Source organism: Streptomyces sp. enrichment culture, assembly GCF_964273145.1.
Taxonomy (GTDB): domain Bacteria; phylum Actinomycetota; class Actinomycetes; order Streptomycetales; family Streptomycetaceae; genus Streptomyces.
The window spans coordinates 54,919-111,645 of record NZ_OZ186873.1; the positions used below are offsets into that span (position 1 = coordinate 54,919).

48 protein-coding genes are annotated in these 56,727 nt (G+C 72.9%); 14 read left to right on the forward strand and 34 right to left on the reverse strand.

The window, feature by feature from the left end; genetic code table 11:
* Positions 1-271 precede the first annotated feature (271 nt).
* The 7 genes from ACSU6Z_RS00350 to ACSU6Z_RS00380 all read right to left on the reverse strand — a co-directional run bounded on the left by ACSU6Z_RS00350 (position 272) and on the right by ACSU6Z_RS00380 (position 11,112).
* On the reverse strand, positions 272-2,542 hold the full coding sequence (locus ACSU6Z_RS00350; protein ID WP_437041690.1) for a hypothetical protein: 2,271 nt from the start codon (positions 2,540-2,542) through the stop codon (positions 272-274).
* On the reverse strand, positions 2,539-3,180 hold the full coding sequence (locus ACSU6Z_RS00355; RefSeq protein ID WP_437041692.1) for an SMI1/KNR4 family protein: 642 nt from the start codon (positions 3,178-3,180) through the stop codon (positions 2,539-2,541). Before ACSU6Z_RS00355 ends, ACSU6Z_RS00350 begins: the two co-directional genes overlap by 4 nt.
* Before the next feature lie 305 nt (positions 3,181-3,485).
* Positions 3,486-5,534: an RICIN domain-containing protein gene (locus tag ACSU6Z_RS00360; RefSeq protein WP_437041694.1), complete on the reverse strand. Its 2,049-nt coding sequence runs from the start codon at positions 5,532-5,534 to the stop codon at positions 3,486-3,488.
* A 159-nt stretch (positions 5,535-5,693) separates the two neighbouring features.
* Complete coding sequence (locus ACSU6Z_RS00365) at positions 5,694-7,736, reverse strand: beta-galactosidase (RefSeq protein WP_437041696.1); 2,043 nt, start codon at positions 7,734-7,736, stop codon at positions 5,694-5,696.
* Positions 7,737-7,795: 59 nt separating this feature from the next.
* Positions 7,796-9,142, reverse strand: coding sequence for an ABC transporter substrate-binding protein (locus tag ACSU6Z_RS00370; protein ID WP_437041698.1), 1,347 nt, complete (start codon positions 9,140-9,142; stop codon positions 7,796-7,798).
* 88 nt (positions 9,143-9,230) lie between these two features.
* Complete coding sequence (locus ACSU6Z_RS00375) at positions 9,231-10,178, reverse strand: carbohydrate ABC transporter permease (protein WP_437041699.1); 948 nt, start codon at positions 10,176-10,178, stop codon at positions 9,231-9,233.
* Positions 10,179-10,185: 7 nt separating this feature from the next.
* Positions 10,186-11,112, reverse strand: a complete 927-nt coding sequence (locus ACSU6Z_RS00380; protein WP_437041701.1) for a carbohydrate ABC transporter permease — start codon at positions 11,110-11,112, stop codon at positions 10,186-10,188.
* A 561-nt stretch (positions 11,113-11,673) separates the two neighbouring features.
* Between ACSU6Z_RS00380 and ACSU6Z_RS00385 the strand changes: the two genes are divergently transcribed.
* Entirely contained in the window at positions 11,674-12,672 is a 999-nt protein-coding gene (locus ACSU6Z_RS00385) for a LacI family DNA-binding transcriptional regulator (protein WP_437050119.1), read from the forward strand.
* A 398-nt stretch (positions 12,673-13,070) separates the two neighbouring features.
* Here the strand turns inward: ACSU6Z_RS00385 and ACSU6Z_RS00390 are convergent, their stop codons facing one another.
* From ACSU6Z_RS00390 to ACSU6Z_RS00410, 5 genes are all read right to left on the reverse strand, one after another.
* The gene (locus ACSU6Z_RS00390) at positions 13,071-13,460 is read right to left on the reverse strand and encodes an STAS domain-containing protein (protein WP_437041703.1); all 390 of its coding nucleotides are present in this window, start codon (positions 13,458-13,460) and stop codon (positions 13,071-13,073) included.
* A gap of 28 nt (positions 13,461-13,488) precedes the next feature.
* Complete coding sequence (locus ACSU6Z_RS00395; RefSeq protein WP_437050120.1) at positions 13,489-14,670, reverse strand: PP2C family protein-serine/threonine phosphatase; 1,182 nt, start codon at positions 14,668-14,670, stop codon at positions 13,489-13,491.
* 838 nt (positions 14,671-15,508) lie between these two features.
* Positions 15,509-15,631, reverse strand: coding sequence for a hypothetical protein (locus tag ACSU6Z_RS00400; RefSeq protein WP_437041704.1), 123 nt, complete (start codon positions 15,629-15,631; stop codon positions 15,509-15,511).
* Entirely contained in the window at positions 15,607-16,407 is an 801-nt protein-coding gene (locus ACSU6Z_RS00405; protein WP_437041707.1) for a serine hydrolase domain-containing protein, read from the reverse strand. The genes ACSU6Z_RS00400 and ACSU6Z_RS00405 overlap by 25 nt, the downstream gene beginning before the upstream one ends.
* A gap of 495 nt (positions 16,408-16,902) precedes the next feature.
* Positions 16,903-17,733 carry a class I SAM-dependent methyltransferase gene (locus tag ACSU6Z_RS00410; RefSeq protein WP_437041709.1) on the reverse strand — a complete coding sequence of 277 codons (831 nt, stop codon included), beginning with the start codon at positions 17,731-17,733 and terminating at the stop codon, positions 16,903-16,905.
* A 73-nt stretch (positions 17,734-17,806) separates the two neighbouring features.
* Between ACSU6Z_RS00410 and ACSU6Z_RS00415 the strand changes: the two genes are divergently transcribed.
* The 3 genes from ACSU6Z_RS00415 (at position 17,807) to ACSU6Z_RS00425 (ending at position 21,165) form a co-directional block, all read left to right on the forward strand.
* Positions 17,807-18,394, forward strand: coding sequence for a TetR/AcrR family transcriptional regulator (locus ACSU6Z_RS00415; RefSeq protein WP_437041711.1), 588 nt, complete (start codon positions 17,807-17,809; stop codon positions 18,392-18,394).
* Between the two features lie 524 nt (positions 18,395-18,918).
* On the forward strand, positions 18,919-19,971 hold the full coding sequence (locus tag ACSU6Z_RS00420) for a bacteriorhodopsin (protein ID WP_437041712.1): 1,053 nt from the start codon (positions 18,919-18,921) through the stop codon (positions 19,969-19,971).
* Positions 19,972-19,977: 6 nt separating this feature from the next.
* Complete coding sequence (locus ACSU6Z_RS00425) at positions 19,978-21,165, forward strand: Brp/Blh family beta-carotene 15,15'-dioxygenase (protein WP_437041714.1); 1,188 nt, start codon at positions 19,978-19,980, stop codon at positions 21,163-21,165.
* Positions 21,166-21,330: 165 nt separating this feature from the next.
* On the opposite strand, the gene ACSU6Z_RS00430 is transcribed toward ACSU6Z_RS00425, so the two are convergent.
* Positions 21,331-21,864, reverse strand: coding sequence for a 2'-5' RNA ligase family protein (locus ACSU6Z_RS00430; RefSeq protein WP_437050121.1), 534 nt, complete (start codon positions 21,862-21,864; stop codon positions 21,331-21,333).
* Positions 21,865-22,357: 493 nt separating this feature from the next.
* On the opposite strand from ACSU6Z_RS00430, the gene ACSU6Z_RS00435 reads away from it, so the two are divergent.
* Positions 22,358-23,320: a YihY/virulence factor BrkB family protein gene (locus tag ACSU6Z_RS00435; RefSeq protein ID WP_437041715.1), complete on the forward strand. Its 963-nt coding sequence runs from the start codon at positions 22,358-22,360 to the stop codon at positions 23,318-23,320.
* A gap of 786 nt (positions 23,321-24,106) precedes the next feature.
* On the opposite strand, the gene ACSU6Z_RS00440 is transcribed toward ACSU6Z_RS00435, so the two are convergent.
* The 8 genes from ACSU6Z_RS00440 to ACSU6Z_RS00475 all read right to left on the reverse strand — a co-directional run bounded on the left by ACSU6Z_RS00440 (position 24,107) and on the right by ACSU6Z_RS00475 (position 32,406).
* Positions 24,107-24,763 carry a response regulator transcription factor gene (locus tag ACSU6Z_RS00440; protein ID WP_437041717.1) on the reverse strand — a complete coding sequence of 219 codons (657 nt, stop codon included), beginning with the start codon at positions 24,761-24,763 and terminating at the stop codon, positions 24,107-24,109.
* On the reverse strand, positions 24,760-25,869 hold the full coding sequence (locus ACSU6Z_RS00445) for a sensor histidine kinase (protein ID WP_437041719.1): 1,110 nt from the start codon (positions 25,867-25,869) through the stop codon (positions 24,760-24,762). Before ACSU6Z_RS00445 ends, ACSU6Z_RS00440 begins: the two co-directional genes overlap by 4 nt.
* 9 nt (positions 25,870-25,878) lie before the next feature.
* The gene (locus tag ACSU6Z_RS00450; protein ID WP_437041720.1) at positions 25,879-26,715 is read right to left on the reverse strand and encodes an ABC transporter permease; all 837 of its coding nucleotides are present in this window, start codon (positions 26,713-26,715) and stop codon (positions 25,879-25,881) included.
* On the reverse strand, positions 26,715-27,611 hold the full coding sequence (locus ACSU6Z_RS00455) for an ATP-binding cassette domain-containing protein (RefSeq protein ID WP_437041722.1): 897 nt from the start codon (positions 27,609-27,611) through the stop codon (positions 26,715-26,717). The genes ACSU6Z_RS00450 and ACSU6Z_RS00455 overlap by 1 nt, the downstream gene beginning before the upstream one ends.
* Before the next feature lie 351 nt (positions 27,612-27,962).
* The gene (locus ACSU6Z_RS00460) at positions 27,963-29,555 is read right to left on the reverse strand and encodes an MFS transporter (protein ID WP_437041724.1); all 1,593 of its coding nucleotides are present in this window, start codon (positions 29,553-29,555) and stop codon (positions 27,963-27,965) included.
* A 240-nt stretch (positions 29,556-29,795) separates the two neighbouring features.
* Positions 29,796-30,266, reverse strand: coding sequence for a MarR family winged helix-turn-helix transcriptional regulator (locus ACSU6Z_RS00465; RefSeq protein WP_437041725.1), 471 nt, complete (start codon positions 30,264-30,266; stop codon positions 29,796-29,798).
* 163 nt (positions 30,267-30,429) lie between these two features.
* The gene (locus tag ACSU6Z_RS00470; RefSeq protein ID WP_437041728.1) at positions 30,430-30,921 is read right to left on the reverse strand and encodes a hypothetical protein; all 492 of its coding nucleotides are present in this window, start codon (positions 30,919-30,921) and stop codon (positions 30,430-30,432) included.
* 1,062 nt (positions 30,922-31,983) lie between these two features.
* Entirely contained in the window at positions 31,984-32,406 is a 423-nt protein-coding gene (locus ACSU6Z_RS00475) for a hypothetical protein (RefSeq protein WP_437041730.1), read from the reverse strand.
* A 270-nt stretch (positions 32,407-32,676) separates the two neighbouring features.
* Between ACSU6Z_RS00475 and ACSU6Z_RS00480 the strand changes: the two genes are divergently transcribed.
* On the forward strand, positions 32,677-33,645 hold the full coding sequence (locus tag ACSU6Z_RS00480) for a helix-turn-helix domain-containing protein (protein WP_437041732.1): 969 nt from the start codon (positions 32,677-32,679) through the stop codon (positions 33,643-33,645).
* Positions 33,646-34,425: 780 nt separating this feature from the next.
* The gene (locus tag ACSU6Z_RS00485; RefSeq protein ID WP_437041734.1) at positions 34,426-36,027 is read left to right on the forward strand and encodes an alpha/beta hydrolase; all 1,602 of its coding nucleotides are present in this window, start codon (positions 34,426-34,428) and stop codon (positions 36,025-36,027) included.
* An 801-nt stretch (positions 36,028-36,828) separates the two neighbouring features.
* Here the strand turns inward: ACSU6Z_RS00485 and ACSU6Z_RS00490 are convergent.
* The gene (locus ACSU6Z_RS00490; RefSeq protein ID WP_437050123.1) at positions 36,829-37,746 is read right to left on the reverse strand and encodes a LysR family transcriptional regulator; all 918 of its coding nucleotides are present in this window, start codon (positions 37,744-37,746) and stop codon (positions 36,829-36,831) included.
* Positions 37,747-37,962: 216 nt separating this feature from the next.
* Between ACSU6Z_RS00490 and ACSU6Z_RS00495 the strand changes: the two genes are divergently transcribed.
* Both ACSU6Z_RS00495 and ACSU6Z_RS00500 read left to right on the forward strand, forming a co-directional pair.
* Positions 37,963-38,658, forward strand: a complete 696-nt coding sequence (locus ACSU6Z_RS00495) for a type 1 glutamine amidotransferase domain-containing protein (RefSeq protein ID WP_437041736.1) — start codon at positions 37,963-37,965, stop codon at positions 38,656-38,658.
* Between the two features lie 968 nt (positions 38,659-39,626).
* Positions 39,627-40,121 carry a lamin tail domain-containing protein gene (locus ACSU6Z_RS00500; RefSeq protein ID WP_437041738.1) on the forward strand — a complete coding sequence of 165 codons (495 nt, stop codon included), beginning with the start codon at positions 39,627-39,629 and terminating at the stop codon, positions 40,119-40,121.
* 319 nt (positions 40,122-40,440) lie between these two features.
* Here the strand turns inward: ACSU6Z_RS00500 and ACSU6Z_RS00505 are convergent, their stop codons facing one another.
* The 5 genes from ACSU6Z_RS00505 to ACSU6Z_RS00525 are packed head-to-tail and all read right to left on the reverse strand — an operon-like array spanning position 40,441 to position 44,444.
* Entirely contained in the window at positions 40,441-40,773 is a 333-nt protein-coding gene (locus ACSU6Z_RS00505; protein WP_437041739.1) for a putative quinol monooxygenase, read from the reverse strand.
* A gap of 42 nt (positions 40,774-40,815) precedes the next feature.
* Entirely contained in the window at positions 40,816-41,841 is a 1,026-nt protein-coding gene (locus ACSU6Z_RS00510) for an NAD(P)-dependent alcohol dehydrogenase (RefSeq protein ID WP_437041741.1), read from the reverse strand.
* Entirely contained in the window at positions 41,838-42,602 is a 765-nt protein-coding gene (locus ACSU6Z_RS00515) for a metal-sulfur cluster assembly factor (protein WP_437041742.1), read from the reverse strand. Before ACSU6Z_RS00515 ends, ACSU6Z_RS00510 begins: the two co-directional genes overlap by 4 nt.
* A 1-nt stretch (position 42,603) precedes the next feature.
* Positions 42,604-43,602: an amidohydrolase family protein gene (locus ACSU6Z_RS00520; protein ID WP_437041743.1), complete on the reverse strand. Its 999-nt coding sequence runs from the start codon at positions 43,600-43,602 to the stop codon at positions 42,604-42,606.
* Between the two features lie 47 nt (positions 43,603-43,649).
* A complete protein-coding gene (locus ACSU6Z_RS00525; protein WP_437041745.1) occupies positions 43,650-44,444 on the reverse strand; it encodes an acetoin reductase in 795 nt (264 codons plus the stop codon).
* A gap of 212 nt (positions 44,445-44,656) precedes the next feature.
* Between ACSU6Z_RS00525 and ACSU6Z_RS00530 the strand changes: the two genes are divergently transcribed.
* Both ACSU6Z_RS00530 and ACSU6Z_RS00535 read left to right on the forward strand, forming a co-directional pair.
* A complete protein-coding gene (locus ACSU6Z_RS00530) occupies positions 44,657-46,441 on the forward strand; it encodes a sigma-54-dependent Fis family transcriptional regulator (protein ID WP_437041746.1) in 1,785 nt (594 codons plus the stop codon).
* A gap of 53 nt (positions 46,442-46,494) precedes the next feature.
* Positions 46,495-47,232 (forward strand): GNAT family N-acetyltransferase, encoded by a 738-nt coding sequence (locus ACSU6Z_RS00535; protein ID WP_437041747.1) that lies wholly within the window; start codon positions 46,495-46,497, stop codon positions 47,230-47,232.
* Here ACSU6Z_RS00535 and ACSU6Z_RS00540 read toward each other — a convergent pair.
* The 4 genes from ACSU6Z_RS00540 to ACSU6Z_RS00555 all read right to left on the reverse strand — a co-directional run bounded on the left by ACSU6Z_RS00540 (position 47,204) and on the right by ACSU6Z_RS00555 (position 50,459).
* Entirely contained in the window at positions 47,204-47,455 is a 252-nt protein-coding gene (locus ACSU6Z_RS00540; RefSeq protein WP_437041749.1) for a hypothetical protein, read from the reverse strand. The two genes, ACSU6Z_RS00535 and ACSU6Z_RS00540, sit on opposite strands and share 29 nt — an antisense overlap.
* A 349-nt stretch (positions 47,456-47,804) precedes the next feature.
* Positions 47,805-48,779, reverse strand: coding sequence for a hypothetical protein (locus ACSU6Z_RS00545; RefSeq protein ID WP_437041751.1), 975 nt, complete (start codon positions 48,777-48,779; stop codon positions 47,805-47,807).
* A gap of 370 nt (positions 48,780-49,149) precedes the next feature.
* Positions 49,150-49,869: a cysteine hydrolase family protein gene (locus tag ACSU6Z_RS00550; RefSeq protein WP_437041752.1), complete on the reverse strand. Its 720-nt coding sequence runs from the start codon at positions 49,867-49,869 to the stop codon at positions 49,150-49,152.
* Positions 49,869-50,459, reverse strand: a complete 591-nt coding sequence (locus ACSU6Z_RS00555; protein ID WP_437041754.1) for a cysteine hydrolase family protein — start codon at positions 50,457-50,459, stop codon at positions 49,869-49,871. The genes ACSU6Z_RS00550 and ACSU6Z_RS00555 overlap by 1 nt, the downstream gene beginning before the upstream one ends.
* A 146-nt stretch (positions 50,460-50,605) precedes the next feature.
* On the opposite strand from ACSU6Z_RS00555, the gene ACSU6Z_RS00560 reads away from it, so the two are divergent.
* Positions 50,606-51,598 carry a GlxA family transcriptional regulator gene (locus tag ACSU6Z_RS00560; RefSeq protein ID WP_437041755.1) on the forward strand — a complete coding sequence of 331 codons (993 nt, stop codon included), beginning with the start codon at positions 50,606-50,608 and terminating at the stop codon, positions 51,596-51,598.
* Positions 51,599-51,744: 146 nt separating this feature from the next.
* Here ACSU6Z_RS00560 and ACSU6Z_RS00565 read toward each other — a convergent pair whose 3' ends face one another.
* Together ACSU6Z_RS00565 and ACSU6Z_RS00570 are read right to left on the reverse strand one after the other, a co-directional pair.
* On the reverse strand, positions 51,745-52,641 hold the full coding sequence (locus ACSU6Z_RS00565; protein ID WP_437041757.1) for a helix-turn-helix domain-containing protein: 897 nt from the start codon (positions 52,639-52,641) through the stop codon (positions 51,745-51,747).
* Complete coding sequence (locus ACSU6Z_RS00570; protein WP_437041759.1) at positions 52,638-53,366, reverse strand: helix-turn-helix domain-containing protein; 729 nt, start codon at positions 53,364-53,366, stop codon at positions 52,638-52,640. Before ACSU6Z_RS00570 ends, ACSU6Z_RS00565 begins: the two co-directional genes overlap by 4 nt.
* 355 nt (positions 53,367-53,721) lie before the next feature.
* On the opposite strand from ACSU6Z_RS00570, the gene ACSU6Z_RS00575 reads away from it, so the two are divergent.
* Positions 53,722-54,216: a hypothetical protein gene (locus ACSU6Z_RS00575; RefSeq protein ID WP_437041760.1), complete on the forward strand. Its 495-nt coding sequence runs from the start codon at positions 53,722-53,724 to the stop codon at positions 54,214-54,216.
* Between the two features lie 80 nt (positions 54,217-54,296).
* The gene (locus tag ACSU6Z_RS00580) at positions 54,297-54,884 is read left to right on the forward strand and encodes a L,D-transpeptidase family protein (protein ID WP_437041762.1); all 588 of its coding nucleotides are present in this window, start codon (positions 54,297-54,299) and stop codon (positions 54,882-54,884) included.
* 89 nt (positions 54,885-54,973) lie between these two features.
* Here ACSU6Z_RS00580 and ACSU6Z_RS00585 read toward each other — a convergent pair whose 3' ends face one another.
* Positions 54,974-56,329 (reverse strand): GDSL-type esterase/lipase family protein, encoded by a 1,356-nt coding sequence (locus ACSU6Z_RS00585; RefSeq protein ID WP_437041763.1) that lies wholly within the window; start codon positions 56,327-56,329, stop codon positions 54,974-54,976.
* Between the last annotated feature and the right edge of the window lie 398 nt (positions 56,330-56,727).

Genomic DNA, 56,727 nt, shown 5'->3' on the forward strand with positions numbered 1-56,727 from the left:
GTCGCCACTCCGCCGAAACGGGCCCGGTCGCCGGGGCGCGGATCCTGCCCTGCCCGGCCGCCGCGCCGAACCGCCCCGGCTCGCTCCGGGGGACGGCGCGGTGCCGGCCTCCTCCCGCGTCCAGCCGCTGATACCGAGCAGCGGACCGCCCGGCGGACCGCCGACCGGCTCGACGCACCGCCGGTTCAGGCACCGGAACCGGATGATCGTGGCTGATGCCGCGGAGCCGGCCCGCGGCCCGGGTGATCAGGACGAAACCGCCCAGCCGCGCTCATCCGGTGCGGGGGCGCGGCCGGGCGAGGGCGCGCTCGATCCGGTCCAGGGAGGCTCCGGCGAACTGCTCGATCAGCGCGGCCCGCTCCCCCCGGGTCGGCCGGAACGGACGGGGCCGGGCATGCGGGGCGGTGAGCCATGCGACGGCGAGGGCGCGGACGGCCTGGTCCAGGGCCGGGGCACGGAGGATCTCGCCCTCGTGGTCGTGCACGGCGTAACCGCCGTCGTGCTCGTCGAGGGCGAGCCCGAGCCCGTCCCCGTCCGCCAGGGCCACGAGCCGGCCGGGAGGCCAGGGCCGGGCGTGCACGTCGTACCAGCCCTGGGCGTCGTACCAGTCCGCCTTCACGTCGGCGAGCCAGCGGGCGACCCGCGGCAGGTGCTCGCGGTCGAGGGGGACGGTGAGGCTGTCGGTTGTCCGCTTGCCGAGCAGCGGCAGGCCGGAGGGGTCCGCCAGCGAGGCGCGGATCTCCCGGAACGTGCCGCGGCACAGCTTGGCGAACGGCAGGACGCGTCCGTACAGGGCCGGTCCCCGGACGTGGTGTTCCTGCCCGTCGGCGTGCCAGACCACGGCCGGTTCCCGGCGCGTGCCCCCCAGGACGACCGCGGGATCGGTGTCGAACCGGGTGAGTCGCGGACGCCCGGCCCGTCGGGGCGTCCGTGACAGCGTGAGGAGCAGCAGGCGGGCCAGATCGGGGTAGTGCGAGGCTTCGGTCGTCTCCAGGCTTCCCCGCTCGCGATGCGTGAGGGTGAATCCCTGCGGGGAGCGGCGCACCGTCCAGTCGAGTTCCCCGTCGCCGACCCGGAGCAGCGCGTCGTCGCGCGCGGGAAGGACGTGCGTCCCGGACTCCTCGGCCAGCAGGGCGGCCAGTGCCGGGGCGTGCGCCTCGTCCAGCGGGTCCGGCGGGTCCGGCGCGGCCGGGGGCGGTTGCGGGAGAGCCCGGGCCCTCTCGTCGGCCGCGGCGTACGCCTTCTCGCCGGTCCGCGACGAGGTGACGACGACGGCGTCCTCCCCGGGCAGCGCGGTGACGGGGAAGAGGGGGCGGGAGTCACCGAACGCGGGCGGTCCCTCCAGGAACCGCCGGCCTCGTTCGGCGAGTTGCCGCTGCCGCGGCGTCAGCGCGGCCCAGGAGAGCCGCACCCGCAGCCACGTCGGCTGCTTGCCGGGGGCGCGGGGGAACCGCGCCAGATCCCTCTCGTACGCCTCCGGGGTGGCGGGAGGCAGGAAGAGCGGCTCGTCGTCATGGTCGAAGGCGGCCTCGGTGAGGTCGCCGGGGGTGAAGGTGAGCCGCACGGTGAACCACGTCCCGGAGCCGGGGACGTACATGGCGGCGCGCAGTTCCGCGAGGGTTTCCTCGAACGCCGCCGTCGTCGCCACGGCCGCCGGCACGGGCGTTCCGCCGTGCTCGGCCACGCAGTGGGTCTGCGTGCGGCCGTCCACCACGGACGCGGTGAACCGGATGCGGTCCCACTCCCCCGGCTGGGCCGCGGCCAGCTCCGTCGCCAGTGTCTCGGTCAGCCGGTCCGGCACGGTGTACGGGGGCCGGGGCGCGGGCCCGGGTACCGTCGCCGTCCCGGCCGGACGGAAGTGTTCCACGGGCGTGCGGCGCCCGGAGCGGAAGACCTCGATCGCCTCGTGCGGCGGTGCGGCCGAGCCGGCGAACAGCACGGTCTCGTCCGCGGCGACGTATACGCTCTCGCCGCCGCGCACGCGGTGGGCGACCACCACCGCGTCGTCCTCGGGCAGCGCGGTGACGGCGAGCGGCACGTCCCTGCCCGCGGCCCGCCGCAGGAGCGCACGGCCGAGGCCGGCGAGCCGCCGCTGCCGCGGGGTGAGCGCCGCGTCGGCGAGCCGTTCCCGCAGCCACGGGGGCTGCTTGTCGGCGTCGCGCGGGAACCGGGCCAGGTCGCGCGCGTACGCCTCCGGTCCCGGCGGGACCCGGAAGTTTGGTTCGTCGTCGTAGGAGAAGTCCGCGGTGGCGCGGCCGGCCGCGGTGACCGTGAGCCTCATCGTGAACCAGGTGCCGGCTCCGGGGGTGTGCATGGCGGCGCGCAGTCGTGCGAGCGAGCCGGCCGGCGGGCGGGGCGCGGGCGTGATCCGCGCGTCCGTCCCTCCGTCGCGCACCACCCGGCACCGGGCGGCCGTGTACCGGTCCACCACGCACGCCTCGAAGTCGACGCGCTCCCACTCGCCCGGCACCGCCGCCGCCAGCTCCGTCGCCATCGCCTCGATCAGCCGCGCCTGGGCGGGGAGCGGTGGTTCGCCCGTCATCGGGGGTTCTCCGTGCGGCCGGTCCGGGCGCGTGGTGCGGGCGTCAGCCCGTCCTCGGGGCGGACGTGTCGCGGCAGTTCCCAGCGCAGCTCGCCGTCCGGGGTCAGGTGGGGAGCGGCGAGGCCCACCGTGCCGCCGTGCTCCAGCACGTCGGCGACCTCGGCCAGGTAGGCGCCGAGCGAGGGCCAGGTGTCCTGGAGTCCGCCTTCGTCGTGGTGGACGGTGCCGATCCGGCCGTACGCCTCACCGGGGCGCAGGTCGACGACTTGGACGTCGCCGTCGCTCTCCGCCCACGGCACCCACAGCGGGTGCCAGGCCGGTTCGTCCCCGTCCACCGGGTGGCCCCGCCGCTCGGACCACTCCAGCAACGCCGTTCCCCGGCGGTGGAGCTCCACGATCCCGGCCACGGACAGCGGCTGTTTCTCCGGCAGCGACGTCCAGCCCTCCGCACCGTCGTGGCAGGCCAGGGAGTCCAGCAGGTCCTGCGGGAAGCGCAGCCCCATCTCCCGCTGCGCCCGCTCGACGTCGGCGGGGTCCGCGGGCGGGGACAGTTCGGCGAGGGTCCGGGGCGCGTGGGCCGCGAGCCAGGTGTCGATACGGCTCCAGGCCGCACGCACGACCGACGGGTGATCTGTCATGGCGGGGATTGTCTCCCGGCCCACTGACAACCGGCCGACGCAGGCGCCAGGCGCCGTTCTCGGCGGACCACTCCCGCTTCAGGATCTTGCCGCCGGCATCGTGGGGCGGGCAGGCCGGCGGCGGACCGCCGGCCTTCGACCGCGAGGCATACAAGCGGCGCAACACCGTCGAGCGGTGCGTCAGCCGCCTCGGGCGGTGGCGCGGCATCACCACCCCTTACGGGAGGACCGCCGCCCTCCGCCTGGCCGGACCCCGCACCGCCGGCAGCGTCCTCCGGTCCGTCCGCTGATCCGGACGGAACCGTCTAGCTTCCGGAGGCGGACGCTGTCACGTCCCTGATCGACCACCGCTGGTTGGCGCCGGAGTTGGGCGGCCAGGTGGTGACCGCGGCGCCCTCGCCGGTCGCCTGTCCCCCGACTTCCAGCAGCCGTCCGCTCGCGGCGTTGACCAGCGTCCAGGTGCCGTCGCCGGTGGTGGAGGCGATCCATTCGCCGGCCGCGTCGCGTCGGCCGGTGCCGGGTTCGGCGACCGGTACGTCGTCGCGGACCGCGAGGCGCTTGCCGTCCGCCGCGCTGGTGAGGACGTACCGGGCGTCGCTCGCGCTGCCGGGGCGTACTCGGCTCAGCCGCCACTGCTGGGCGGTCGAGCCGCTGGGCGTGCCGATGACGAGGCCGGTGCCGTTGCCGGCCACGGTGACCGCCTTGCCGCTCTGCACGCCGGTGAGGGTGTAGGTGTGGCCGGTGCGCAGCAGCGGCGCGTCCTTCGCGACGCCGGACACGCCCTTGACGACGAAGGAGGTCACGGACTGGGCGGGCACGGTGAAGGTGGCCCGGCCGTCTGCGACCTTCACCGCGTCCCGCACGGCGAGCTTGCCGTCGGCGCTGGTGACGACAGGCGTCACGGTGGCGTCCCGGCTGATGCTGCGGAACCTCGTCAGGTCGAGGGTGACGCCGCGCGCGCCGGTGGTGCTGTTGACGTGCACCAGGGAAGCGCCCCTGCCGTCCTTCCACACGGCGGCCGCGCTGGAGGTGTCGTCGACCTTGATCAGGCGGTCACCGGGCTTGATGAAGTGGGTGAAGTTGCGTGCCGTGTCGAACTTGGTGTTGGTGCGGATCGGGCAGGTGGTGAGGGTGTCGGCGGAGGTGCAGCTGAAGGGGATCTGGATCTCGCCCCAGTTGCCGCCCTTGGCGGACTCGCCGCCGGGCTTCATGTTGTCGTAGTCCTCGACGGGCTGCCAGAACACCCAAGCGCGCGGCTCCAGTTCGCGCAGGTCGTCGACGATGTGCCGGGCGAGGCCGAGACCGGGACGCATGTCCGTGAAGCTCTGCCCGTCGCCCCAGTCGCCCTCGACCTCGCTCATCCACACCTTCTTGTCCGCCGCCTTCGCGAGGTCGCGGACGGTGGTGCGCTGCCCGGTGCCGTAGGTGTGGACGTTCATCTGGCCGACGAGGTCGCGGTCCTGGGCGGTGTAGGCGCTCCAGTTCTGCGCGAAGACCGAGGGGTTGGTCTCGTCCATCGCGGAGATCCGCGCCTTGGTCTTCGCCGTGCGCAGGGCCGGTGCGAGCGCCCTCAGCACCTTGCGCTGCGTCGCGGGGCTCATGTGGGCGCCCTCCTGCCGGCCGCCGACGGGGCGGCCGTCCGTGCCGAGGCGGGTGCTCCAGTAAGGGGTGTTGGGCTCGTTGAAGGGGTCGACGGTCTTCACCTTGATGCCGTGCGCCTTCTCCAGCCGCCGGGTGGCTCCGGCCAGGTAGGCGGCGTAGTCGTCGACCGACTCGGCCTTGAGCTGGTCGGCGGTGGCGTCGAAGCCGCCGGAGACGTAACCGGAGACCGTCATGAACCAGGGAGGGGAGTTGCCGAAGGTCTCCCAGTGGGTGACGTCGTTCTTGATGCGGTCGACCCACCAGCGCTGGGTGGCGTCGGCCTTGTCGTTCCAGTCGGCCGGGTCGTCGGCGCTCCACCAGTCGGTGTCCGCGCGGGTCGTGCCGTCGGGGGCCTTCCACCAGCCCTGTACGGCGCCGCCGGCCCGCAGGTAGTCCTTGACGTCGGGGGCGTTGCCGCCGCCGATGTTGTAGCGGGCGATGTTCAGGTTGAGGCCGCTGTCGCCGAAGAGGAGTGCGGCGAGCCGGTCCCGGATCTCCGGCGGGTAGCCACCGGTGACGTTGGCGAACCAGGCCAGGCTGGTGCCCCAGCCCTCGAAGGGCCGCTGCTGGTAGGAGGGGTCGAGCCGGACGGTGACGGAGGGGATGTCCGCGGCCTGTGCGGGGCCCGGGGCGAGGACCGGGCCGGCCCCGGTGGCCAGGGCGGTGAGGCCGGCGGCGGTGAGCAGCCGTCTGCTGCGGGTGCGGCGTGCCATCGGTGTGCTCCCAACTGGAGGGGGATCGCGCTGAGGTGGCCCCTCCCGCCCGCGTCGGGGCGGGAGGGCAGGGCCCTCGGGGAGGGCGTGTGCGTCCTCGGGGCGGGCGTGTGCGTCCTCGGGGCGGGCGTGTGCGTCCTCGGGGCGGGCGAGGGGGGTTCAGGCGAGCGGCTGGCGCAGTACGGCGACGGCCCGGGGTGCGAGCGTGAGGGTGCCGTCGGCGGTCAGGGTGCCGAGCAGGGCGTCACCGGCGAGGCCGGGCACGGTGACCGTGTCGTCGGTGCGGTTGACGAGGAAGCGGAAGCGGGCGTCGGGGCCGCGGCGCACGGTCGTCTCGACGAGTCCGCGTGCCGCCGGGGGCAGGTCGCTGTGCACACCGGCCGGCTCCAGCAGGCGCGGGAGGAGCGAGGTGAGGCCCCGCGTCCCCAGGCGGGTGGAGACGTACGCGGCCGATCCGCTGCCCGCCGGGCGCCGGGTGACGGCGGCGCGTCCCCGGTACGCGCCGGAGCGGTAGTGGGCGAGGACCTCGGTGTCGGGGGCGGTGACGGTGATCCGGTCGGTCCACAACGTTCCCGTCACCGGACCGTCGAGGGCGACCTCGTCCCCGGCGAGGAGGGGTCCGAACTCCTCGATGCGGATGCCGAGCAGGTCGCGCAGGGCGCCCGGGTAGCCGCCGAGCCACACGTGGTCGTTCTCGTCGACGATGCCCGAGAAGTAGGTGGTGACGAGGTGGCCGCCCTGTTCGGTGTAGCGGGTGAGGGCCTTGGCGAGATCGGCCGGGACCACGTGCAGCACCGGGGCGATCAGCACCTGGTGCCGGTGCAGGTCGCCGTGCGGGGTGACGAGGTCGGCGCGGATGCCGAGGGCGAGGAGGGCGGAGTACCAGTCGAGTGCCTCCTGCCGGTAGTCGAGCAGGGAGGTGGGGTGGGAGTCCTGCTCGCTCACCCACCACGACTGCCAGTCGTAGAGGATGCCGACGGGGGCGGGCTCGCGCTCGCTGCCGGCGATCGGCGCGAGCGCCTTCAGCGTGGCGCCGAGGTCGCCGACCGCGCGGAACAGGTCGCTGTCCTCGCCGGCGTGCGGCACCATCGCGGAGTGGTACTTCTCGGCGCCGGCCGCGGACTGGCGCCACTGGAAGAAGCAGACCGCGTCGGCTCCGTGCGCGACGTGCAGCAGCGAGTCGCGAGCCAGGTCGCCGGGCCGCTTGGCCAGGTTGACCGGCTGCCAGTTGACGGCGCTGGTGGAGTGCTCCATCAGGAACCAGGGCCGGCCGCCGCTGATGGCGCTGGTGAGGTTGGCGGAGAAGGACAGCTCGTCGCGGTCCTGGGGGCCCGGGTGGACGTAGTGGTCGTTGGAGACGAAGTCGATCTCCGCGGCCCAGTCGGGGTAGTCCATGCCCTTCGTGCCGCCCGTCACCATGAAGTTGGTGGTGACGGGGACGTCCGGGGTGATCTCCCGCAGGATCTCCCGCTCGGCGCGCAGATGGTCCTTGAGCGCGTCGGAGGAGAAGCGCTTGAAGTCCAGCTGCTGGGTGGGGTTGGGGTGCGAGGCTGCCAGCCGCGGCGGGAGGATCTGCTCCCAGTCGGTGTAGCGCTGCGACCAGAACGCGGTGCCCCAGGCGTGGTTGAGCGCGTCAAGGGTGCGGTAGCGGGCGCGCAGCCAGTCGCGGAAGGCGCGGGCGGCGTCGTCGGAGTAGTCGTAGACGTTGTGGCAGCCCAGTTCGTTGCTGACGTGCCAGGCGACCAGTGCCGGATGGCCGGCGTACCGGGTGGCCAGCTCCCGCACCAGGCGCAGCGCGTGACGGCGGAAGACGGGTGAGGTGGGGCGCCAGTGCTGGCGCGCTCCCGGCCACAGGGTCTCACCGGTGGCCGTGACCGGGAGGATCTCGGGGTGTGCCGTGGTGAGCCAGGGCGGCGGGGAGGCGGTGGCCGTGGCCAGGTCGACTCCGACACCGCCCTGGTGCAGGAGGTCCATGACCTCGTCGAGCCAGTCGAAGTCCCAAGTGTCAGGGGCTGGTTGGAGGCTGGCCCAGGAGAAGATCCCCACGGACACGAGGTTGACGCCGGCCTCGCGCATCAGGCGTACGTCGTCCCGCCAGACGGAGCGGGGCCACTGCTCGGGGTTGTAGTCGGCGCCGTAGAGGAGGTGTGGGGCGCGGTCACCGCCCGTTCCGCGCGTCCGGGACAGGAGGGTGGAGATCATGGTGGTCCTTCCGGGAGGGGTCCGCGGGCGGCCCGGGGCCGGGCGCGCCGCGCCGGCGGTCACTTCTCGACGGTGAAGCCCTGCTCGCTGCCGTACTTGACGGAGGCGTCCTGCCAGGCCTTCAGGCCGTCGGCCAGCTTGGTGTGCGACACGTAGGCCTTGCCGACGGTGTCGTTGAAGATCGAGTTGGCGTACACCTGGTAGGGCAGGTACGACCAGTCGTCGGCGACGTTCGCGGCGGACTCGGCGAAGATCTTGTTGGCCCGCTGTCCTCCGAAGTACGGGAAGGCGGTGTCCTGGAAGGCCGGGGAGTTCAGCTGCGCGACGGTCGCCGGGAAGGCCCCCTCCTTCACGCGGGTGTCGACGCCCTTGCCGGCGCCGGCGTACTCGACGAACGCGTAGGCCAGTGCCTCGTTGCTGCCGAGCTCGGGCAGGGTGAGGGCGCTGCCGCCGTTCTCCGCGCTCACTCGGGCGCCCGCCGTCCACTGGGGCAGCGGGGCGACGCGCCAGTCGCCGGCGGCGTTCTTGACGCCGGAGGCGAAGTTGGCGGGCATCCAGGCGCCGGCGACCAGGGTCGCGATGGTGCCGTCGCCGAGGCCCTTGTACCACTCGTCGGACCAGCTGGTGACCGGGGCCAGCAGCTTGTCGTCGAGGAGCTTCTGCCAGGTGTCGGTGTACTTCCTGGCGCCCGCGTCCGTGAAGTCGATCTTCACTTTGGTGCCGTCGACCTTGTAGGGACGTGAACCGGCCTGCCACAGCATGCTGGTGGTGAAGCCCGCCTCGCCGATGTCGCTCGTGATGTACGCCTTCGGGTCCGCGGAGTGCAGGGCGCGGGCCGCGGCCACGTACTCGTCCCAGGTGGCGGGCACCTTGATCTTGTACTTGTCGAAGACCTCCTTGTTGTAGAACAGCGCCATCGGCCCGGAGTCCAGGGGCAGTCCGTAGATTCCCTCGCCCCCGGCCCTCACCCCGTTCCAGGGTCCCGGGGAGAAGGAGGCGGAGAGCTTGTCGGCGCCGAAGCCCTTGAGGTCGGTGAGCTGCTCGGTCAGCGCGTACTGGCCCATGGCGTAGTACTCGATCTGGGCGACGTCGGGCACGCCCTTCCTGGCGGACATGGCGTTCTGCAGCGCCTTGTACTGGTCGTTGCCGGTGCCCGCGTTGACCAGGTCGACCTTGACGCCGGGGTGCTCCTTCTCGAAGTCGGCGGCCACCTGCTCGAGCGTGGGCTCCCATGCCCAGACGGTGAGGGTGCCGCCCTTCTTCAGCGCGGCCCGGACGTCGGCCTCGGTGAGGGGCTTCTTCGCGTCCGAACCGCCGTCGCCGGACCCGCCGCAGGCGGTGGCGCCGAGCGCCAGGGCGGTCAGGAGGCCGACGCCGCGCAGCAGGCGGCGGGAGTACTTGCGCATGGGCGTACTTCCACTTCTTGCCGGAACACCGGCGGGTGAGGGTCGAAGGACGGGGGCTGGGATGGGGAGCGGAGGGGGCGGGCGCGGCTCATTCCTTGACGCTTCCCGCGGCGAGCCCCGACCGCCAGTACTTCTGCAGCATCAGGAACGCGGCGATCAGCGGGACGATGGTGACGAGTGAGCCGGTGATGACCAGGTTGAACACGGGCTGGCCGCCGGCGGTCGCGGCCTGCGCGTTCCAGCTGTTGAGGCCGAGGGTCAGCGGATACCAGTCCGGATCCTTGATCATGATCAGCGGCAGGAAGTAGTTGTTCCAGGTGGCGACCATGGTGAACAGCGACACGGTGACGGTGCCCGGTGCCAGCAGCGGCAGGGCCACCTGGAAAAAGGTGCGGATCTCGCTCGCGCCGTCCATGCGGGCCGCCTCCAGCAGCTCCGTCGGGACGGCCTCCCCGGCGAACACCCACATCAGATACAGGCCGAAGGGGGAGATCAGCGAGGGGATGATCACGGCCCACGGGGTGTTGGTGAGTCCCAGGTTGCTGAACATCAGGAAGGTCGGCACCGCCAGCGCGGTCCCCGGCACGGCGACGGCCCCGATGACCACGGCGAGGACGGCACGGCGCCCGGGGAAGGCGAACTTGGCCAGCGCGTACCCGCCCAGCACCGCGAGGAAGGTGGCGCCTCCCGCGCCCACCACGACGTAGAGCACGGTGTTGAGCAGCCAGCGGGTGAAGACGCCGTCGTGGTAGGTGAACGTCTCGGTGATGTTGTCCCACAGGGCGAAGTCGCCGTCGAACCACAGGCCGGGGGAACGGGACAGTCCCTCCTGGGTCTTGGTCGCGCTGATGACCAGCCAGAGCAGCGGCACCAGGCTGTACAGCAGCACCAGAGCGGTGAGCGCGGTGAGCAGGACGCTGCGCCGGGGCCGGCCCGCCGCAGGGCGGCGTCGGGCGGACCGGAGGCGGGGCACGGCTCCGGCGGGGCGGGGCCGCCGGGCCTTGGTGCCGGACGAGGCGGTGGTGGTGGCCGTCATCGCTGTCTCACGCTCCCCTGCGCATGCCGCGCAGCTGGACGACATAGGCGATGACCACGGTGATCAGGCCCATGACGAGGGCGACCGTCGCGGAGTAGTTCTGCTGCTGGCCGGAGAACGACAGCGAGTACGTGTAGAAGTTCGGGGTGTAGTCCGTGGTGATGGCGTTGGGGGCCAGTTTCTGCAGCACACTCGGCTCGTTGAACAGCTGGAAGCTGCCGATGACGGAGAAGATCGTGGCGATGACGAGGGCGCCGCGGATGGCCGGCAGCTTGATGGCGGTGATGACCCGGATCTGCCCGGCGCCGTCGATCTCGGCCGCCTCGTAGAGGGACTGGGGGACCACCCGCAGCGCCGAGTAGAGGATCAGCATGTTGTAGCCGACGAACTCCCAGGTCACGATGTTGCCGATGGAGGCGAGGACCAGGTCCGGGGAGAGCGGGTCGGGCAGCGACAGGCCGAAGGCGTCGTTGAGGTCGCCGACCAGGCCGAAGCGGGTGCCGTACATGAAGCCCCACATGAGCGTGGCGACCACGGCCGGCACCGCGTACGGCAGGAAGATCGAGATACGGAAGAAGCTCTTGCCGTAGAGGCGTCCGCTGTCCAGCGCGAGCGCCACGAGCAGGGCGACGCCGAGCATGACCGGCACCTGGACGCACAGGAAGAGGGAGACCCGGCCGAGCGCGGCCCAGAAGTTCTCGTCCCGCAGGGCCGCGGTGTAGTTGTCGAGGCCCACGAACGTGGTACCGCCGATGAGCTGGTCGCGGAAGAGGCTCAGGTAGAGCGAGTAGGCGATCGGCGCGAGGAAGACCAGGGCGAAGACGACCACGAACGGGGCGATGAAGCCCCAGCCCGCCCAGGAGCGACGGTCCCGTCCGGTCGGGGGTGGTGCCAGCTGCGGCGCGGCAGCCGCCGGCGGTTGCAGCGTTGTCATGTTGTTCCTCGCACTCTCGGGATTGCGGAACAAGCGGCGGTGGACCGGCCCGGGTCCAGTGCACGAGGCCCGTGGGTTCGTGCAGACATCGCGTTGCGGCGTGACCCCGCGCTGTTATGTTTACGTAAACATCCGACGGCGGCATGTCTACCCCTGCCGAGTGACGCCGGTCAAGGGTCCGGTCGGGAGCGAGGGTGCGGGCCGGACCGCCGGGCACCGGAAATCCCGGGGCCGCCGACGCGGTCGGCCCTGCGGCCACCGCGAGCCGCAGGGAGCGCGGCCGTCGTGACCGACTCGCTCCGCGCCACCGCAGGAATGTTATGTTCACGTAAACATCCCCTGATGCCTGCGGAACCGCGGCGTCAGTGGCGGTCGAGTGGTCTGCCACGGTGAACCGTCACTCGAACCACGACGGAAGGCGGCTGACGGCCAGTGGACATGGCTACGACACGTTCGTCGGACACGTACGGCTCCGGGGCCGCCGCAGCCTCCGGCGACGCGGCGGGAGCGGACGCGGCCGGCGGCCGCGTCCGCTCCCGCCGCGGCCCCCGCACCGCCTCCATGGCGGACGTCGCCCGTCTCGCCGGCGTCTCCTCCCAGACGGTCTCCCGGGTGTCCAACGGCTATGCCGGCGTGAACGAGGAGACCCGCCGCGCGGTGCTCGCCGCGATGGAGCAACTCGGCTACCGCCCCAACAGCGCGGCCCGCGCGCTCAAGCGCGGCGAGTTCCGCACCATCGGCGTCATCACGTTCACGCTCGCCACCACCGGCAATGTGCGCACCCTGGAGGCGATCGCCACCTCCGCGGCGCAGGAGGGGTACGCGGTCACGCTGCTGCCGGTCGCCGTGCCCACCCAGGACGAGGTGCGCGGCGCCTTCTCCCGGCTGGAGGAACTCGCCGTCGACGCGGTGATCGTCATCATGGAGGTCCACCTGCTGGACTCGGCGACGATCACCCTGCCCCCGCACGTGCAGGTGGTGGTCGTCGACTCCGACGCCGGAGACCGGTACACGGTGGTCGACACCGACCAGGCCGGCGGCACCCGGACGGCGGTGCAGCACCTGCTCGGTCTGGGGCACGACACCGTCTGGCACCTCGCCGGCCCCGAGGGCTCCTTCGCCGCCCAGCGCCGCACCGACGCCTGGCGCGCGGTCCTCACCGAGGCCGGACGCGTCCCGCCACCGCTGATCCAGGGCGACTGGTCGGCCGGGTCCGGCTACCGGGCGGGACGGGAACTCGCGCGGCGGGACGACTGCACGGCGGTCTTCGTGGCCAACGACCAGATGGCCCTCGGGCTGCAGCGCGCCCTGCACGAACACGGCCGGCGCGTCCCCGAGGACGTCAGCGTGGTCGGCTTCGACGACATTCCCGAGGCCGCGCACTTCCTGCCCCCGCTGACGACCGTCCGCCAGGACTTCGCGGAGGTGGGACGCCTCTGCGTCCGGGCCGCGCTGCGCAAGGTGCGCGGCGAGGGCGCGGAACGCGGCACCACGCTGGTGCCGACCCGGTTGGTGGTGCGCGGCAGCACGGCACCGCCGCCGCGCCGGGACGCCCGCTGACCTGGGCGCGGCGGCGGACCGTCCGTGAGCCCGGCGTCGTGCCGTACACCGCGTCCTCGTTGCCGACGATCCGCGCGCGGTACCGGAGGGCGCCGGTTGGGGAACGCGACGGAATCCCGCCCTCACCCACGCCCCCGTATGGCTCCTCGCCACCGGGTCCCGCGTGACCGGTCGGGCGGCGCTCCTGCCGCGGCGCCGTCCGCTGCGGGCGGGACGTCGACGAGTTGCCCGCGGTCGATCTTTACCGGCTTGCCGCCCGAGGCGGTGGAGCAGGTGCGGTCGAAGCGGACCGGCTCGATCGCGTCCACGTCGACGAAGTCACTATGCCGACTGCCTGCGAGCGGCCCGACACGATTCCGTCCGGCCCTGTTGTGCCACCGGCGTCGGCTTCAGCCCCGTCACAAGTGCTCGGGCGGGCCGTTGGGGACGGCGTCCACGGTGGGATAACTGCGCAGCACCTGATCGGCGCCGGTCAGGGCCAGCATGCGCCGTACACGTTCGCTGGGTGCGATCAACATCAGGCCGGCGCCGGTGGTCCTGGCCGTGCGGTAGGCCTCTATCAGGCAGGTCAGCCCGGTGGAGTCCAGGAACGTGACACCCGAAAGGTCCACGAGCACGCTGTGGCCGCTGTTGTGCAGGAGCGGCTGCAGGACGTCGGCGAGCCGCGGGGCGGTGTGCAGGTCGAGATCACCGAAGACCGACACGAGGGAGCGGTCGGCACGCAGTGAGCGCACCCGCAGCTCCAGGGTGTCCTGCCGGTCGGAGGAGGCGGGTCGGTCGATGCTCATGACCGCTTCTTTCTGCGCGGGCCGCGGATCACGGGGTCAACTCCTGCTGGTGGCCGCCGCGCCACTCGGTGAGCAGCACGGTGGCGTCGTCATCGAGCTTGCCGTCGTGATGGTCCAGCACCGCCGCCATCAGTCGGCGCAGCGTCTCGTGCAGGGTGTGCTCGCCGGAGTGATGGCGCAGGATGAACTCGATGAAGCGGTCCCGTCCGAATTCCCTGCTCCGGGCATCGCGGGCCTCCACGACGCCGTCGGTGTACAGCAGCAGGCGGTCCCCGGGCTGGAGCTGCTCGGTGGCCTCGGTCACGGGCAGTCCGAGGTCGGCGCCCATGGGGCCGGCCGGGGGGCAGGCCAGTTCGGTTGTCCGCCGGTTGCCGCGCAGCAGGATCGGCAGGTGGTGGCCCCGGTTGATCCAGGTCAGCCGTCCGGTGTCCATGTCGAGGTCGGCGAGGATACCGGTGACGTAGCGACTGGTGCCGAACTGCTCGATCAGAGTGTTCTCCACCTGCCGGCTGGTCCTGGCCAGCGAGGCGCCCTGGCGGCGGGCGTTGCGGCAGGCGGCCACGGCGACGTTGGCGGTGATCCCGGCGGTGGTGTCGTGGCCCATGGCGTCGAAGACGCCCAGGTGGAGCGTGTTGCCGGCCACCGCGTAGTCGAAGCTGTCACCGCCGACCCGGTAGGCGGGCTCCATCACCGCGCCCACGGTGGCCTCGTGTCCGGCGTAGGCGGGCGGCGGAGTGAGGTTCCACTGCATCTCCGCGGCGACGTTCATCGGCTCGGTACGCACCAGCCGGGCGTAGGAGTCGCTGAAGGAGCGCTTGCTCAGCAGTAGCAGGGCGGTCATCGACGCCAGGTCACGCAGTGCCTGGCGGAGGGGTTCGGTGTCGGTGTCGGTGTCGGCCCGCAGCGCACCCAGCCGCTCCACACCGTCGGTGATGGCCACCCACCACCGCCGCCGGCCCGTAGCACCGCCGGCCTTGCCCGGTTCGGCGAGGAGGGTCACACGCTGATACGCCTGGCCGGGCAGGCTGCCCTGGATGGAGAACTCCCGGCCGCCGTCTCCGGCATTCAGCCCCCGACCCGTGAGCTGGCGCAGCACCGTCTCCCGGATGTCCACCACGAACACGGCCGTGTCGTACATACCGGCCGCAGCGGCGTGCTCGGCGACCAGCCGGGGAAGCTCTTCGAGCGTGACGGTGTGGCTGGCCTGCATCAGCCGCACCAGCGAGGACGCCGCACCCCCTTCAGTCACCCCTGCCGCCCTCGGCCGGGCCGCACCACGGCAGGCAGCCGGACTCCGCCACAGCCACACACCTCACGCGCAAGGCCCCTTCCCGCTGCTCAGACGTACGCACCCGCCCACGCTCATCACGGACGTCCCGGCCGACGGCCCCCGAGAACGTGCGGGCAGGCCACCGTTCCAGCAAAGCGCAGCATTCCCGCCCCTGCCACCCGGCCCGGCCGCCGGTGGCTGCCCCGGCGGGCCACCGGGCAGGACGTCACCGGCCGCTGCCACTGTCGAACCGTCGCCCGCAGGGTTTCGACGGAGGGGCCGACTGCGTCGGGAAGGGCCGGTGGGCACCGACACCGCTCCGAACGCCGGGAGTATCAGTGGCTGCCGGGAGCATCGGCTCATGACTGACCGTGCTGCTTTGATCACTGCGTGCCGGGATGTCGCTGCGGCGGCCTTCGACGGCGAACCCGACCACGGCTGCGGGCCGGCCGCACACGTGCCGGCCGGGCTCGGCTGCTGCGTTTCGCCGTGTCCACGAGGACGGTGCCGTGGTGGCGGCCCTCGCGGGTGGCGTACTCATCGACGCCGACCACCCGAGGCGCGGGCACGACCGGCTCGGGCAGCGCGTCGATCAGGCGCAGGACCGTGCCCCGGCTGACAGTCACGCCGAGGACGGCGGCCGGCCGACGCCCGCCTGGGTCCCGGCCGGGACAGGCGTCTCTCGCCAGATCAGATCCTCGCCGCACACGTCCGCACGCGGCGAGGTCCTTGCGCCTCGCTGGTTCCGGGCCGCGCGCATGCCGGCCGGGAGCGGCCGTCACGCCATGGCAGCGGGCAGCGCGAGGTCGTTGATGCGCTGCAGACGGGAGAAGTGCGACCGTCCCTCCACGAATCCGGCGGACAGGAAGACGACCGTCAGATCGCGCTGGGGGTCGACCATGAAGCCCGTCGAGGCGCCGCCGACGGCGGTGATGGTCTCGGGCGAGGCGGTGAGTCCGGCCGCGTTGAGCACGTGCCCGTACCCCGGACGTAGCCGCCGAGGAGCGTGAACCGCGCCGGCACGGGGTCCAGCCCTCTTGCCTCGACCTCGAAACCGAAGGCTTCGTGGAGGAAGTCACCGGTGTGGTTCTGGCGCGCGCAGTCGAAGAGAACAGCGGAGATGGCCCGATAACCGTTGCACGTGCCACGGCCACGGAACAACTCGGTGAACCTGGAGACGTCGTCGATGGTGGCGCAGGCGTTGCCCGAGGGCACCACCGCGTTCTCGTCCATGGCCGTCTCGAGCATCCGCAGCATCATCGGGGTGCTCGGCTTGGTGTTCTGCGGAGTGAACGAGACGGGCACCCGGCCCGGCGCGTCCAGGGGAGCACCGAAGCCGGTGTTTTCCCTCCCGAGCGGAGCGAAGAGCTCCTCCTTGGCGATCTGCGCGAAGCCACGCTTGTGGGGGTCGGTGTTGACGAGGATCTGGCCCAGCAGGCCGAATCCCACTCCGGAGGTGCAGATGGAGCGGGTCCCCGGCGCGTAGACGGCCGGCATGGCGCAGATCGCTGCGGTCTTGGCCTCGAGGTCGCCGATCCGGTCCGGCCCCAGCGGCGGGGGCACCATCGCGAACGGCAAACCCCCGGTGTGATCGAGCAGCTGGCGTACGGTCACACGGGCCTTGCCGGCCACTCCGAAGCCGGGCACCGGGCCGGCCACACCGTCCAAGTCGTCCACACCCTTTTGACCTGCGGCCATTCGGGACGAAAGAGGTCAACGGTCGACGAGAGGAACTGCGGCGACGCATGACATCGAGGTGACGAGTCGTACCCAGGCGCGCATGCCCGGCAGGACCAGGCGTGCGAGGCGGGCCGGGCGTGCACGTCGACGGCCATGGCCAGCTTCGCATCGGCCTCGGTGACGTCCTCCACCACCCGGGAACGACAATGCCGGCGCTTGTCCACGATCAGGGGAAGCTTCGTTTCGGCCGGTTCCCCAACCGGAGACGGCGGCCGACGACCAGCCGGCTCCGATCGAGCATGCCCGCATCAAGCACCGTCACCAGGCCGACGGTCCCCGCACCACTGGTCGGCGCGGGGCGCGGGGCCCGCCGAGGCCCGGTGCGAGAAGCGGGGGACCTTACCGCTTGTGAGTCCCCTCCCCCGCCTCCCCGGGGGCGTCACCGGGCTCACCGGTCCGCTCGCACCCGGCGATGCCCGAAATCCACTGCGGTCAGGCTGTGTTGGAGCGCACCGAAGTGATCACGACGGATGTGTAGGGCATGGTGACGTGGCCGCCGAGCTTGTCGATCGCGGATCCGGCGCTGTCCAGGACCTCCGCCATCTCGTCCGCGGGGAGTCGGGTGAGGCCGCCGAAGGTGGGGAGCTGGTCGAGCCACTCCTCTCGGGAGTAGGTGCGCTCCCAGGCGAAGCGCCACTGTTCCGGCTCGCTGAACCGGCCCGTCCGCCGGATCCCGTCGGCGATTCTCGCGAACAGCGGCTGGTAGGCGTCCATGGCTGGTTCTTTGAGCAGGCCGGGGTTGAACGGAGAGCGAGGAGCGACCCGTTGGAGTGCCTCGGCGAGGGCGTCGATCACTTCGGCCGGGAGTTGGGGAACGTGGTGGAAGGGGGCGAGTCGGCCACCGGGCCGGAGCACCTGGGCCGCCTTGGCCGCGCCGGCGACGGGGTCCACCCAGTGCCAGGCGGTGCCGGCGATGACCGCGTCGAACTGCCGCTCGGCCGGCTGCCAGTCCTCGAACCTGGCGACCTCGACCTCGACACCGCTGCGCCGCGCGAAGGCGGCCATCCGTTCGTCGGGCTCGACACCGAGCACCGTGCAGCCGGCCGCCTGGAATTGCCGGGCCTCGATGCCGGTCCCGGCTCCGACATCGAGGACGTGCCGACCGGGGCTTGCCGCGACGATCCTGTCCACCAGGGCCTGGGGATACGGCGGTCGGGCGCGGTCGTAACGTTCGGCGTCCACTCCGAACGACTCGGCCGTCCGCCGGTGGCGGTGGGGCTCGGGACCGGACTTGTCCGGCTGTCCCTGCGATAAAGTGGGCATGCGCCCATACTAATGGGCGGTCGCCCACTTGTTGAGGCGGGGCGGCGCGGAAAGGGAGACAATGCCGTCAGGGGTGCACATCCACAACGTGCGCGGCCAGTTGTTCGAAGCCGCCGAGCGCGTCCTGCTTCGGGGCGGGCCCGACGCGTTGACCAGCCGGGCCGTCACGGAGGAGGCGAACTGCGCCAAGGGTGTGCTGCACCGGCACTTCACCGACTTCGACGCTTTCCTGACGGAACTGGTCCTCGAGCGCATCCGCGACATCGAGGACCGGACCACGACCCTGTGCGCGGCCGCCGGCACCAAGAGCGTGGTGGACAACCTCACCGACGCACTGCAGGACCTGTTCGAGCCGGTCACGGTGGCGATCGTCGCGCTCGTCACCTTCCGCGACGGCCTCCGCGCCCGGTTGCGCGAGGCCGGTCTGACCGGCATCCCACTGGTCGTGCAAGGTACCGCATTGATCGCTGCTTACCTCACCGCCGAGCGGGAGTCGGGGCGCCTGGCCGGCGACGCCGACATCGACACACTTGCCCCCACCCTCGTCGGGGCCGGGCACCTGCTGTTCGCCGACCGGACAAGCGCCCCACCGCAGGCAGCCACCCTCCGCACGATGGTGGCCACCGTCATCGCCGGCGCCTTGCCCCCACCCCGGTCGTGACCCAAGCGCCCGGGTCGCATGTCGCCCCGCCCGCCCCTGCCCGCCGGATCCGGTAGGCCTCCGTGGTTCCGCCCCAGGTCAGGCGTCGTATGCCCGGGAAGGTCCGCTGTGCGGGTACGGGGGTGTTCCGGAAGCATACGGCGACTGCCGTGAGGCGAGCGCGTCGTCCCCGCCGGTGCGGCGGGGTGTTCCGATCGGATGCTCGGCTACGTTCACGGCTTCGGGTTCCGGCTCCCCTTCCGTGAAGGCGGCGCACCCCGCCGCGCCGACCACCGGGGCACCGTCGATCAGGGCAACGGAACCCCGCCGCGGCAAGGCCGATCCCCGCCTCGGGCGGCCCCGCGGTCACCGGTGCCGCCCTGCCCGGCCGGGACGTCGCTCCGGCGGACCCGCTCCGGTCGCCGTCCACCCGGTGTCTCCTTAGCGTGGTCGCGTACTCGAGCGCGTGCGCCGGCCGGCGCACGCGCACCGGGTGGACGGCGGGTTCCGTCGTCCACCCGGCCGCTCCGGCCCAGGGGACGGTCATGCTGCTCGCACGGACGGCGGGCGCCGCTTTCGGCGCCGCGGAGAAAAGCGGCACCTCCGTGCCGGCGGCGCCCCCGGTGCGGGGCGAGTTCTCCGGCGTGTTGACCTACACGGCGGGCGAGTACCGCATGGTGCAGTACGCCCTGATGGCGACGGCTCTGGCGCTGCTGGCGGGTTCCCTGCACGCCTTCGTCACCCGGAGCGAGACGTCCCCGCGCTACCGGGCGGCGAGCGACGCCAGCGCCCTGCTCCAACTGCTGGCCTTCCTCGCCTACGTGGAGCTCTTCATCAGCTGGAAGACCTCCTTCACACTCCGGGGGGAACGGTACGTACCGCTGGCCGACACCGAGTTCGACGGCGGGATGCGGTACGCGGACTGGTCGGTCACGGTGCCGCTGCTCGCCGTGGAACTGCTCGCCGTGTGCGCCGTCGCCGGACGGCGGTTGTCCGTGCTGCGCAGCACGGCCGTGATGGCGTCCTTCCTGATGATCCTCGCCGGCTTCCTCGGCGCCCAGGTGCTCGACAACGGCAACCGGGTGCTGTGGCTGGTGGTGTGGGGCGCGATCAGCACCGTGTTCTTCCTCGTGCTGTACGCGGTGCTGGGCTACGCGGTGCTGGCCGGCCGCGACGAGCTGTCGCCGGAGGCGTACACCGTTCTGAAACGGGCGACCGTCCTGCTGCTGAGCGTCTTCGGCGCCTACCCGCTGATCTACCTGATCCAGCAGTCCGTCGGCCCCGGTTCCCACCTGGTGGCCTGGGCCCTCGTCACCCAGCTCGGCTTCTGCGCGGCCGATGTCGCCGCCAAGGTCTGGTTCGGCATGCTGATCCACAAGGTGGCCAAGATGCGCACCGCCGAGGACATCCGAAGCGGCACCGGGACCCACCCGGAGGAGGTGTGGATCTCGCACGTCAAACGGGCCGACGCCTGGCCCCCGGTGGCGGCGGCCCTGACCGGGCACAGCGCCCACCCGGCCCCGCTGCCGGTGCGTGAGGGCGGCGGGGACGGCACCGGCGGGGACCACGGGCGCGGTGGCACCGGCACGGCCCGGTGACACCCGGTGGCCGCTCCCGGCCCGGCGGCCCGCCTGCTGGTGCCGGCCGGCCGGATCTCCACCGGTGCGGTGGCGGCCGTGCTCGCCGTCGACCTGGTGGCACCGCAGATGTGGCGGCGCTGGGCGGTCGCGGTGTTCCTGACCGGTCTGGTGGCCGGCCTGCCGCACGGTGCCGTCGACCACTTGGTGCCCGGCTGGTTCCGGCGCGGCCCCCGGTTCGCGGCCGGACACCGCACGCTCGTCCCGCTCGGCTACGCCGCGGCGGCAGCGGCCGTCCCCGCCGCCGCCCTGGCCGCGCCGGCCTGCGTGTTCTGTGTCTTCCTGGCCGTCTCCGCACTGCACTTCGGCTACGGCGACGCCCGGTTCTGCGCCCTGCGCGACGGCCCGACGGGCCCGGCCCCGCGGGCGGTGCACGCCCTCGCCCACGGAACGGTCACCGCCGTGCTGCCCCTGGCGCTGTGGCCCGCGCAGGTGCGCCCGGTGGTGCGGCAGCTGGCCCCCGGCGCCGACTGGCTGCTGGCCGCGCCGGCGCGGACGGCCGGCACGGTACTGGCCGGAGCAGCCGTGGCGGTCTGCTGCGGGACGGCACTGCGCGGCGGACGGCACCGGCAGGCCGCCGAACTGCTGTTGCTCACCGCGCTGTTCAGCCTGGTACCCCCCTTAGTGGCGTTCGGCACCTATTTCGGCGCCTGGCACTCGGTACGGCACATCGCCCGGCTGGTCCTGGCCGACCCCGCCAACGCGCCGGCGCTGCGGGCCGGGCACACCGCAGCGGTGCTGCGCAGGTTCGGCCGTCAAGCGGCCGTCCCCACGACCGCCGCGCTGGCCACCCTCACCCTCCTCACCGCCCTGCCCCGCGCCCTCCCGGCGGACGGCCGGACAGCCGCCGGCGGAGTGGTCCTGCTGGCCGCCCTCACCTTCCCCCACCTGATCGTCGTGGCCCGCCTGGACCGTGGTGAGGGGCGCCCGGAGCCCGGGCCTGGGCGCGGGCCCGGACGGACCTCACCACCGCGCGCCGCCCGGTACGGAGCGGCCGCCCGCTCACCGTCCGGCCGCTGCCGGGACGACGGGCGGCGCGAGGTCTCCCGAGGCGCACCAGGGACTCGGGATTGGGACGCCCCCTTCGCACCGCCCCCGGAGCGCCCCGATCGGCCCTCCCTCCGGTCGCGTGGGGGGCTTCCTCCCGACCGGTGACCGCGCGGCGAACCGGCACGGGGACGTGCCGCGCTCACCCGCGGGTCGCCCGGTAGGGGGGATCACCGGCGGATGCCGGGGAGGCGCCTCTCACGGACGCGCGGCCACCGGAGCCGGCGCGGGCTGCCACTTCGCGGTGCGCCGGGCGGTTGGGGCCGGGGCGCCTCAGGAACGGGGCTCGAGCACCTCCAGGGCGCCGGTTTCGGTGTCGTAGCTGCGCAGGATGGTGAGCCGGGCCGACAGCGGCGGCGCCGGCAGCAGTCCTCGGATCCGCCGGTCGGCGAAGGCGCCGGCCCGCCTGGTCCGGCCGAGGGTGACGTGCGGGTTCCAGCGCCCGGGTTCATGCAGGGGGTTGAGCGTTTCGGGCGGACTGTCCGAGACCACCGCCTCCCACACCCGGCGGTGCACGTCGGCCAGCGCACCGTCCGGGTCCAGCGCCCAGGCCAGCACCGAGAGGGGCCGCTCGAAACGGACCACGCCGGTGAACCGCACCGGCAGCGGCAGGGCGGCGGCCACCTCGGCGAGCACCCGGCGGATCGGGGCGGTCAGCTCCGGGCAGGCGGCCAGGGTCAGGTGCGGGCTGTTGGTCGGTGAGCGGTGACGCGCCTGACTGGGCAGCCCCGCATCCGCCAGCCGCCGCCAGGCCTCCCGGACCGCCAGGTCCGCCGCCTCATCCAGCAAGAGCTCCACCGTGCGCACCATCCGCAGCCTACCGGCGATCGCCGGTGACGCCCGTCCTCGAAACGGTGAGGACGGCCTCCGGCGGCGGCCCGGCGCGCAGGCGGCGGTGGCGAAGAGGGCCGGTCCGGCCGGGAGGCGCAGTACCGGCGGCGGCAGGGCGGCCGGAATCCGGCGCACGGCCCCGGGGCGGCGTCCCGGCACCTCGTCCAGGACCAGGGTTGAGCGGTCAGTGGGCCGCACGGGTACGCCGGATCGGTGACGAGGAGGCCCTCCGGCCGGGATGCGGGGCGAGGGATGCGTGCGCCGGTCGGGGACGTCGGCGCCGCGCGCCGGGTCCGCGGCTTCGGTGGGCACGAGCGGCGACGGACGAGGCCGTGCCTCGCCGCGGGCGGACGGCACCGGGTGCGCGGCATGAGGGCACAGGGCGCCCCGGCGCGTCGCGCGCACGCCTGCAACGCGCACGGCCGGGCACACGGTATCCCTGGGCGAGGGGACGAGGGAGACGCAGACGATGGGGACGGTCGTACACGTTCCGCAGACGCGGGACATGATCGGGGAGGAGCTCTCCGGCGACGAGGCCTTTACCGCGCTGCGCCGCTACGGCGGTGTGCAGCTGCTGGTCGACGCGTTCGCGCGGTTCCGGTACGCCGACGGCTTCACCAACGCACGCGGCCTCGGCTTCCAGATCGTGCTCGGCATGGTGCCCTTCACGATCGCCCTGGTGGGGGTCGCCACCGCCGCGCACACGGAGAGCGTCGGGCGGATCATCGAGCTGACCCTGGGCCGGATCGTGCCCGGCGCCAGCTCCGAAGTGGTCGAGGAGGCGCTGACCGGGACCCGGCGCAGTGCCCACTCCGATGTGTGGAGCACGGTCGCGCTCTGGCTCGGCCTCGCCTTCTCGGCGCTCAACCTGGCCTCCGCCATGGGCCAGGTGGAACGCGGCGCCAACCGCATCTACGGCATCGAACGCGACCGGCCCTTCCCGTTCAAGTACGCCAGGGCCCTGTTGCTCGCCTTCGCCGCGGGCGTCCCCATGGTGCTCGGCTTCCTCGTCCTGGTGGCGGGCGAGGCGGTGGGCGAGTCGACAGCCGAGGCCTTCGGCTGGCCGCGGATGCCGACGTGGTGGGCCGTCGTGCGCTTCCCGCTCGGCGCGGTGCTCGCCTGGATCGCCTCCGCGGTCATCTTCCGCTGGTCACCGCGCCGCGACCAGCCCGGTTACACCTGGCTGGCCTTCGGCTCGGCCGTGCACCTGGTGCTGTGGGTCGGCGCCACCTGGCTGCTGACCCTGTACGTCGCCAAGAGCGGTTCCTTCGGCGCGGTGTACGGCCCGCTCACGGCGTTCGTGGCCCTGCTGCTGTGGGCCAATCTCACCGGCGTCGCGCTGTTCCTGGGCATCGCCTTCGCCGCCCAGCTGGAGGCGGCACGGGCCGGTCTGACCGACCCCGTCCACCCCGACCCCGGTCCCGGCCCCTGACACCGGACGCCGTCCCGGCCCCGGACACGGATCACGCGGCCGGCGCGAGCGTGGTCGATGCCGTTCCGCGGGCTGTCCCTTGGGCGATCGGGCTGCGGTGTCCGAGGCGGGAGTGCGGGCGTCGGGTGTGGTACCGGCGCAGCCGGCGGAACGCGTCGAGGCGGGCCTCGTGCGCGCCGGTCCGGAGCGAGCGCGCGGAGACGGCCTCCCCCCTGGGCCAGGTGCCCGGCCCGGAGGCCGAGGCGAGGACCCGTACGCTGCCGGATCGCTCGGGCGGGGGCGCGGTACGGCTCGTGGACGGCCCCGCAGGGGCGGCGATCGCGGTCGTCCGGGACCGCGCCATCGCCCCGCGCTCTACGGCCCGAGGGACCCGTTCAACGAGGCGGCCGCCGCGTTCCGCGTGCAGGCTTCCGGCGGGCTCGGTGGTCCGTATGCGCCGGTGCTGCCGCTGACGGCCGGCGACTCCGGGCGGCCCGGGCGACCAGGGCTGCTGGGCTGCACCGGGGGACTGCGGTTCGTCCGGATCGAGGCGTTCGACACCGACCAGGCCGCCGGCCGGAAGAGGAAGGCAGCCGGGGCGGCCGGCCCCGCGCCACTGCGCCGATCCCTGCAAGGAGCGGAACACCGCCGAGCGCCCGGTCGACAAGCTGAAGGCCCGGCCGGGCATCCCGACCCGACCCGACACGACGTCCGGGAGCCACCTCGCCGGCCTGCGCCTCCACACCTCGATGATCTTCATCACCGCTCTCCTGAAGGCACCCGGCCGACCACCGCGTCACACAGGTCCTAGCCGTCCACGAGGCCGGACTGGTAGGCGAAGACCACCAACTGTGCGCGGTCGCGGGCTCCGAGCTTGATCATCGCGCGTGAGACGTGGGTGCGCGCGGTGGCCCGGCTGACGACGAGCCGGGCGGCGATCTCGTCGTTGCTGAGGCCTTCGCCCACCAATGAGACGATCTCGCGTTCCCTCGGTGTCAACGTCTCCAACCGGGGATGGGGGCGGAGCCTGCGTGACGGACGGGTCGCGAACTCGCGGATCACCCGGCCGGTCACCGACGGGGACAGCAAGCCCTCCCCGTCCACCACCAGCCGGATCGCGTTGAGGAGGTCGGCGGGGTTCGTGTTCTTGAGCAGGAAGCCGCTGGCGCCGTACCGCAGGGCGTCGAAAACGTAGTCGTCGAGTTCGAACGTGGTCAGGACGAGGACCTTGGTCCCGGCGAGTTCGGGGTCCGCGGCGATTCGGCGGGTGGCCTCGATCCCGTCGATGCCGGGCATCCGCACGTCCATCAGCACGATGTCGGGTCGCTCCGTGCCCGCCAGGGCGACGGCTTCGAGGCCGTCGCGGGCCTCTCCTGCGACGGCCATGTCGTCCTCGTTCTCGAGCAGGGTACGCAGCCCGACCCGGATCAGGTCCTGGTCGTCGGCGAGAACCACACGGATCACGGCCGGCTCCCGGTGGGAATCGTGGCCCGGACCCGATAACCGCCATCCGGGTCCGGCTGTGCGGTGAATGTACCGCCGAGCGCCGCGACGCGTTCCCTCATGCCGGCGATTCCCGTCCCCTCCCCCGGATGGACGCGGACCCGCTCGCCCGGATTGGTCACCTGGACCGTGACGACGTCGGCGCCGTAGTCCACGCGGACCGTCGCGGTGGAGGTGCCGGCGTGACGGAGGACGTTGGTCACCGACTCCTGCACGATCCGGTAGGCCGCCAGGTCGACCGCCGCGGGCAGCGTGCGGGGTTCGCCGTCGGTCACCACCTTCACCTGCAGGCCGGCGTGGGCCATCCGCTCGACCAGGCCCGGCAGGCGGTCCAATCCCGACGTCGCGGTGCGCGACTCCTGCCTGTGCCGCACCGAGTACAGGGTGGCGCGCAGCTCCTCGAGCGCGGCCGCACTGGTCGTGCTGATCGTCCGCAGCGCCGTCTCGGCCTGCTCCGGGCGCTTGGACAACACGTGCAGCGCGACATCGGCCTGCATCTTGATCGCCGCCAGTCCGTGCCCGACCACGTCGTGCACCTCCTGGGCCACGCGCATCCGCTCGTCGTGGACCTGCTCCCGCAGCACCTCCGCCCGGGCCTGGGCCCGGGACTGCCGGGCGAGACGCACCGCCGTGCCCACCGCGTACGGCACCGCGACCCACGCGGCGGCGGGCACCACGCCGAGCCACAGCCGGTCCGGGGAACTCTCCCGGAACACGTGGGCGAGCAGTACGGCGAACACCAGCGCTGCCGCTCGTCCGGCGGTCCGGGGAGGCAGGTGCCGCGCCACCGTGTAGACGGCGACGAAGAAGCACGCGAGGATCGGCCCGTAGGTGTAGCCCAGCAGCAGGTACGCCGACGTGCTCGCCGCGGTCACGGCGAGCACGAACAGGGGCCGGAGCCGTCGCACCGCGAGCACCAGGGCGGCGAGCGCCACCAGGCCCAGTGCGACGGCGTCCGCGGGGCGGCGGCCTGGCGTGTCCGCGAACGCGGTCCCGGCCAGGCCGACGCCGAGCAGCCCGAGCGCCGAGATGCCGTCGGCCACGTACGTCCGTCGGGTCTGGGTCAACACGGCCCCCTACTCGGCGATGTCCCTGCTGAGGAACAGCCAACCACCGATCAGGACGAAAGCCACGGTGTAACAGCCGAGCACCAGGCCGGCCTGTCCCGCGCCGACGCCCTCGACCACGCCGGGAGTGGCCGGGTCCGCGCCGAGGGAGGCGACCAGCGAGCCGGCGTTCGGGCCGGGAAGCCAGGTCTGCACATCGGCGACCCAGTCCAGCAGCGGTGCGGCGACGCCGGCGACGAGGTTCTGGACCGCCAGCAGCCAGACCAGGCCGATCCCGATGGGCAGGGCCACACCGCGCAGCGCGGTGGCCAGCAGCACACCCAGGGCCGCCCACGCGCCGGTGACCAGCCACCCGGCGCCCAGCCCGGCGATCAGGTCCGCCGGTCCCGGCCAGTTCGCCGTCCGGTTCTCCACGGCGGCGATGCCGGCGCCGGCCAGCGCGCCCACGACGAACAGGGACACCGTGATCACGAGCGCGCCGGCGGCGACCGCCACCAGTTTCGCGGCGTAGACACCGCTCCTGCCGGCGCCTTGTCCGAGCACGGTCTTCCAGGTGCCCCAGCCGTACTCGCTGCCCACCACCAGAACGCCGAGGATCAGGGCGAGGGCGCCGACGAACACCGGTGTGCCGCCCAGCGCGTTCCCGACCAGCTGGTCCGGCAGCGTCACGGCGATGCCCCCGTCGGCGGCGGGGGCCCCGCTCGCCGCTTCGCGTTCACCGTCGACCGCGCCGACGTAGGGCACCAGGTAGGCGAACGTCAGCTCCAGGACGACGGCGATCGCGACCAGCAGCCACATTGCGGGACGCCGCGCCGTCTTGGTCAGCTCCGCGAGAATGCTTCCCATCACTTCGCTCCACCTCCGGTGAGTTCCAAGAAGACGTCTTCCAGTTCCGGTTCGCGCCAGTGGAGCTCCCGGACGGCGATTCCGGCCGTCACGAGCGCGGCGTTGACGCGGGCGGCGTCCCCGGGGCGCACGTCCAGCCGGAGTCGGGTGCCGTCGTAGGTGACGCTCCGGTCACCGACCAGGTCGCGTGCCACGTCGAGCGCCGCCTGCGCCGGATCCGCCTGCACTTCGAGGGCGCCGACCCCACGGAGCCGGCTGACGCTGGTCTCCACCAGCAGCCGGCCGCCGGACAACACGCCGACGCGATCGCAGATCTGCTGGACCTCCCCCAGCAGATGGCTCGAGAGCAGCACCGTCACGCCCTCGGCGCTGAACCGGCGGATCAGCCTGCGCATGTCCGCCATTCCCGCGGGGTCCAGTCCGTTGGTCGGCTCGTCCAGGATCAGCAGCCGCGGTTCCTTCAGCAGCGCGGCCGCCAGGCCGAGCCGTTGCTTCATGCCCAGCGAGTAGGTGGCGAACCGGCGGCCGGCCCGGTCGGTCATGTCCACGAGTTCGAGGACGGTGTCCACGCGACCGGCGGCCACGCCGGCGTGCCGGGCCAGAACCTGCAGGTTCCGTCGCCCGGACAGGTAGGGGTAGAAGGCGGGTCCCTCCACCAGGGAGCCGACGCCGTCGAGGTGGCCCGGCTGCCCCGGTGCCCTGCCGGCGATCTCGACCGCTCCCGAGGTGGGACGGACCAATCCCAGCATCATGCGCAAGGTGGTGGTCTTCCCCGCCCCGTTCGGGCCGAGGAAGCCGTACACCTCCCCGGCTCGCACGCTCATCCCGACGTCATCGACCGCCAGGGTCTCTCCGTAGCGCTTCGTCAGCCCACGGGTCTCAACCAGTACGTCCATGCCCACGATGGTGGCCGGATCCGGACCCTCGGCCATCCCGCCCGGAGCGGCTTCCGGCGTACGTCACCGGACGTACGGACCCGCGGCACGTGAGGGTGATCGCGGTCCTCGGCAACCGGGGGGCCGGCCGCGGCAAGGCCGCGGTGGACGCCGTGACACCGTTCGTGTCACGGTCGATGGCCGGTGCCGTCCGGACGCTGACGAAGCCGATCGCGCACCGCGACCGGTCCAGCTCACCCTCGGCACCGGGTTCGTCGAGAGGGCGACCCGGTGGGGCCGGGACCGGGCCCGGTCCCGGCCCCACCGGGCGGAGCGCCGGTGGACGGTGGGCCGGGCCGGCCCGCCGGTCCCTCAGTGAGAGGCTGCTTGCGCGGTGCGTCGCACGCCGGCGACGGCCACCGCCACGCCGATGACACACAGCACGCCGGCGACCAGCACAGCGATGTGCACGCCGTTCATGAACGCCTGGTGGCTGCCCTCGACGACGGCGGCCTTGAGCTGGGCGGGCATGTCACCGGAGACCGGGGCGACACCCATGGCCACCGCGTCCTTCGCCTCGGCCAGACCGGCCGCGGCGGGTGCGGGCACGCCCGCCGACGTCAGTTCACCGGTGAGGGTGGAGCCGACGCGGCTGCTGATGAGCGACACCAGCACGGAGGTGCCGAGCGCGCCGCCGATCTGCAGCGCGGTGGCCTGCAGGCCGCCCGCCACACCACCGTCCTCGACCGGCGCGTTGCCGACGATGGCGTCGGAGGAGGACGACATCACCATGCCCACGCCCAGGCCGAGCGCGATGAACGGCGGCCACATCGTGGTGTAGGAGGAGTCCGGGCTCCAGCCGAGCATGACGAAGCAGGCGGCCGCCTGGAGGGCCATGCCGAGCGGCATGGTCAACCGCGGTCCGAACCGGTCGGTGAGCGCTGCGCCCAGCGGGGAGGCGACGACCGAGGCCAGGCTCAGCGGCAGCGTGCGCACACCGGCCTCCACGGGGGTGAAGCCGCGTACGTTCTGCAGGTAGAGCATCACGAAGAAGATCACGCCGAGCAGGACGAAGAAGTTCAGCGCGGTGATGACGGTGCCGATGGTCAGCGCCGGGTTGCGGAACAGGCGCATGGGCAGCAGCGGGTGGGCGACACGGGTCTCGTGGAAGCCGAAGGCGAGCAGGACCACGATGCCGGCCGCGATGGCGCCCAGGGTGCCCCCCGAGGTCCAGCCCCACGTCTCGCCCTTGACGACGCCGAAGACGACGGCGAGCAGGCCCAGGGCCAGCAGGAGGACGCCGGGGATGTCGAACTTCTCGCCGTCGGCGGCGCCGTTCCTGGTCTGCGGCAGGACGATCATGCTGAAGACGAGCGCGAGGACGCCGATGGGGAGGTTGATGTAGAACACGGACTCCCAGTCGACGTGCTCCACCAGCAGGCCACCGACGATCGGGCCGAGGGCGGTGGAGACCGAGGAGACCATCGCCCAGATGCCGACCGCCATGCCGAACTTCCTCGGCGGGAAGACGGCGCGCAGCATGCCGAGCGTGTTGGGCATCAGCAGGGCGCCGAAGAAGCCCTGCAACGCGCGGAAGGCGATGACGCCCTCGATCGATCCGGACAGGCCGATCGCGACCGATGCGGCGGTGAACCCGCTGACGCCGATCAGGTAGAAGGTGCGGCGCCCGAACCGGTCGCCGAGCTTGCCGCCGAGGATGAGCGCGGCGGCGAGGGCCAGCAGGTAGGAGTTGGTGACCCACTGCAAATCGGCGGTGGAGGCCTCCAGGTCCCGGCCGATCTCCGGGTTGGCGATCGAGACGACCGATCCGTCGAGGCCGACCATGAACAGGCCGAAGGCGACGGCGATCAGCGTCAGCCACGGGTTGGACCGCGGGCCGCGGGGCCGGTCCCCGGGCGGGGCCTGGGTGCCCGGCGCGGAGGAATGGGTGGTGGCGGAGGACATGACGGTGCTGGTTCCTTTGCAGATTTTCGCAGGATGGACAGGAGCGCGGCCGGCGGGGCCTGCCCCGTCGACGGGCCACGGGAGACGGAGCGGGCGGAGACCGGCGGCGGGGACCGGTGATCACCGGTTGCGACCGGTGGTCGGCAACCCGGCGACCGGCGGGGAAAGGCCGGGACGCGGGCCCCGGCGACCGGTGCCCGTCAGGACGCGCACCGGACCGCCGGGGCCCGGTGCGCGGAATCAGTGACGGGTCTGGAGCTGACGGCCGAGTGCCTGGAGCGCGCTCAGGGCGGAGCCGAGGGCGTCCTGTTCGCCGTCGGTCAGGGCGCGCAGCGCCCGGGCGACGTGGGCGCCCATGAGGTGTTCGACCTCGGCGAGTCGCCGCCGCGCGGTCGGAGTGAGGTGCAGATGCGCCACCCGCTTGTCCGCCGGGTCCTGACGGCGCTCCAGCAGCCCCCGTTGGCTCAGCTGGGTGACCAGCGCGCTGACATTGTTCGGTTTCATCAGCAGGGCCTCGGCCGCCGCGCGCACGGTGACGGAGTCGTTGGCCTCGACGTGCCGCAGCAGGGCGAGCTGCGCCTCGGGGGGCTTGGGGCGGGCGTAGTCCTGGCCGACCTGCCGGTCCAGGGCCCGAGCCAGTGCGGGCAGGCACGCCGCGAGCCCTGCGGCTACGCGGTCGATGTCCTGGCCGGACGCACGGTACTCGGGCATGCCGAACACCCTAGCTATGGATACATAGCTATGTCAAAATATTTAATTCACGCCGGACCTGCGGACCAACGGGCCGGACAGTGGACGGCGGCGGACACCGACACCACCCGCGTCCACCCGGGCATCAGCGGAACGGAGGAACCCCCTGTGGCCGTGGGCATGCTCACGGCCACAGGGGATGCCGTGACTCCCAACAGGTCCAGGGCCGTCCCGCCGCCGGCGCGGCCTCCGCCTCGGCGAGTTCCCTCACCGGGCCGGCCATCCGGGCCAGGACGGCGGGGTCGTCCCGGTTGCAGCGGGCGCGCACGTCGCCGCCCCACCTCGCGGCCGCCGCACGCAGCGGTTCGACGGCCTCCTCGTACCTCCGCTGCCGTCGGCAGCGGACGCCGAGTCCGTAGGCGCAGCCGGGGTGGCGCTCGGCGACCGCGCGGCGGAGGGCTTCCGCCGCCCGGTCCCCCCGGATCTTCCGGTAGCGGGCAAGGGTGTGGTGCGAGAACGCGTCGCCTGCCGCCACTGCCCGCTCCCGGTACGGGATGCCCTCGTCCACATGATGGCCGAGGACGAAGAAGTCGGCGCGCCGGCGGGCGGCCCCCGCATCGCCGGCGCGAGCGGCGGCGACGAGCGCCTCTCCCCGGGTCCGCATGTCGTACGTCACGATCAACGTCGTTCTACGGCACCGCAGTTGGTCCCGTCGCCCGCACAGGAGCGCGCGCTGCCCTGCCGGGAACGGCGTCACCGGCTGACCGGCGGTTCCGGCGCCCCGCCCGATCGGGCAAGGCCCGCATCTCCGCCCCGGGCGACGCGGGATGGCCGTTGCCGCACGGCCCGTCTTCGGATCGTCGAGCAGCTCGACCAACTGAGTACCGGCAACTGGGGGGCATGGGCCGCCACTTCGCGTACGCGCGTGTCCGCGCCCCGGCGGAGCCGTTCGGCCGGACCCTGTTCCCGTACGGCTGCCGCCACCCGGCAAGCGGCTCTCCGCAGTCGAAGTGACGTTCGGTCAGGATGAGCGGTGCGGGGTCCGGGAAGTTCGCCGGTCCGAAGGGCGGCGAAGGCGGCGTGGGCCTGCTCGACGACTTCGGCGCAGGCCTCGCGCTCGACGCGCTCGGCGAGGGCCTGACCGCGCCCCGGGTTCATCCGACCTGCGTCGCGGTCCCGCCCCCGTCCGGTAGCTCGCGGACGAGCGGGGCCTGCCAGGATGGCGCCGTGAGCACTGTTCGCCGCCCCCTGGGCATCGGTCCCCAGCCCTGTGCCCCCGTCTCGGCCGGTGCCGCCTCGCGGCCGGGCACCGTGGCGGAGAGAGCCGCCGCGCAACCGCCGCCCGCCGTCGATCGGCACCAGGCCCCGCCTCCCGGGCGCCGCCCGCTCGGACCGGGCCGGAGCGCACGGGACGAGAATCCGGACACGACCTCACGGGGGAGTTGACGCTCGGCGTCGAACCCCTCCTTGCCGGCCTTCCCCACAGGGTGGACGGGTACTCCGCGCGCCAGGGGCGGCCGGCTTCCGTCAGCGGCCGGTCCCCGCCGTCCTGACGGTGCTTGTCCCGGCGGTCCGTACGCCACCTTCACCAACCGCGGGTGCGGGCGGGACGGCTGCCGGGCAGCACCGGGTTCCCCGCCCGCGCGACCCGAGGATCGGGAACGGGCGGGGAGGTACGCCGAGGACGGTGGCCGGGACCGGTCCCGGCCACCGTCCTGCCGTCAGGTGCCGCGAAGCCTCAGTAGGCGATCAGGCCGGTGCTGCGGGCCGTCCCCTTGAACTGGATGTAGAAGCCCGAGCCGTCCTTCACGTCCGTGGCCGCCAGCGCCCACTGGCCGGCCCTGGCGGTCCGCCATCCGTTGCACGAACCGGTCGCCTTGAAGCACGTCCGCACCTCGCGGGTGGCGTTCACCTTCAGGTTGATGTCGGCACAGTTGGCGGTGGTATAGGCCCAGATCCCCGTGCCGGGCCAGTGGGCGTTGCTGCTGCCGCTGCCCGGCGCGCTGGTGTAGTTCCTCGCCGAGGCCAGGCAGTCCGCCTGGACCGAGGCGGACCGCTTCGGCTCGGCGGCGCCGGCGGAAGTGGTCGTCACGGTGGCCGCGGCGCCGGCAAGCAGGGCGGCGGTCAGCGTGAGCGGGGCGATTCGGGTACGGATGCGCATGACGTTTCCCCTGAGCTCTTTCGGACGGTGCGGGCGCCCGATCCGGGGGGACACCCGCGTTGCGTGCTGGTCGTGCACGCGGTGACCAGTCTGCGCGGAACGGGGCGGACAGAGCCTTAGCCGGGCGCGCCAAGACCTTGGCCGTCAGCGCCAGTCCGGGTCACCACCAGGGGCGCTTTGGCTCATATCGCCCTTTTGCCGCACATGTCGCGACCTCCACACTGGTGCGCGACCACGAGCAACACGCACGCGCAGGGGGAAACCTCGGTGATGACCGTCCTGGACACGACCTGTCTGCCACCGGCCGAACGGACCGCCGCCTGGGCGGAGACCACCTCACTGGCCCTGGTCACCACGCGGTTCAGGTTTCCCGAACCCGAGCGGTTCGGGGCCCGCATCCGCGCCGTGGACCTGGGCGAGGCCCAGTTGTCGGAACTGTCCTACGCCCCGCTGCTCTCCTACCGGTCACTGCGGCTGATCCGCCGGTCGGACCCGGAGCTGTACCAGCTCGCGGTGATCACCTCGGGGCGGCAGGGCATCGAGCAGGCCGGACGCAACGCGCTGGCCCGGCCCGGCGACATCGTCCTGTACGACAGTTCCCGCCCCTTCGAGGCGTCGGTCGACACGGGACGGTCGAGCTCCGGCTCGCTGCTGCTGCAGTTCCCCAAGCGGCTGATGCCCCTGCCGGACAAGGTGGTCGCGCCGTTGTGCGGCACCGTCCTCACCCAGGCGGCGGGCATGGGGCGCGTCTTCCACCGGATCCTGGGCACGCTCGCCGACTCGGCCGCGGACCTCACCGACGACGACCGTGCCCGGCTCGCCATCACGGCGGTGGACATGGCGGCGGCCGTCGTCGCCCGGCACGCCGAGCAGACCTCGGCACTGCCCCGGCAGACGAGGGCGGCGGCCCTGTATCAGGAGGCCCTGGCGTTCATCTGCCGCCATCTGCACGACCCCGGCCTGGGACCGGCGGCCGTGGCCGCGGCGCACTGCGTCTCCACCCGAACCCTGCACCGCGTCTTCCAGGCCCACGGCAGCACGGTCGGTGAGGTCATCCGCCGCGAACGCATCGCCCGCTGCCGGCGGGACCTGGCGGACCCCGCCCTGCGCGGCGTTTCGGTCAGCGCGATCGGCGCCCGCTGGGGGCATCCCCGCCCGGCCGAGTTCACCCGCGCCTTCCGCACCGCGACGGGCATGACCCCCACGGCGTTCCGGACCGCCGCGCAGCACCGTCCCTGAGGTGCCCGGGACGCCCGGCGAGGCCGGTATCCGGACGCGGCGTACCGGGGAACGGATTCTCTGTCCCGGTACGCTCCGGTGCCTGGCACCGTTCCGCGGAACGATCTTCGTGTCCCCTCCTGTGCCTCGAACCGTACGGGGAGCGGCTCGCCCTTCGGTGCTGCGCCGATACCGGCCTCCACCGGAAGGGGGCGGTGAAGGTGACCGCGGCGGCGTCGAAGTCCACGACCACCAGGGCTCCTTCCGGCGTGGACCCCGCTTCCGCGGACCGCCCCGCGGTGCCCGTGCCCGGGGGCGGCGCATCCGGCGGAGTGGACGGGGTGCGGGACGGCGCGCTCGGGACGTCGTCACCGGTTGTGCGGTCGGCCGGGGCCGGTGCGGTGGCCGGCGCCGGCGGGATTCCCGCCGTGGAGCGCGAACCGCTCGTCGCCGTTCGGCCTTCGTCTCCCCCGCATGCCGCGCGCACGCCCGTCGTTCGTCTCCGGCCCGGTCCGGCGCGGCCCGCCGGTGCCTGCGCCCGGCGGGTTTCGAAAAGAACCCGGTCGGTGCCGGGGCTCTCGGCAAGGACGCGGCCGTGCCGGTGAGCGTCGTGGCGACCGACGCGTTGCGGCTCCGCGCCTTCCCGGCGGGGCGCGGAGCCGCTTCACCCATCCGTCCGATAGGCGGAATCCTCTTATCCGGTTATCGGATTGGCAAAGAAGGATCATTTCCCCTGTACCCGGGGCCCCGCACCAGCGAGGATCCCCGTACCCATCGTGACGACGCAGGGGGAGGCCCCACGTGAGGGACAGCAGCCCGAAAAAACGGCAGACGACGCTCGGTTCGGCCGCAGCGCTCGTCACGGCGACGCTCATAGCCGGCGCCGTCGCGGCGCCCACGGCGAACGCGACGGCGGACCCGCGGCCCGGCGGCGACCGCCAGGCCAGAGGCGTCGCCATCGCCGCCGCCCGGGCCGCGAAGACCGGCATCGACTGGCGGGACTGCCCCGCCGACTGGAACCTGCCCAAGCCCATCCAGTGCGGCTGGGTCTCGGTGCCGCTCGACTACGCCCGGCCGAACGGCAAGCAGATCAAGCTCGCCGTCGACCGCATCGGCAACACCGGAACCGCCGGCGAGCGCCAGGGCGCGCTCCTGTACAACCCCGGCGGCCCCGGCGGTTCCGGCCTGCGCTTCCCGGTCCGGGTCACCGGCAAGAACCAGCTCTGGGCCAAGACCGCCCAGGCGTACGACTTCGTCGGTTTCGACCCGCGCGGCGTCGGCAAGTCGGCGCCCATCTCCTGCGCCGACCCGCAGGAGTTCGTCAAGGCGCCCAAGATGGACCCGGTGCCCGGCTCCGAGGCCGACAAGCTGGCCCAGCGCAAGCTGGCCCGCGAGTACGCCGAGGGCTGCTACGAGCGCAGCGCCGAGATGCTGCCGCACATGACCACCCCGAACACCGCGCGCGACCTCGACGTCATCCGCGCCGCCCTCGGCGAGAAGAAGCTCAACTTCCTCGGCGTCTCGTACGGCACCTACCTCGGCGCCGTCTACGCGACCCTCTTCCCGGGCCACGTCCGCCGCATGGTCGTGGACAGCGTCGTCAACCCCTCCCGCGAAAAGATCTGGTACCAGGCCAACCTGGACCAGGACGTCGCCTTCGAGGGCCGCTGGAAGGACTGGCAGGACTGGGTCGCCCGGAACGACGCCACCTTCCACCTCGGCACCACCCGGGACGCCGTCCAGGCCCAGTGGCTGAAGCTGCGCGCCACCGCCGCGAAGGAGCCGATCGGCGGCGTCGTCGGACCGGCCGAGCTGATCAGCTTCTTCCAGAGCGCCCCGTACTACGACTCCGCCTGGATCCCGGTCGCCACCGTCTTCGGCAAGTACGTCGCCGGCGACACCCAGGCCCTCGTCGACGCCGCCGCCCCCGACCTCTCCGACACCGCGGGCAACGCGGCCGCGGAGAACGGCAACGCGGTGTACACGGCCGTGGAGTGCACCGACGCCAAGTGGCCCACCAACTGGCGGACGTGGGACCGCGACAACACCCGGCTGCACCGCGACCACCCGTTCATGACCTGGGCCAACGCCTGGATGAACCTGCCGTGCGCCACCTGGCCGGTCAAGCAGCAGACCCCGGTGGACGTCAAGACCGGCAAGGGCCTGCCGCCGGTGCTGATCGTGCAGGCCGAACGGGACGCGGCCACCCCCTACGAGGGCGCCCTCGAACTGCACCGGCGGCTCAAGGGCTCGCGTCTCGTCACCGAGCGGGACGCCGGCTCCCACGGCGTCACCGGCCTGGTCAACCCCTGCGTCAACGACCGGGTGGACACCTACCTGCTCACCGGCGAGGTCGACCGGTCCGACGTGACGTGCGCGCCGCACGCCACGCCGAAGCCGTAACACCCCGCCGTACGGCACGAGGGGCGGCCGGTGGGCACCGGCCGCCCCTCGACGGCTTCCCGCGGAAACCGGCGCTTGTCCTGCGCCGGCCCGGCGGAGAGCGGAGGAAGCCGCCGGCGGTCGGAGGCGCTCCCCTCCGGACGCGGGACACCGGGGGCGAGCCGCGGTACGGGGTGCGCAGCACGGGGTCCGCCTCGCTCACGACGCGCTCCGACCGCCTTTTCGACGGCGGGCCGGCGTAGGCGCCGGGCGGGACGGCGCCGCCCACTCGTCATCCGGAGCGGGGCACACCCGCGCGGCCGGGTCCGCAGCGATCCGGTGTCGAGCGTGGCCCGCTGGGCGGGCCCGGCAGTGGACAGGCCACCAGCACGTACATGCCGCACTCGGCCTGGACCGCCGCGCAGCCGACGTCGTGCGGCAGCGGATCGGGAGTCGGCAGTCCGGTTCCCTCCACGAGGCCGGCTCGATGCGAGGTGCTCCCCTCCCGCGTGGCCGGGCCGGAGGGCATGCACAACCGTGCGCGGATCCACGGCGTGCCCGGACCCGCGCCGGTTCGGGCCCGGGCGGGTCCGTCCGCCGGGTGCGCGGCGACGCGTCGTCGACGCCGTCGAGGATCACGACGCCCGTGCGGTAGGTGTTCCGGAAGCCGACCAGGACGAGGGTGACGTCGACGAGACGGGTCATCACCGCGAGCAGGGCGAGGACCTGGGCCGGTAGATGACGTCCGGAGTGTCCGCCTGTGCCCGCGCGGCCACCTGGGCGGGCGCGTCCGCCGCGCGCCGTGAGCGCTCGGGCGGACGGCTACCAGGCGCGGGCGGCGTGCAGCAGGTGGTCGCGGACGCGGGTGACGTTCGGGTTGCCGGGCACGCCCGGCCGCTGGACCAGGAACGAGGTGTTGATCGGCGGGTCGTCCGGCTCGTGCAGGGACACGAGGTCGCCGCGCGCCAGTTCGTCGGCGCACAGGTAGCGGGGCAGCACGCTGAAGCCGGCGCCGGCCAGGACGGCCGCCTTCACGCCGCGCAGGTCGGGCACCGTGACGGCGGCCGGGCAGGAGAGCCTGCGGCCGAAGACGTGCCGCCAGTAGCGGCGGGCGATGGGCAGGTCCTCGGCGTACGTCACGAGCGGCACGGGGTGCAGGACGGCGGGGCCCTCCGCGGCGAGCGGTTCGCGCAACCGCTCGGCCCACGCGGGTGAGGCCACGAGGACGAACTCCTCGTCCACGAGCGGAACGGCCGACAGGGTGCGGCCACGCGGCCGAGTCGTGGCGACGACCAGGTCGTGGCGGCCCGCCCGCAGTCCGTCGAGGAGGGCGTCGGTGAGGCCGGTCGCCACGCGCAGCCGTATCCCGTCGGCCACCAGCGGCGCCAGGGCGGGCAGCGCGCAGGTGCACAGGAACTCGGCGGGCCCCGCGAGGTGGACGGGGTCGGGCGGGCCGCCGGGCGCCGAGTCCGCCCCGGTCGCGGCGGCGAGCAGGTCCAGGCCGGGAGCGACGCGCGCGGCGAGTTCGTCGGCGACGGCGGTCGGGGCCACTCCGCGCGGCAGCCGCTGGAACAGTTCCCGCCCGGTCTGCCGCTCCAGGGCGCGCATCTGCGTCGTCACCGTGGGCTGGGACAGCCCGAGCAGCTGGGCGGCGCCGGTGAACGAACCCGACCGGTACACGGCGAGGAAGGTCCGCAGCAGGTTTAGGTCCGGGGGATGGGGGGCACCGGTGGGCTGAATGGCTACGGTGTCGCCCTCACCGGCGGTATCGGCCCCCCGGGCGGTATCGGCCCCGCGAGGGGTATCGCTCCGTCTCACAGCTCGAACCTAAGCCCTCCCACCCGTCCGCGGCCATAGAAAAACCAATATCCGGCATCGAACCCCTCATTGGATTCCGATGTCTTGTCGCCCTACGGTGGAGAGGGTCCCCAAGCAACGATCCCCCGGAGCAACACCATGTCGAAGATCCTCTTCGTGATGACCGGCGCCGACCACTGGACGCTGGCCGACGGCACCAAGCACCCCACCGGCTTCTGGGCCGAGGAGGCCGTCGCCCCGTACGAGGCGTTCAAGGCCGCCGGGCACGACGTCGTCGTCGCCACGCCGGGCGGTGTGGTCCCCGTGGCCGACCGGGCGAGCCTCGCCCCCGAGGCCAACGGCGGCCAGGAGGGCGCCGCCCGGATCGCCGCCGCGCTCGACGCCATGGACGAGCTGCGCCACCCGGTCCGGCTGGAGGACGTCGACCTCACCGAGTACGCGGCCGTCTTCTACCCCGGTGGCCACGGGCCGATGGAGGACCTCGCGGTCGACGCCACCTCCGGACGGCTGCTGGTCGACGCCCTGGAGTCGGGCAAGCCGCTCGGCGTGGTCTGCCACGGTCCGGCCGCGATGCTGGCCGCCGTGCGGGAGGACGGCTCCAACGCCTTCGTCGGATACCGGGTCGCGGCGTTCACCGACGACGAGGAGCGGCAGGCGGGCCTCGCCGAGAAGGCCAAGTGGCTGCTGCAGACACGCCTCACGGAAGCGGGCGTCGACGTCCGGGCGGGCGAGTCCTGGGCGCCGAACGTGGTCGTCGACCGCAACCTCGTCACCGGCCAGAACCCGGCCTCCTCCGCCCCGCTCGCGGCGGAACTGCTGAAGAAGCTGAGCTGAGCGAGGCCGACGGGACCGGGATCCGCCGAACCGGCAGCAAGCCTCGCGGAGGACACCGCGCCCGGCGGACGATCGTCGTGGCCGGTCCGGCCGGGCGCGGCCCGTGCGGACCGGCCTGACCGTCGCCGACGCGCCTCCGGGAGCCCGGCCGCGCCGGGGCCGGGCTCGAGCCGGCGGGGGGTGGCGCCATGCCGGCCCCGGCGCCCCGGACCCGCACTTCGCCGCCCCGGGCGGCGGACCGCACGACCGCTTCCCGACGGGCCGCCTCCGGCCTGGCTCGGCGGGACCGCCCTGGTGCGCCAGCAGTTACCCGCCGTCCGGTCCGGGACCGGACGCGACGCCGGCCTCGCCCGGGCCCTGCGCATCAGCACCGAAGCCCTCGCCCGCCACGCCGATGACGCCCTGTACCGGCCGGACGCGCGCGTGGGGCCGTGTCGGCCCGGGCCGCAGCCTCGGCGGATCCGGTCAGGCCACCACCGCCATCGGGCCCCCGATCGCCTCGCCGCCATCGTCCGCAGCCGCCCCGGCCGCGGGGGTTTCCTGCGCCCGAATGCCGCGCCGGGGCCGTGGCGCCGGACAGACCCCGGCACGACGAAGTCCCACCCCGCACCGCGGGGTGGGACTTCGTGATCCGAGCGCCGGGCAGGCCTTGCACCTGCATCTCCCCGCAGGAAGCGGGGCGTCTTTCCTTGGACCACCAACGCACCACCGGCAACCGGTTTCCCGGCGACCAGCTCAAGATCGACTATAGCACAAAAGGCCGATCCGACCCGCCCGCCCTGGCGGGTCCCCCGCCCGCCGGAAGCCACCGGGACCCAGAACCCACGTACCGGAGAGGACCTCGGCCGCACCGCGGCCGCCACCGCGTCCGGCCTTCCGTGTCTTCCTGCCTCACTCGACTGCCGGTATACCAGTACTACTTATATGCTCCTGACGCTTCATCCGCACCACTGAGGGGGGATTTCCTCATGCGTATGCGTCACGTCCTCGCCACCGCGGCGGCGGCCGGCTCCGTCGCCGTCGCCGCCGCCGTCCCGGCGCAGGCGGCCGAGTACTCCTCGGCCCTGAAGGTCAAGGGCATCCAGTACGACGCACCGGGCCGGGACTCCAACAAGTGCTCCGGGGGCAACACCAAGGACGAGTACCTGACGGTCAAGAACTACTCGAAGACCGCGAAGGTCAACCTCAAGGGCTACGTCGTCAAGGACGCCGCGGGCAACAAGTTCACCTTCAAGAACAACCACACCCTCGAGCCCGGCGACTACGTGCACCTGCGCGGCGGCAAGGGCACCGACTCCGACGCCAAGAACGTCGTCTACCGCCAGAACTGCAACTTCATATGGAACAACGACAAGGACACCATCTACCTGTACAAGCCGGGCGGCGCCCGCGCCGACGTCCACTCCTACACCAAGAAGGCCAACGACAAGGACGGCAACGGCTACATCACCTACCACGGCTGACCCACCCCGCGGCGCACCACGCCAAGGCGGTGGAACCAGTTCTTTCCCGCAGGCGGAGGTAATCCGCCGCTGTGGTGTTCGGCTCCGCATTCCGCGCCACCAACCGCGCTGAGGGCCGAACGGGCAACCGCCAACAACGGCGCGGTCCGCCGAGCCCGGGCTCGGCGGACCGCGCCGCTGCTCTTTCCGCTCCTCCTGCGACCGGGACGACGGTCGCCGCGGCGGGGACACCGCGCCCAGCAGCTCCCACAAGGGGCGTGAGCCGGCCGCCCACTGCGCGAGGACCGGCACCCCCGTCCGCGTGACGTCCCCGCAGACGTCAGCGGTCCTGCCCGACCGCCATCTCACCGAGCAGCGACCAGTCGTCCTGGGGCACCTTGGCGTTGACGATCCTGGGCGTCTCGGCGAGGTGCGGCGGCAGCGTCCGCTGCGCCTCCTTGAAGTGCGCCGAGCCCACGTGCGCGGCGCCGGCCTCGTCGTCCCGGAACGCCTCCACCAGGACGTACTCCGTCGGGTCCTCCAGGCTGCGGGACCAGTCGAACCACAGGCAGCCCGGCTCGGCGCGCGTCGCCCGGGTGAAATCCTCCACGACCTCAGGCCACCGGTCGGCGTGCTCGGGCAGGACGCGGAACTTCGCGGTGATGAAAATCAAGGGGTCACTTCCTTCGTTCGGGCCGGCCGGAGCGTCACGGGTTCAGGGGATGAGGATCGCCCGGCCCCGGATCCGGCCGTTCTCCAGGTCGTCCAGGGCGTCCTGGAACCGCTCCAGAGGATACCGGGCGGTGTGCAGGCGAACGCGCCCCCGCGCGGCGAGGACCATCAGTTCGCACAGGTCGTTGTAGGAGCCGACCAGGTTGCCGATGAAGTTGATCTCGGCGGAGACGACGTCGATCGTCGGGACGTCGACGTTCTCGCCGTAACCGACCACGTGGTAGTCGCCGGCCCGGCGCAGCATGCTCACGCCGTCCCTGGTGGAACCGCCTTCTCCGACGAAGTCGATGACCGCCTCGGCCCCGTGCCCGCCGGTCAGTTCGCGCACCCGGTCCACCTGGCCGCCGTCGGCGACGACACCGCGGTCGGCACCGACGGAGAGGGCCAGGGCCACGGCGTCGGGATTGCGGTCGACGACGACGATCTCGGCGGCGGTGACGGCCTTGAGGACCTGCACGCCGATGTGGCCCAGGCCGCCCGCGCCGATCACGACGCAACGGTCACCCGGCCGCAGCCTCCGGGCGGCCTTGGCGGCGGCGTGGTAGGCCGTCAGGCCGGCGTCGGCGAGCGCCGCGACGTCGGCCGGTTCGAGGGAGTCGTCGATCCGCACGACACTGCGCGCGGAGGTCTTCAGGTACTCGGCGTAACCGCCGGCGCTGTCGATGCCGGGGAAGAGGCTGCTCCCGCAGTGCACGTCGTCGCCCGCCCGGCACGCCCGGCACAGTCCGCAGGTGATCAGCGGGTGCACGATGACCTTGTCGCCCTCGGAGACGTGGGTGACGGCACCGCCGACCGCGTGGACCCAGCCGGCGTTCTCGTGGCCGATGGTGCAGGGCAGTGTCACCCCGGACTTCTCCGCCCACTGCCCCTCCAGGATGTGCAGGTCGGTGCGGCACACGCCGGTGCCGCCGACGCGGACGACCACGTCGTACGGGCCGGTGATCTCCGGGGCCGGGACCTCGGCCATTTCGGGGTTGCGGCCGTAGCCCACGACCTGGACTGCCCTCACGAGGCGTTCTCCTTGGCTTCAGCGGTCATGGCTTCCCCCGGGGGTTCCGCGGCGCGCGGGGACTGGTCGGCCGCGGACTCGGGGTACCGGGTGCGCAACAGGTCCCGGCAGAAGTGCGCGTTGCCGTCGATCGACACCCGCACCGCACGGGCGAAGCGCAGCCGCAGCGGGATCTCCCCCGGCGGGTGGCGTCGCCCCTCCTCGTCCACCAGGACCGGGTCGGACGGCGCCACCCCGAGGCCCAGCGCTGCGCGCCGCCGCAGCAGCGCCCGGGTCGTCGCCGTGTCGGGGAGGTCGCCGAGCACCACGCCGTACAGGTCCTGCTCGTCGAGGTGCGGGGCGGCCCGGAGAAGGAGGGTCAGCGCCCGCTCCATCGCCGCCGTGTGCGCCTTGCGGCGGAACGTCAGCCGGAGCGCTTCGAGGTCCTTCTCCGCCTCGGCCCCGAACGTCCCCCGGTAGCCCGCGTCGGCGGCCAGGCCGCGGTTGATCAGATCGGAGTCGTGGTGGTCGTCGAGCAGCACCACCACCCGCCGGGTCCAGGGCAGCGCCGTCAGCGCGTCCTTGGCGTCGGAGGCCATCAGGTACGCGAAGTTGGGGGAACAGAAGGACGTGGGCAGCCGGAGGCGCACGGTGACCGCCCCGTCGGGGGTCACCGTCAGGGAGCGCACGAAGCCGAGGTCGGTGATCGGCTCGTCCAGCTCCGGGTCGAAGACCGTGTCCAGCGCCGCGCGAGCGGACCGTTCCCCGGTGGCGGCGGCCATCTCAGGCCCCCGCCGGTGCGGTGAGGCCCAGCCCGGGCGGTACCTCGATGCCGTACATCGCTGCGGCGTTCAGCCCGAGGATCTTCTTCTTCTGCGCGACGGTGATCGGCGCGTACTCCGTCATGTCCGCCGGGATCTGGAAGTCGACGAACCGCTCGACCAGCCAACGGGGCGTCCACAGGGCGTAGTCGCTGGAGAACTGGATGCGGTCCTCGTCCAGCCAGTACAGCAGCTCGCCGATGATCTGCGCGAAGTACCGCGGCCGGCTGTGGATGAACGGCATCGCGACCGCGAGCCCCGCGTGCACGTTGGGCTCCTGGGTGGCGATCCAGCAGAAGTCCTCCAGACGGGGGAGCCCGCAGTGCTCGACGACGAAGTTCATCTCGGGGAAGTGCGTGGCCGCCCTGTCGACGTCCGCCACGTCGAAGGCGTCCCGGTCCAGCGGCCGGATCGTCGGCCCCTTGTGGACGTGGATGTTGTCGATGCCGAGTTCCTGGCAGGCCTCCAGATAGCGGTACGTCCACGGGTCGTCGAGCTTGTAGCCGCGGCTGTCGCCCTTCCACTCGGCGGTGTACAGCTTGACGCCCTTGAGCCGGAACCGTTCGGCGTCCCGCCGCAGCCGGTCGAGTCCCTTCTGCTCGTAGCGGGGGTCGAAGGAGTGGTTGTACGTCAGCTTGTCCGGGTGCCGCCGGGCGAGCGCGAAGGCCTCCTCGGTCTGCCCGAAGCCGTTGCGGTAGAACGCCCCGAGGCGTGCGGGCTGGAAGATGGCGTGGTCGACGTGCCCCTCGTCGAAGAGGTCCCTCATCAGGCGCTCGCCGCCGTAGTAGAGGTACTCCTCGTACGGCCACAGTTCCGATTCCGGGCTGAGGTTGCGGTGGTAGTCGTAGAAGCAGTCGATGAACTGCTTTCCGTGGATGTTGAGCCGGTTCTCGGGGCGCGCGTCCCACAGGGCGATGTGCGCGTCCACGACGAAGTAGTTCTCGCCGTCCTTGGAATACATCTCTCTCCTCGTTCCGCCGGGAAGGGGGCCGGAGCTCGGCGTCCGCGTCAGGAGAACTGGATCCCGCCGTCGATCATGACGGACTGTCCGGTCATGTAGTCGGAGTCCGGGGAAGCCAGGTACGACACGAAGGACGCGACGTCCGCGGGCTCCTCGACCCGGCCCAGCGCGATGGCCTGCGCGTACTTCTCGATGGCCCGGCCCCTCTCCAGGCCCTCGGCCTCGGCCAGCCGTTCGTCGATCAGGTCCCACATGTCGGTGCCGACGATGCCCGGGCAGTACGCGTTGACGGTGATGCCGTACCGGGCCCACTCCATGGCCGCGGCCTGGGTCAGGCCCCGGACGCCCCACTTGGACGCGGAGTAGGTGCCGAGCAGCGCGAACGGGCGGTACGCGACGATCGAGGCGGCGCCGATGATCTTGCCGCCGCCGCCCTGCGCGATCATCTGCCGGGCCGCGGCCCGGTAGGAGAGGAAGACGCCGCGCAGGTTCACGGCCATGATCTGCTCGAATTCGTCGAGGCCGGTGTCCAGGAGGGGGGCGACCCGGGCGACACCGGCGTTGGCCACGTACACGTCGACCCTGCCGAAGTGCTCCGCCACCTCCGCCACGAGCGCGTCGGTCTGCTCCTTGCTGGTCACGTCGGTGTGCACGGCGAGGGCGCGGCGGCCCGTCCTCCCGATGCCGGCCGCCACCTCGCCCAGTTCCCCGCTCATGCCGGGGAGGTCGGCGACGGCCACGTCCAGGCCGTCCCGGGCCAACCGTTCGGCGATGCCCCGGCCGATGCCTCGGGCGGCTCCGGTGACGATCGCGGTACGGGTGGTGTCACCTGCGGACGCCATGGGCGCTCCTCTCGTCCGGCGGTCGGTGCCGCCTCGCTGCGGTGCCGACTCACAGCGTGGGGCCGCAGGGCGCCGTCGACTTTTTCAATGTGGAACACACCGCGCGCCCCGGTTCAGGCCATCGTCAGCGCCCGGAAAAGCCCTGGAAAACGCCCCGTTGACAGGCACAAACGCGTTCGTAATATGTCGGAAACACGCTTATCGGAGGCGCCATGCCCAGGGGCAGCACAGCGCGGGACCGGCACATCGCACGAGCACGCCGGCAGTTCCTGGAGAGCGCGGAACCGCCTTCGACGATCGTGCCCGAGGGCATCCGCAACTCCTGGCAGCGTTCCAAGCACCTGGGCATCCGCCCGGACGAGGTGGTCGTCCCCTACCAGCCCGACTACGACCGGGAGAGCCGCCTGGTCCGGGCCGCCACGCCGGTCCTGGACCGTCTGGAGCGGGCCCTGTCGGGCTCGGACGCCTGTGTGATCGTGACGGACCGGAAGGGCTGGGTGCGTGACCGGCGCGTCGGCGAGAAACGGCTTTCGGCGCACTTGGACCGGGTCCATCTGGCGCCGGGCTTCAACTACGCCGAGCAGTTCGTCGGCACGAACGGCATCGGGGTCGCGCTGGAGGAGCGCCGGCCCAACGTGGTGCTGGGTACCGAGCACTTCAACGAGCGCCTCCAGGACGTCTGCTGCGCCGCCGCCCCGATCCGCAACCCGATCACCGGGCGGGTGGAGGGGGCGATGAACCTGACGTGCTGGAACGGTCCGGCGCGCTCCCTGATGGCGGCCCTGGCGCAGGAGGCCGCCGCCGACGTCGAGCGGGCGATGTACGAGGTCAGCAGCGCGCACCAGCGGGCCCTGCTGGAGGCGTTCCAGCAGGTGACGCACTACGGGGACCGGCCGGTGCTCTGCCTGGGCCAGGGCCTGGTGCTCGCCAGCCCGCAGGCCGCGGTGCGGCTCGGCGGCGACGACCACCGGCTGTTGCGCGAGGCCGCCGCCGAACTGGGGCACGCGCCGCGCGCCCGCGTGGAAGTGCGGCTGACGGGCGGGAGGACCGTGCTGATGCGGTGCCGCCGGGTCGACAGCGGCGCGGGCACGGCCGGGTACCTGCTGGAGCTGGCCTTCACCGACCCTTCCCGCGACCGGGCCGGTTCCGGCGCGGGGCGGGGCGCGGTCCCGCCGTGGCCGCTGCCGGGCCTGGCCGGGACGGACCCTGCGTGGAACGCCGTCTCCCGCGCGGTGTCGCGGTGCGCCCGGGACCGGACGCCGCTGCTGCTCCACGGCGAGTCCGGGACGGGGAAGTCGGCGCTGGTCCGGGCCGCGCACACGCTCACCGGGGCGGCCTCGGCGCCCACCGTCGTGGACGTCCGCGCCCCCCGCGCCCCGGACGCCGCGACCGGTCTGCCGGCCGCCCTGCGCGCGGCGCCCGCGGGGCCGGGGCGTGCCCTGGTCCTGCGGAACGTCGACGCCGTGCCCGCCGAGCAGGGGCCCGCCGTCGCCGGGGCGTTGGACGCGGCGTCGGTCCAGGGCACCTGGATCGTGGGGACGCTCCACTCGGCGGGCGTGCCGGAGCCCCTGAGGCGCTGTTTCGTCGAAGTGGTGACGGTACCGGCCCTGCGGCACCGTCTCGCGGACCTCCCGGCCCTGGTCGACTGTCTGCTGCGGCGCCTCGGCACGGACGTGGAGTGCGCGCCGGAGGTGCTGCCCCTGCTGCGCCGGCACGACTGGCCCGGCAACGTCCGCCAGCTGGACCTCGTGCTGGGCAGGGCCGCCGCGGGCCGCCGCACCCACCGGATCGAGCTGCGCGATCTGCCGCCGTCCCTGCACAGCGCGGGCGGCCGTTCGCTCAGCGCGTGGGAGGCGTCCGAGCGCGACACCCTGGTCCGGGCCCTGCTGGCAGCGGACGGCAACAAACTGCTGGCGGCGCAGCGGCTCGGCATCTCCCGCACGACGATCTACCGCAAGATGCGGGCCTACGGCATCACGCTCCCGGTGCGGCGCTGAGGGGTAATCTCACCCGGCAGGCGACCCACCGGGTGAAGGAACCACCGAACACGATGACGAACGACGACGGCTTGCTACTGGACGACGGTCCCGTACCCGACGAGGGAGCGGACGAGGGGGTCCTCGACGACCCGGTGGGGCGGTCGCTCGGCGGCCGGCACGCGCACCTGGCCCGACGGTTCGGCCGGGCCGTCACCTACCTCCCGGACGTGGCGACCTTCTCCGCGCCGTCCCCCGGCCCGGACGCGGAGGAATGGGCCGATCTGGCCGCGCTGCTCGGTTCGGGCGCCCTCGCCGATCTGTTCAGCTCCCCGGCCGTGCCCCCGCCGGACTGGGAGCCGGTCTTCCGCCTCGACGGCCGTCAGATGGTCCGGTCCGACGGTGCCGGCCGCGGCGAGCCCGATCCCGGCGTGGTGGAGTTGGGGGCGCAGGACGTGCCCGAGATGCTCGACCTCGTCGCACGGACCCGGCCGGGGCCGTTCCGGCCGCGCACGCGGGAACTCGGCACCTACCTCGGCATCCGGGTCGACGGTGTCCTGGTGGCGATGGCGGGAGAGCGGCTGCGCCCGCCGGGGTGGACCGAGATCAGCGCCGTCTGCACCGCTCCGGAGGCCCGCGGGCGGGGCCACGCCGCCCGGCTGGTCGGTGCCCTCGCCGCGCGGATCACGGAGCGCGGCGAGCGTCCGTTCCTGCACGTGGCCGAGGCGAACACCGGCGCGATCCGTCTGTACGAGCGGCTCGGCTTCACCACCCGCAGGAAGGTCACCTTCCGGGGCTTCCGGGTGCCCTGACGGCCCCGGAGCGGGCATTCGGCGCGCAGCCGCCGGCCCGCCGCAGTGGGTGCCGGAGCGGCGGCGGGGCACGCACCGCCTCCTCGAAGCGGGCCGCGCTGTCCAGGACGCCGGCGACCAGGTCGGCGACCGGCCGTCCGGCCCCGGCCTCGATCTCGGCGGCCCGCGCGTCCATGCTCGCGTACCGCGGTGTCTCCACACCGGTACGCGCCCAATTCAGCAAGTGGCGGAGACTGTCCGCGGCGCGCGACATGGGTGAGGACATGGCCGCGGGTCCACGGCGGCACCAGCGTGCCCCCGGCGGCCTGCGCGCCGGTGAGGGAGGAGACGGCGGCGACGAACCGGCCGGTGGACGCGGCGATCGGCCCCGGAGCCGCGAGGTCCTTCATGGCGCCCCCGAGCGCTTGCCCGCGCGACTCGCACGAATCTCGGAATCCACATTCCGTAGGACAGAAATTTTGCTCGACCCTAGGTGCGGCTCCTCCTCGACGTCAACGGGTGCGCCACCCGCCCCGGGCGCGGGGCGGCCGGACGGGGCACCCCCGGCCCCGCGGCCGGGGGTGCCCGGTGGATCACACCGTTGCGGTGCGCCCGGTGATCGGACAGGTCCCGGAGGCCACCGGGCCGAAGGCGGCGGCGTCGGCGGTGGGGGCCGTCCCGCCGATCTGCTGGAGGATCTCGTCCGAGAGCAGGTCTTCCTTGCCCTTGAGGGCGTCGGCGACCTCCGGGTCGCTGTTGAAGACCATTTCGGCGGCGACGTTGTCCTGGACGATGCGCGCCAGGTTGTCCAGGGCCACGGCGATCGGGTCCGAGGGAGTCTCCACGGCCGGCAGGTCGATCAGGTGGGTGCCCACCTTCGCCTGGTTCATGGTGCGGCGGATGATGATGGACGCCTGGTTCAGTTCAGCCGTCGTCCAGATGGACAGGACCGTGACGTACAGGTCGCTCCAGGCCTGCTCCCCGATCAGCGTGCGCCACCGCTTCATCAGATCCTCGATGCCGGTGATCTGCGCGGTGGCGGCGAAGGTCATGTTGACGCGGATCGACGGATAGACGGTGGCGGCGAACTGGTTGAACGACACCATGTCGAACGACCCGGCCTCGGTGATGTCGTCGATGAACCGGACGGCCTCCCGGAGGATCTTGTCGCAGGAGGCCTCCAGGTCCGTCGGGAGATTCGCGGTGGGGAGCTTGACGAGCGCCGAGTTCAGCGTGGTCCGGTAGCTCGTCAGCGGAGTGACCCAGCCCTTGTCGCCCGGGGTCTTGAAGGCGACCATGTCGAGGTCGTGCGGGTCGATACGGGCCGCGTTGGGGATGTTGGGGACCTGGTCGCCGAGGTAGGACGCGATCACCGAGTAGATGCCCAGGGGGACGTGGGCGATGGACTTGGCCAGCTCGAAGTAGGCAGGGACCGGGTCGACGGTCTCGACCCGGACTCCGTTGTCGATCAATGTGAAGCGTCCGCCGACGGCGTTGTTCTCCACGACGACGACCGGACTGAGGTGCTTGATCAGTTCGGCCTTGAGGGACGCGTAGTTGGCGCGCATCCCGGCGTTGACGTTGCGTATCGCGTCGCGTGCCGCCTTTTCGTCAGTCGCGGCCGGTGCGGCCGACGCGCTGGTGGCCGTTTGAGTCTGCGCGAGGAGGGTGGCTGCCCCTGCTGCCGAAACGGTACCCAGAAATCCTCTACGAGTTGCCATGCCCCGTCTTTCCGTGATGAGTGATCGGTTTTCCGCGGGGTGGGGGGAAAGAAGTGGGGGGACTTCAGGGTGGGGGAAAGGTGTGGGGGGAAGTTCGGGTGGGGACTTCAACAGGCCGGCCGCCGGCGCTCCGGTCGTCGGTCGGCCGGCCGATGCGTGCCGGACCGGGGGCGGTTCGGCACGACTTGGGACGCGGGCCCCTTCAAGCGGGCGACGCTCAGGCGAGGGACTTCTGCGACGGCACCACGACTCCGTAGAGGTCCTGGACCGTGGCGAGCGCGGCTTCGTGGACCTGCTCGGCGGGGATGCCGTTCGGGTCGCCCTTCAGCGGCAGCGGCCGGGTGGCCGAGGCGTCGGCGACCACGGTCGGCTCATAACCGCCGAGGAACGCGCCCTGCGTGGTGAACAGGACGCACATGTTGGTCATGAAGCCGGCGACGATCACCTTCTTCCTGCCGGTCTTCTCGACCTGCTCGGCCAGACCGGTCCCGTGGAAGGCGTCGGGAACGCTCTTCTCCACGACCGGTTCGCCCTCGGCGGGCTCGAGCGCCGGGATGATCCGGCCCGCCTTCGACTTGAGGTCGTACCCCTTGTCGACGATGTGGATGACGGGCGTGCCCGCCTCGCGGGCCCGGGCCAGCAGGTCCACGGCGTTGTCCACCGCCGGCCTCCACCCGTCGAGTTCCATCACGCCTTCGGTATAGGTGTTCTGGTAGTCGACGAGGATGAGCGCCGCGTCGGACAGCCGGGCCGGAGTCTCGTCGAAGCCGTTGAGTTCCCTGAGCGTCGTCGTGTCCTCGGCCGCGTTCGTCCCGGTGGCGGGAGCCGACGGTTCGCTCTTGGGGGAGACGGCCTGGGAACTTCCGCCGCACGCGGCGACGGTGGCCGCCAGGAGGGCGGCCGAGCAGAGCGCGACAGCCGAACGCAGTGGCTTCATCAGGCGAGGTCCTCCTGGGTCGGTACGACGATCCCGTACAGGTCGGCGATGGTGGCGAGGGCGCAGAGGTGCACCTGACGGGCGTCCACCTCGCTGCCCGCCACGGGCAGTGAACGGGTGGCGCTGGCGTCGGCCACGACGGTGGGCCGGTTGCCGCGCAGGAAGGCGCCCTGAGCGGTGAACGCCACGCACATGTGCGTCATGAACCCGGCGATGACGAGATCGCTCCTGCCCGCCTCGTCGACCAGCCGGCCCAGATCCGTCTCGTGGAAGGCGTCGGGGGCCCGCTTGACGACGACGGGCTCGCCGTCGGCCGGTGCCACGCTCGGGTGGATCCGGCCGATCTCCGTCCGGATGTCGTACGGCGTGCCCTCGCCGCCGTCGTTGACGACGTGGATGACCTCGGCGCCCTCCCGGCGGGCACGTTCCACCAGCCGGGCGGCGGCGTCGAGGGCGTCCCGCCAGCCGTCCAGCTCCATCACACCGGTGGTGTAGGTGTTCTGGTAGTCGATCAGGATCAGGGTGGAATCGGCGAGCTTGGGGGGCTCGTCGTCGAAGCCGTTGAGCCGGCGCAGCGTCGTTCTGGGCATGGAGTACCGCCTGGGAAGAGGATGTCGGGGAGCAGCGCCTCGGTGTGGCGAACTGCGCCTATGACGCTATGGCCGACGCGACGCGTCGGCAATGTCATCTAGCATGCAGAAACCGACACGACCGGCGGTCGGCCATGGGGGGTCTCGTGAGCGTCGTCGAACGACTGATCGTCATCGTGCTCTTCGAGAGCGTCGACCTGCTCGACGTCACGGGGCCGCCGGAAGTGTTCTCCCTGGCGCGGCGGGAGACCGAGGAAGCGGCCGGTTACGACGTGGTCCTCGCCGCCGAGACCGCGGACCCCGTGGTCACCGCCGCCGGGGTCCGCGTCCTGCCCGACGTCACCTTCGGCGAGCTGATGACGAGGAGCATCGACACGCTCGTGGTGCCGGGCGCGGTCGAGGTCGACGGACACCGTCGCGTGCGCGCGCTCGTCGATCCGGTCGTGGTGGAACGGGTGAAGCAGCTCGCTCCCCGCACACGCAGGATCACTTCCGTCTGCGTCGGCGCGCACACCCTCGCCGCCTGCGGACTCCTCGACGGCAAGCGGGCCACCACCCACTGGTCGACCGCGCAGCAGCTCGCCGCGGACCACCCGGCGGTCGCGGTCGACGCCGATCCGATCTTCATCCGCGAGGGGAACGTGTGGACCGGTGCGGGCATCAGCGCCTGCCTCGACCTGTCCCTCGCGCTCATCGCCGACGACCTCGGCGAGGCCGTCGCGCTGCGCGTCGCCCGGCAACTCGTGATGTACCTGAAGCGGCCCAGCGGTCAGAGCCAGTTCAGCGTTCCGCTGGAACAGGTCTCCGCGACACGGCGCATCGAGGATCTCCGCCACTACGTCCTGCGCCATATCGCCGAACCGCTCACCGTCGCGCACCTCGCCGAACACGCCCACGTCAGCGACCGGCAGCTCACCCGCATCTTCAAGAACGAGCTGGGCACGACCCCGCACGCCTACATCGAGTCGGTCCGCGTGGAAAGGGCGCGCAATCAGCTCGAATCCACCGACGCCACCCTGGAACGCATCGCGAGCACCAGCGGGTTCGGCACCGTCGACACCCTCGTCAGGGCCTTCCGCCGCAGGCTCGACACGACACCGACCGAATACCGCCGCCGCTTCCGGACCACCCCGGACTGAGCACCGGGGCGCAGCCGGCGGTGGCCGTGGGCGGATTCCGGGGGGACGGACAGCGGAGCAGACCCCGCCGGCCGGGCCGCGTTCGGCCGGGGAGGGGCGGCGCGCGCTCCCCGGCGGGCGGAGCGCGCGGCCGATCACCGTCCCGTTCAGCCTCCGATGCACACGCGCCGGCCCTGCCGCGGCAGGTAGCAGGCGCTGACACGCCGAGGAACGTCCGTGGTCAGCATGGGTGTGGTGTGGTAGCCGCCGGTCCTCGCCGGATCGTCGTCGGTCACGACGAACCGTTCGTCGCCCAGGGTGACGACGAGCCGGTCCCCCGGCCGGGAGAACCACATCCGGCCCCACGCCGTCCGGCAGGCCGGCCGGTGGCGGATCTCGAACCGGACGCCGCTGTCGGTGCGCTTCCCGGCGACCACCTTCGAGCCGTTGACGCACCATGCCGCCACGGGGTTCTCGCCGTGACAGGCGCGGCCGGTGCAGAGCGTCCGCGCGGTGGAGACGGCCACGGCCGGCCCCGGCGCGGTTCGCCCTCCCGCGCTGCCGGCCAGCCACCAGGAGAGGGGGAGGGTGACGGCGGCCACCAGTACGGCGGTGAGCGCGACCGTCCGCGAGGAGTAGAGCCGCCGGGCGTCCCTCCTCGCCACCGGGGCCGGAGGGTACGGGGCGGGCGCGGTCCGCGCCGGGGGCCGCCCCGCCCGCTTCGGGGCTCGCGCCGAAGTCCCGGACGCGGGCGTCCCGCCCGCCGGTGTCCCGCCGGACGACGCGCGGCCGCTCCAGGTGAGTTCCGCCAGTTCCCACAGGGCGAGAAGCTGACCGGGGGGCTGCCCGGCCAGGCGGCACAAGGTCTCCACCGCCTGCCGCGGGGGCAGCGCCCTGCCGTTCAGGCAACGGTCCCAGGAGGACTTGCTGTACGCCGTCCGCTGCGCCAGGACGGTCAGGCTCACACCGGCGCGGTCCTTCAGCTCGCGCAGCCTGGTGACGAAGCGCAGGCACTCGGGGCTGAGCGTGTCCGGCAACGGTTTCCAGGGCATGGTCGTGTTCACCACTCCCGGCGCAGCACGGGCCAGGTGTGCTGGCCGACGATCCCGTCGGCCACCTCCCCGGCGTCCCGCTGCGCCCGCTTGGCGGCGTCGCGGGTGGCGATGTCGTACAGGCCGTCGACGCGGCCGGTGTCATAACCGTGGTGATCGAGCAGGCACTCCGCCTCCGCCACCGCCGCCCCCTCGTAACCGAGCGCGATCGTCTTGTTCCAGGTCCGGCTGTATCCCGCGTGCAGGGCGCCGTCCTGCGACCGCACGTCACAGCGGACCGGGGACGGCCGGGTCGCGGCCTGTGCCTCCCGCCACGGCTTCAGGCCGAGCAGCGCCCCGGCCGTGGCGGCGGCGACGAAGGCCGCGGTCACCACCAGCGCGAACAGTGGTCCTGCGACGCCGGTGCCGGGCGCCGGCCCGGGGCGGGTCGCCGGGCCCGCGGTGTCCTCCCCCGCGGCGGTGGGGGCGGGGGCGGGCCGGACCGTCTCCGCGACTTCCCGCAGGGCGAGGAGCCGGGCCGGATCGACGCCGCCCAGTTCGCACAGGCTCTCGACCGCACGCCGGGACGGCAGCGCGTGCCCGCCCAGGTACCGTTCCCAAGAGGACCGGCTGCAACCGGTCTTGGCCTCCAGCGCGGCCAGGCTCAGCCCGCTGCGGTCCTTGAGCCTGCGCAGGTGCCCGACCAACTGGCGGACGCTGGGGTCCGTCCCCTCGGGCAGCGGCTTCCAACGCGGCATTCCCACCCCCGGTGCAGCAGCCGTCGATCAGTCCGTGTCCCCACCTTTTACCGAAAGTCGTACGCCGGGGACAAATCGCAACTTCCCTTAGCGCATATGTACGAGTACCGCGTCCCGACGCAAAAGGCCCGCCCCGGCGGGGCGCGGCCGTCCCGCCGGGTGTTCCGCGCATTCCCGCCACACCGTCCCGCTTTCCGGCATCCTCGCAGGTCAGCGCGTGGGACGTCCCGCTTCCACCGCATCGGCCGGTCGAAGCTGGCCGGGACGGCGGCCGCGCCGACACGATCGGATCCACCGGCGGCGCGGAATCCCACCGCACCGCCGCCCCCGCTCATCGCGAAGGAAAGGAACCGCCGTGACCGTCAAGCGTTTCTCACACCGTGGTTACGCCGCACTCGTGGCCGTCGCCGCGGCGACCGCCGTCTGCCTGCCCGCCGCCACCGCGGAGGCGAGCGGCACCAAACTGACGCACGACCAGGCCGCCGCCAAGCTCCGGGCGGCCGGCATCACCTGGTCCTCCAGCGGCAACTGCTCCGACCGCAACCGGAAGACCTGCACCTCCTTCTCCCGGATCAACTCCGGCACCATCGACGGGATCATCGCCTTCAAGCGCGCCAGCGGCTGCCGGGTGAACATCACCGGGGGCACGGAGACGGGCCACGCCCGGGGCACGTACAGCCACGAGAACGGCTACAAGGTCGACATCACGCCCACGACCTGCGTCAACCGGTACATCAAGAACCACTACAAGTACATCGGCAAGCGGAGCGACGGCGCGTCCACGTACCGGTCCGCGGCCGGCAACCTCTACGCCAACGAGGGCAACCACTGGGACATCACGTACAAGTGACCGGCACGCGCACCACCGCGGCCGCAGCCCGCACCCGCACCCGCACCCGCACCCGCACCCGCACCGAAGGAGGTACCTCCATGTCCGTGAACGTGCCCGTGTCCATCCGGTCCGCCCGGTCCGCCGTCGTCGCCGTGGCCGCCGCGGCGGTCCTCGTGCCCGTCGTGGCGGCCGCCCCCGGCGGCCATGCCGCCCCGGCGCAGACGACCACCACCCTGAAGTTCGTCCGCAACGTGAGCGACCCGCAGAGCTCGCAGCTGGCCGTCGTGCGCGGCGACCGCACCGTGGCGTCCTACCGCGCCGGGTCCGGCCTGGGCGCCGGACACGCCAAGGGACGGGACGACTGCGCCAAGAACCAGGGGTGGCTGCCGAAGGGCACCTACACCGTCGGCGCCCGCCACACGCAGTACAACGGCACCGTCATCAAGGGTTACGCCATCCCGCTGAGCAACAAGCTCTGCGCGAACGGGCGGACCGAGCGCACGGCCCTGTTCATCCACAGCGAGATGACCCGGACCGGCGGGCAGGGGCGGTCGGAGAGCCAACGGTGGGACGGCCCGTCCGACTACAAGTCCGAGGGGTGCATCAAGCTCTCCCCCGATGACATCAAGAAGCTGTTCGCCGTCCTCGCCGGCGGCACGGCACCCCGCCGGCTCACCGTCGTCTGAACGGCCCGGGGACACGGGGCGCTCGCGGAAGGGGATTTCCCCTTCCGCGAGCGCCCCGCTCCGTGTCCTCGACCCGGCCCGCGCGGGGATCAGGCGGCGGGACGGTCCTCCCGGCCGTCCCGGCGGCTCCCCCCGTCGTCCAGTCCGAACAGGGCCAGGTCGACGGCCCGGGCCATCGCCGCGTGCCCGGCCGCGTTGGGGTGGTAGCAGTCGGAGCGGTAGGCGTCGCGGATTTGGGCCGGTGCGGCCGGGTCCCGGACCGCGGCGTCGAAGTCGACGACGCCGTCGAACAGTCCGCCGTCGCGGACGAAGTCGTTCACCGCGAGCCGGTTGGCCTCCTTGGCGCTGCCGGGGGTGTTGCACATGGGCATCAAGGTGGCGCCGACGACCCTCACACCGCGGGCGTGGGCCCGCCGGACGATCTCCCGCATGGCGCCGATGACCTGCGAGGCCGGCGAGGGCTGCGCGTACGGGCCGCCGCCCAGGTCGTTGGTGCCCTCCAGCAGGATCATGTGGCGCACCCCGGCCAGGCCGAGGGCGTCGTGGTCCAGCCGTTCGGGTGCCGGGGGGCCGCAGCAGTGGCTCGTGGGGTCGTAGGGGTTGGTCTGCCGGCTCACGGTGTTGCCGGAGATGCCGGCGTTGGCCACGGCCAGTTGCCTCCCCGGCGGCAGGGCGTTGATCCGCCGCGCCAGCAGGTCGGTCCACCGGTCACCGCCTCCGAGTGCCGCGTGGCCGGTGGTGTTGGAGTCGCCCAGCGCCACGATGGTGCCCGCGGCGGCCGTACGTCCGTCGACGACCTCCGCCCACCACAGCTGGCCCGGGTGGTAGCCCGGCTCGGCCGACAGGCCCCGGTCCTCCTCCGGGTAGGCGGCGTCCGCGACGTCGTGGGTGTGGTCGCCGCCCGACGACAGGAAGCTGGCGGGCGGGTTGGGGGTCGGTGGGGGGAAGGTGTGGTCGTTGACCGGCGCGTTCGGCGCGTACAGGCTGATGGCCAGGTTCTGCTGGGCCGCCACGCGCAGCGGAACCGGGTCGCTGTACGCGTGTCCGCCCGGGGGCACGGTGACCCCTCGGCCGCCCCCGAAGGTGAGGGTGCGCAGGGAGCCGGGGACGAGGTCGGCCTCGCCGACCCGCAGTTGCAGTCCGATCGTCGCCGAGCGGAACGTCGCGGGACGGTCGCCGTAGGGGTTGCCGACGCGCACCCGCAGCGAGGAGGCCGCCACCGAGGCCCGGGCGATGTTGCGGACCGTCAGGTCGGGCGAGGCTCCGTGCACGCCCTGGAGGCTCGCGCTCCAGACGGCGCTGCGGCCGGGCGACGGCACGGCGCCGGTGCTCGCCGGCGCGGCCGCGCGGCCGGCGCGGTCGCCGGAGGGCCGGACGGGCTCGCCGGCGACCGCGGGGACCGTCACGGCGGAGACGAGCAGGACGACGAGGGGGAACAGCCACATGCCCGCGCGGGTACGGGTTCTGCCGCCTCCCGGTGAAGATCTCACGGTGTTCCTCTCGATCGGCTGGTGCGGTACGGGGACCGCACGTCGACGTGGCGCGGGGTCGGGGAACCGCACGGATCGGCGCGTGCCGTGGGGCGCGAGCCGCGCTCCGCACGGTAGGAGCGCTCCCGGGGCCCGTCAACACCGCCTCGGGCCGCCGCCGACCGCGTCCCGGGGCCCGTCACGGCACGTTCGGCGCCGGGCCCGGGCCGTTCACCCGGCGAGCCCGTACACCCGCCGGACGCGGTGGGCACGGGCCATGGCGGCGGCCCGCGCCGTGTCCTTCCGCGACCGGGCGCCCTCGCCGGTTCACCGGCCCCGCAGCCGGAAGGGGCCCCGTAGGAGCGCCGCCCCCG

What these genes read in the sequence shown, in the direction of transcription:
- ACSU6Z_RS00350 (WP_437041690.1), bottom strand. Translation starts at nt 2,542, where the DNA reads ATGACGGGCGAACCACCGCTCCCCGCCCAGGCGCGGCTGATCGAGGCG.
- ACSU6Z_RS00355 (WP_437041692.1), bottom strand. Translation starts at nt 3,180, where the DNA reads ATGACAGATCACCCGTCGGTCGTGCGTGCGGCCTGGAGCCGTATCGAC.
- ACSU6Z_RS00360 (WP_437041694.1), bottom strand. Translation starts at nt 5,534, where the DNA reads ATGGCACGCCGCACCCGCAGCAGACGGCTGCTCACCGCCGCCGGCCTC.
- ACSU6Z_RS00365 (WP_437041696.1), bottom strand. Translation starts at nt 7,736, where the DNA reads ATGATCTCCACCCTCCTGTCCCGGACGCGCGGAACGGGCGGTGACCGC.
- ACSU6Z_RS00370 (WP_437041698.1), bottom strand. Translation starts at nt 9,142, where the DNA reads ATGCGCAAGTACTCCCGCCGCCTGCTGCGCGGCGTCGGCCTCCTGACC.
- ACSU6Z_RS00375 (WP_437041699.1), bottom strand. Translation starts at nt 10,178, where the DNA reads ATGACGGCCACCACCACCGCCTCGTCCGGCACCAAGGCCCGGCGGCCC.
- ACSU6Z_RS00380 (WP_437041701.1), bottom strand. Translation starts at nt 11,112, where the DNA reads ATGACAACGCTGCAACCGCCGGCGGCTGCCGCGCCGCAGCTGGCACCA.
- ACSU6Z_RS00385 (WP_437050119.1), top strand. Translation starts at nt 11,674, where the DNA reads ATGGCGGACGTCGCCCGTCTCGCCGGCGTCTCCTCCCAGACGGTCTCC.
- ACSU6Z_RS00390 (WP_437041703.1), bottom strand. Translation starts at nt 13,460, where the DNA reads ATGAGCATCGACCGACCCGCCTCCTCCGACCGGCAGGACACCCTGGAG.
- ACSU6Z_RS00395 (WP_437050120.1), bottom strand. Translation starts at nt 14,670, where the DNA reads ATGCAGGCCAGCCACACCGTCACGCTCGAAGAGCTTCCCCGGCTGGTC.
- ACSU6Z_RS00400 (WP_437041704.1), bottom strand. Translation starts at nt 15,631, where the DNA reads ATGGTCGACCCCCAGCGCGATCTGACGGTCGTCTTCCTGTCCGCCGGA.
- ACSU6Z_RS00410 (WP_437041709.1), bottom strand. Translation starts at nt 17,733, where the DNA reads ATGCCCACTTTATCGCAGGGACAGCCGGACAAGTCCGGTCCCGAGCCC.
- ACSU6Z_RS00420 (WP_437041712.1), top strand. Translation starts at nt 18,919, where the DNA reads ATGCTGCTCGCACGGACGGCGGGCGCCGCTTTCGGCGCCGCGGAGAAA.
- ACSU6Z_RS00435 (WP_437041715.1), top strand. Translation starts at nt 22,358, where the DNA reads ATGGGGACGGTCGTACACGTTCCGCAGACGCGGGACATGATCGGGGAG.
- ACSU6Z_RS00450 (WP_437041720.1), bottom strand. Translation starts at nt 26,715, where the DNA reads ATGGGAAGCATTCTCGCGGAGCTGACCAAGACGGCGCGGCGTCCCGCA.
- ACSU6Z_RS00455 (WP_437041722.1), bottom strand. Translation starts at nt 27,611, where the DNA reads ATGGACGTACTGGTTGAGACCCGTGGGCTGACGAAGCGCTACGGAGAG.
- ACSU6Z_RS00460 (WP_437041724.1), bottom strand. Translation starts at nt 29,555, where the DNA reads ATGTCCTCCGCCACCACCCATTCCTCCGCGCCGGGCACCCAGGCCCCG.
- ACSU6Z_RS00465 (WP_437041725.1), bottom strand. Translation starts at nt 30,266, where the DNA reads ATGCCCGAGTACCGTGCGTCCGGCCAGGACATCGACCGCGTAGCCGCA.
- ACSU6Z_RS00475 (WP_437041730.1), bottom strand. Translation starts at nt 32,406, where the DNA reads ATGCGCATCCGTACCCGAATCGCCCCGCTCACGCTGACCGCCGCCCTG.
- ACSU6Z_RS00480 (WP_437041732.1), top strand. Translation starts at nt 32,677, where the DNA reads ATGACCGTCCTGGACACGACCTGTCTGCCACCGGCCGAACGGACCGCC.
- ACSU6Z_RS00495 (WP_437041736.1), top strand. Translation starts at nt 37,963, where the DNA reads ATGTCGAAGATCCTCTTCGTGATGACCGGCGCCGACCACTGGACGCTG.
- ACSU6Z_RS00500 (WP_437041738.1), top strand. Translation starts at nt 39,627, where the DNA reads ATGCGTATGCGTCACGTCCTCGCCACCGCGGCGGCGGCCGGCTCCGTC.
- ACSU6Z_RS00515 (WP_437041742.1), bottom strand. Translation starts at nt 42,602, where the DNA reads ATGGCCGCCGCCACCGGGGAACGGTCCGCTCGCGCGGCGCTGGACACG.
- ACSU6Z_RS00520 (WP_437041743.1), bottom strand. Translation starts at nt 43,602, where the DNA reads ATGTATTCCAAGGACGGCGAGAACTACTTCGTCGTGGACGCGCACATC.
- ACSU6Z_RS00525 (WP_437041745.1), bottom strand. Translation starts at nt 44,444, where the DNA reads ATGGCGTCCGCAGGTGACACCACCCGTACCGCGATCGTCACCGGAGCC.
- ACSU6Z_RS00530 (WP_437041746.1), top strand. Translation starts at nt 44,657, where the DNA reads ATGCCCAGGGGCAGCACAGCGCGGGACCGGCACATCGCACGAGCACGC.
- ACSU6Z_RS00535 (WP_437041747.1), top strand. Translation starts at nt 46,495, where the DNA reads ATGACGAACGACGACGGCTTGCTACTGGACGACGGTCCCGTACCCGAC.
- ACSU6Z_RS00545 (WP_437041751.1), bottom strand. Translation starts at nt 48,779, where the DNA reads ATGCGCGCCAACTACGCGTCCCTCAAGGCCGAACTGATCAAGCACCTC.
- ACSU6Z_RS00550 (WP_437041752.1), bottom strand. Translation starts at nt 49,869, where the DNA reads ATGAAGCCACTGCGTTCGGCTGTCGCGCTCTGCTCGGCCGCCCTCCTG.
- ACSU6Z_RS00555 (WP_437041754.1), bottom strand. Translation starts at nt 50,459, where the DNA reads ATGCCCAGAACGACGCTGCGCCGGCTCAACGGCTTCGACGACGAGCCC.
- ACSU6Z_RS00570 (WP_437041759.1), bottom strand. Translation starts at nt 53,366, where the DNA reads ATGCCGCGTTGGAAGCCGCTGCCCGAGGGGACGGACCCCAGCGTCCGC.
- ACSU6Z_RS00580 (WP_437041762.1), top strand. Translation starts at nt 54,297, where the DNA reads ATGTCCGTGAACGTGCCCGTGTCCATCCGGTCCGCCCGGTCCGCCGTC.
- ACSU6Z_RS00585 (WP_437041763.1), bottom strand. Translation starts at nt 56,329, where the DNA reads ATGTGGCTGTTCCCCCTCGTCGTCCTGCTCGTCTCCGCCGTGACGGTC.